Raw genomic sequence first — 56,749 nt, 5'->3', positions numbered from 1 at the left:
CCCGCAGGCCGGAGCCGGCGAGTTTGTTGCGTTCGACGATCTGCTCGATGACGGCCTGGCGTGGCACATCCGGCGCGATGCGATCGGCGATGGAGCTCAACGAATCACCCTGCCGCACGTGGACCACCTCGGTCCCGGTAGGGCTCGGTTGCACCGACGCGGCATAGTTGGAGCCGACGATGGCGACCGCCCACACCAGCACCGCGAGCGCCCCACCGAGCACCACGGCTGCGGCCGTCGCGCGTCGACGCACGAACCTACGGTCGACTCCCGGCGACGCACAACTCGTCCCCGACACCCGTGCCGCGGGGGCACCGGACCCGCCCGGTCGACGCCTCGTGGGCCCAGTGGAGTCATATCGCCCCCGCCGCCGCGGTCGGGAGACATGCCCGGCCGGGACTCTGTCGCGCGTCGGGACGTCTGCAGGGCGCCCGGATGCCGGGTGCATCGGGGACGCAGCCGGTGCGTACTGCGTCTGCCGATGAAGGGTCGCTGTGCTCATCGTGTCCTCCTGGGAACGAGTCGGATCGAACCTCGGGCGCCTCTCGAACGCACGTCGCTCATGTGTTCGAGAGAACGCATGTTCGATTTGTAGCACGTGGGTCCGACAATGTCTCGACACACGTCGAACACATGTTTGAACATGTCAAAATGTTCGGCTACTGTCGGCGACATGGTGACGTGCGTGGATGGGCCCTGAACAGCAGCTCCGAACCAGCCGAGCAGTCTCCCCGAACAGACCAGCAGTTTTTCGATCCAGACCGGCAACCCGTAATCGGCCACTGCCGGTTTCGGCGACAGGAAGGACTCGACCGATGAGCGACAAAGCCGGCGGGCGGCGCGGCGCGTCCCGCGGGATCAGCAGCAAGCCGAAACCCGAGGCGCAGGCGCCGACCGGAGCCGATACGGAGGCGTCGGATAGCGCGGTCGCCGATCCGGAAGTCGTCGAGGCTAGCCTGACCCCTCGTCAGCGAGGCGTGCTCGAGTACATCCGCGCCTCGGTCCGCGAGCGCGGATATCCGCCGAGCATCCGGGAGATCGGCGATGCCGTCGGCCTCACCTCGACGTCGTCGGTGGCCCACCAGCTGCGGACCCTGGAACGCAAAGGTCTACTCAAGCGCGACCACAACCGCCCACGCGCGGTCAACATCCAAGACGGCGACCAGCACATCCCACCGGGCGGTACGGCCGCATCCGGCGATGGCGCGCAGTTGCCCACCCCGACGTTCGTACCGGTCCTCGGCCGGATCGCGGCGGGTGGACCCATTCTCGCCGAGGAAGCCGTCGAGGACGTGTTCCCGCTGCCCCGCGAACTCGTCGGTGAGGGCTCACTGTTCCTGCTCCGCGTGGTCGGCGAGTCGATGATCGACGCGGCGATCTGCGACGGCGACTGGGTGGTCGTACGCCAGCAGAGTGTCGCCGACAACGGCGACATCGTGGCAGCGATGATCGACGGCGAGGCCACGGTCAAGACCTTCAAGCGCAAGGACGGCCACGTCTGGCTGATGCCGCACAACGATCTGTTCGACCCGATCTCGGGCGATGACGCAGCCATTCTCGGCAAGGTCGTCACCGTGATGCGTCGGGTCTGAACCCGAGCGGGCCGGCCGCTCAGCCGACCACTGCGCCGGCCAGCACCGCAGTCGCAGCAGCACGCGCCGCGGCGGGTTCGGCCGTCGCCAGGGCAGCCTCGGCGGCCGCACGACATTGCTCGACGGTCACCTCCGCGAGCCTGGCGCCGACCGCGGCCGAGGCCGCGGGCGCAGTCGACAGGGACGTGACCCCGAGTCCGACCAGCACACACGCGAGCAACGGATCGGCTGCCGCCTCGCCGCAGACCCCGACGGGTTTGTCGGCGGCCTGACCGGCGCGCGCCACGCCGGCGATAAGGGTGAGCACCGCGGGCTGCCAGGGATCGGTGAGAGCGGCGAGCTCCGCCGACATCCGGTCGGCGGCCATCGTGTACTGGGTCAGGTCGTTGGTTCCGATCGACACGAAGTCGACCTCCGCCAGGATCGATTCGGCGAGGATCGCTGCCGCCGGCACCTCGATCATCACACCGGCGATCAGTCCGCGTCGGCGTACCTCCCCGGCGAACTCCGCGGCCTCGGTCGCCGAGGCGATCATCGGCGCCATCACCCACGGCGTCGGTTGATGTCCGTCGGCGGCTGCCGCGATCGCGTCGAGCTGGGCCGCCCGGATGCCCGGATGAGCATCGACGATCCGGTTGCCACGCACGCCGAGTGCCGGATTGGTCTCCTCGATCTGCGTGACGAACTTCAGCGGCTTGTCGGAGCCCGCATCGAGGGTCCGGATCACCACCTTGCGCCCCTCGAAGGCGTCGAGCACCTCGCGATAGAGCCGCGTCTGCTCCTCCACCGAGGGCTCGTCCGCGCGGTCGAGAAACGCCAACTCCGTGCGGAACAGGCCGACACCCTCTACCGGGTGGGAGGTCGCCGACCGGGCCGACGTGCCATCGGCGACATTGGCGAGGACCGCGATCGGTCGCCCGTCGGCGGTCACTCCCGGTCCGGCCCAGGCCGCCACCAATTCCGCCATCCGCCGGCTCTCGGCCACGCGCGCGGCGGCGTCGTCGGGATCCGGCTCGACCTCCAGGGTGCCCGCGGTACCGTCGACCAGCACCGTCGTCCCGGCGGCCACCTCACCGAGGCCGGATACCGCCACCACACACGGAATCCCGAGTTGTCGCGCGATGATCGCGGTGTGACTGGTCGGGCCGCCCAGCCGTGTGACCAGCGCGGTGACCTTTGTCGGGTCCAGTCCCGCCGTGTCGGCCGGAGCAAGATCGTCGGCCAACAGCACAGACGGTTCGGCGGGTTCCGGAACCCCGGGTTCGGGGACTCCCAGTAGTTCGGCGACCACGCGGTCCCGGACATCGTTGAGATCCGTGACGCGCTCGGCCATGAGGCCGCCGAGCTTGGTGAACATCTCCGCGAACTGGTCGGTCGCGGCGACCGCTGCCGCCGGCGCTGGCGTCCCTGTCGTGATGAGTTTCGAGGCCGCGCCGGTCCACCCGCGGTCCTCGGCGAGACCCGCCGTCGCCGACAACACCTCCGCCGCGGCACCCGAGGCGTGTGATGCCCGCTCCCGCAGCCTCCCCGCGACCGCGGCCGCCGCGTCGGTGAACCGCTTGATCTCCACGTCGCGTTCGTCCTCGAGGACTGGGGCGGCGACGGCCGGATCATACACCGGACGCTCACCCGGCCAGATCGCGGGCCCGTAGGCGTGTCCGCCGACGACCGGCGTTCCGTTCAGTACGTGTGTGTGCTCCACCGAGATCCTCACTTGTCCGACGGGCTGGGCCACGGTGTGCCGCCACGATCCACTGGTCACCGTTGTGATCCAAGTTACAAGAAAACCTTGACTTGTCAACATAAACAGGCGTAAACACAGATATACCCACATCCAACGCCAATCAAATCAACAGACGAGGACATCGTGTACGCGGAAGAACGTCAGCAGGCGATCGCCAACCAGGTACGGGTCAACGGCCGCGCCTCGGTCACCGCTTTGGCCTCGTTGTTCGACGTGACGAGCGAGACCGTCCGCCGCGATCTCGCTGTGCTGGAACGCAACGGACACCTCCAGCGCGTCCATGGTGGCGCCGTACGTCCCGGCGCGACGCCGGTCGTCGGCGAACAGGGCATCGACGAACGCCTGATGTCGCACACCGACCAGAAGCTCGCGATCGGTGCGGCCGCGTCGCGCTTCCTCCCACCCGACGGCGGGTCGGTGTTCATCGACGCCGGCACCACCACCTACCAGGCCGCCCTCGCACTCCCCCGTGACCGCCGACTGACGTTGATGACCCACAGCATTCCCATCGCCGGCGCCCTGGCCGCACAGGGCGCCGAGACCCTGCATGTGCTCGGCGGCCGAGTCCGCGGACTCACCCAGGCGATGGTCGGCGCCGACACCGTCGCCGCACTCGAACGGCTGCGCATCACCACGGCCTTCGTCGGCACCAACGGCATCAGCATCGCCCACGGTCTGTCCACCCCGGATCCGGACGAGGCAGCGATCAAGTCGGCGATCGTCCGTTCCGCCCACCGCGTCGTCGTTCTGGCGGACTCGTCGAAGGCGGGCCATGAAGATCTCACGTCCTTCGCCGCGCTCGCCGACATCGACGTACTGATCACCGACACCGGTATCGACCCCGACTTCGCGGGGGCACTCGCCGACCACGGCATCGAGACGGTGATCGCGTGATCACCGACCACACCACGGAGAGGGAATCCATGACAGACCCCCACCCGGCTTCGGCCGCCGGCCGGGTCGACCCCGGCCGTTCGCCGGCGATCGTGACCGTGACAGCAAATCCGAGTCTGGACCGGACGCTGGAACTGACCGCGCCGTTGAGCCATGGCGCGGTCCAGCGTGCGAGCAACGTCCGCACCGAACCGGGCGGCAAGGGCGTCAACGTCGCCCGGGTGGCATCCGCTGCGGGTATCGGAACGCGGGCACTGCTCCCGGCGCGCGCCGGTGACCCGCTGCTCGCGGCGCTCGACTCGGTCGCGTTGCCCTACCTGACACTCGCGATCGACGGTGAGGTCCGGTCCAACGTCACCATCGTCGACCCCGACGGCACCACCACGAAGGTCAACGCACCCGGTTTCGTGCTCGACGACGCGTCGGCCGCCGAACTGACCGAGCTGGTCCTCGCCAATGCCGGCGATGCCCGCTGGGTGGCGTTGTGCGGCTCGCTGCCGCCGGGGCTGCCGCACAACTGGTACCGCACGGTCGTCGACGCACTTGCCGATACGGGTTGCCGGGTGGCGGTGGACACCTCCGGCGCTCCGCTCGCCGCGGCGGTCACCGGGCCGGTCGATCTGCTCAAGCCCAACGAGGAAGAGCTCGCCGAGGCCACCGGTGTCGACCCGGCGGAGTTGTCGACGGCATCCGCGCGTGGCGACCACGCTCCCCTGGTCGCCGCCGCCACCGTGCTGGCGCACCGCACCGGGGCGGCGATCCTCGCCACTCTCGGCGCCGCCGGCGCCCTGTTGGTCACCTCGACAGGCGCATGGTTCGCGACCCCACCGCCCATCGTGCCGCGCAGCACCGTCGGCGCCGGCGACGCTGCCCTCACCGGTTATCTCATCGCCGAGTGCGGTGGTGCCGAGGAACCCGAACGGCTCCGGATGGCCGTGGCGTACGGCTCTGCGGCCACCGCTCTGGCCGGCACTCAACCGCCCTATCCCGATCAGATCGATCCGGACAACGTCTCCGTCACCGACCTCACCGGGGCCGCCAGTGCAGGTTGACGATCCCCTTGCGTTGACACCGAAGCAAATCCACCTTCCGACAAGCACCCGCACGAAGGAAAACCCATGTCAGAACAGATCATCACCCCACAGACGGTGAGCCTCGACGTGGACGCCGGCGACGACCCGGCGGCCGTGATCGGTTACCTCGCCGATCGGCTGGCCTCGGCCGGCCGCACCACCGACGCCACCGTGCTGGCCCGCGGCGCGCTCGATCGCGAGGCCAAGTCCGCCACCGGACTGCCCGGCGGAATCGCGATCCCGCACGCGCGCGCCGCGTCGGTCACCGCAGCCTCCCTCGCGATGGCGCGCCTGTCGCGAAAGGTCGACTTCGGCGCCCCGGACGGTCCCGCCGACCTGGTGTTCCTCATCGCCGCACCCGAAGGCGGCGCCTCCGAGCACATGAAGCTGCTCAGCTCGCTGGCCCGGTCGCTGGTGCGTCCGGAGTTCGTCGACTCGCTGCGGGCGGCCGACAGCGACGAGCGCGTCGTACAACTCGTCGACGAGGCCATCAACCCGCAGCCCACCCAGACGCCGGCGGCGACATCCACGGTGGCGACCCCCGAGACAACGCCCACGGCACCAGACGCCGGCGACGCCGATCGACGGCCGTCTGTCGTGGCGATCACCGCCTGCCCCACCGGTATCGCCCACACCTACATGGCCGCCGACGCACTCAAGTACGCGGCCGAACGCGCCGACGTCGACTTCCACGTGGAAACCCAGGGTTCCTCAGCGACCACCTCGTTCGATCCCCAGGTCATCGCCGATGCCGACGCCGTGATCTTCGCCACCGATGTCGGGGTGAAGGGCAAGGATCGTTTCCGCGGCAAACCCGTGGTCGCCTCGGGCGTCAAACGCGCGATCAACGAACCCGACGCGATGATCGCCGAAGCGGTTGCCGCGTCGAAGAATCCGTCGGCGACCGTGGTCAGCGGCGCCGCCGACGACGACGGCGCCGAAACGGAGGCATCCGGGACTGCGGGCGTCGGTCTCGGCGGCCAGGTCCGACAGGCGCTGATGACGGGTGTGAGCTACATGATCCCGTTCGTCGCGGCCGGCGGCTTGCTCATCGCATTGGGCTTCCTGCCCTTCCTCGGCGGTTACGAGATCGCCAACAGCACCCTCGATGAAGCCGGCTCACTGTCCGACGGCGCTTTCATCGCACTGAACAACAGTCTCTGGGACCTCCCGGCCGGCGGACTCGGCCAGTACATCGGCGCCGTACTCTTCGCAGTCGGCTCGCTGGCCATGGGCATGCTGGTCCCGGTGTTGGCCGGCTACATCTCGTTCGCCATCGCCGACCGACCGGGCATCGCGCCGGGATTCGTGGCCGGCCTGGTCTCGGTCGCCGTGGGCGCGAGCTTCATCGGCGGACTGGTCGGCGGCCTCATCGCCGGTGTCGTGTGCTTGTGGATCGCCCGGATCCCGTTGCCGCAGTGGGCACGCGGACTGCAACCGGTGGTCATCATCCCACTGCTGGGCAGCATGGTGATCGGCGTGCTGCTCTACATGCTCCTCGGCAAGCCGCTGGCCTGGGTGACCGACCAGATGACCGACGCACTCAACAGCATGTCGGGAGGCTCCGCAGTGGTGTTGGGCGTGGTCCTCGGCCTGATGATGTGCTTCGACCTCGGTGGACCCGTCAACAAGGCGGCCTATCTGTTCGCCACCACCGGCCTGGCCATCGGCGGACCCGCACAGCTGCAGATCATGGCGGCGGTGATGTGTGCCGGCATGGTGCCGCCGCTGGCCATGGCACTGGCCACGGTGCTGCGTCCGCAGCTGTTCACCGAGCCCGAGCGTGAAAACGGCAAGGCCGCATGGCTGCTCGGCGCCTCGTTCATCTCCGAGGGAGCCATCCCGTTCGCCGCCACCGACCCGTTCCGGGTGATCCCCTCGATGATGGCCGGCGGAGCGCTCGCGGGCGGCCTGGTGATGGCATTCGGTGTCGAACTGCGCGCACCGCACGGCGGTATCTTCGTGTTCTTCGCCATGAACAACTGGATTCTGTTCCTCGTCGCCCTGGCCGCCGGAACCGTCCTGAGCGCGTTCGCCGTCATCACAGCCAAGCAGTGGCATGCCAACCGGCAACACGCCGGACGCTTCGAAGACGTCCAAACCGTCCCCGCTTGAGCGCTGTTCGGGCAGACTCAGTCGACATCGACCGCAACATTCCCGACCGCGACGATCCCGACTGCAACGCACCCGGCTCGAGATTTGAACCCACAAGCAAAGGAGTATCACCAATGCCCAGCACCACAGTCACCGTCGGCTCGGCCGTCGGCCTGCACGCCCGTCCCGCGACGATCATCGCCGAGGCGGTGGCCGACACCGGCGCCACCGTCACTCTGTCACTCGAGGGCGGTGACCCGGTGGATGCCGGTTCGGCGCTGATGATCATGACCCTGGGGGCGGAGAAGGGTACGGATGTGGTGGTGACCGCCGACGATCAGAGCACCCTCGACGCGATCGCCGCACTTGTCGCCAAGGATCTCGACGCAGACTGACCGCAACGTCGACCACGGCCCCGTCGCATGACCTGCGGCGGGGTCGTCTGCTGTCCGGTCAGGCCCGCAACGGCTCCAGGATGCCCGCGAACGCGGCCGGGACCCGGACCCGCATGGTGGTGCCGTCGGCGGTGTGCTCGCTGGTCAGCACCTCACCCTCCTCGTGGATACGCGAGATGAGGTCGCCACGGGTGTAGGGCACGTCGATGGTCAGTTCCACGTCGGACCGACCGATGAACTCGCGCACCTGCTCGAACAGTTCCGGCAAACCTTCGCCGGTGCGCGCGGACACGAAAACCGCGTCGCCGAGCGCGCCCCGCAACTCCGCCATCCGAGTGGCATCGATTGCGTCGATCTTGTTGACCACCAACAGTTCGGGCGGCGCGGTGGCACCCTCCTCGGCGACGACCTCGTTGATGACGCGGCGCACCGCGGAGATCTGCTCGACCGGGAACGGGTCGGCACCGTCGACGACGTGGAGCAGCAGATCAGCGTCCACCACTTCTTCCAGAGTCGACCGGAACGCCTCGACCAGCTGTGTGGGCAGATGTCGGACGAACCCGACGGTGTCGGTGAACACCACTGCTCGACCATCATCGAGTGTGGCGCGGCGGGTGGTCGGATCCAGGGTGGCGAACAGCGCATCCTGCACCAGGACACCCGAGCCGGTCATCGCATTGACCAGGCTGGACTTACCCGCGTTGGTGTAGCCGGCCACGGTGAGCCGCGGAATCTCGTTGCGCTCGCGGGCCGCACGCATCACCGTGCGGGACTTCTTCATCGCGCGGATCTCGCGGCGCAACTTGGCCATCCGTTCGCGAATCCGCCTGCGGTCGGTCTCGATCTTCGTCTCACCCGGTCCACGCAGACCGACACCACCGTTGCTGCCCGCACGACCGCCGGCCTGCCGCGACATCGACTCACCCCAACCACGCAGTCGCGGGAGCATGTATTCCATCTGTGCCAGCGACACCTGGGCCTTGCCTTCCCGCGAAGTCGCGTGCTGCGCGAAAATGTCGAGGATCAGCGCGGTACGGTCGATGACTTTGACCTTGACCACCTTCTCCAGGGCGGTCAGCTGTGCCGGGGTGAGTTCACCATCGCAGATCACCGTGTCCGCACCCGTCTCCAAGACGGCCGCGCGCAGTTCGTCGGCCTTTCCCGAACCGATGTAGGTGGCCGAGTCGGGCCGCGAACGTCGCTGGATCAACGCGTCGAGTACCTGCGAGCCCGCGGTCTCGGCCAGCGCGGCGAGTTCGGTCATGCTGGCCCGGGCCTGGGCGGCGGTGCCCTCGGTCCAGACGCCTACCAATACCACCCGCTCGAGGCGCAGTTGGCGGTACTCGACCTCGGTGACGTCGGTGAGTTCGGTGGAGAGACCGGCGACACGCTGCAGAGACGCGCGTTCCTCGAGCTGGAGCTCACCGGTGGTCGGTCGGGACAACCCCGCCAAGATGTCGCGCCCGGTGGTGCCGTCATCGGATGTGTCGGGCAGGTCGGCCAGATCGGAGTCGGCCAGATCTCGGTTGGCCGGATGAGGTGGTGGTGTGATCGCTGATTTTGTCATGGGTGACATCCATGATGTCACGCTCGACGTGCGGGAAGCATCCCGTTTTCCGCGCGGTGGCCGGACGTGGTGCCGCCGTCAGCTCGCGGGCCGATCCCATCCCGGCCGCAGGTGGCCTTCGGCGACCAGCATCGACGGGCCACGGAGATGGGAACCGTCCGCCCGGATACCCACCTCGACCCGACCTCCCGGCACGGTGATGCACAGCGTGCCCGCCGACTCGCCCTGATGTGCCAGCACTGCGGCACCGGCAGCCACCAGACCGGTCCCGCAGCTCCGAGTCTCCCCGACACCGCGTTCGAACACCCGCATCGACGCCGGTAGCCGGCCCTGGCCGTCGGGGGTGCCGGGGGCGGTCACGATCTCGACGTTCGCGCCGTGCGCGAACGCATCCGGCTCGAGGACCACCCCGTCGGAGAAATCGATGGCCGCCAGGTCGGTCGCGGTCAGATCCGGTACCACGCAGGCCAGGTGCGGGTTGCCGACGTCGATCATCACACCGCGATAGACGTCGTCGCCGATTCGCACCAGCGAGTCGCCGTCGCGGCGGACCGTCCCCATCTCGACGGTGACGTCGGCGTGGACGGCGTCGTGGGCATGGACGACAACCGGTCGAGCGCCGGCGCGTGATCCGACCGTGAAGCGGTCCGCGGCGACCAGACCGGAGGCGCGCAGGTGATGGGCGAAGACCCGCACCCCGTTTCCGCACATCTCGGCGACGGAGCCGTCGGCGTTGCGATAGTCCATGAACCAGTCATCGGGCGCGACCCCATCCGGGAGGGCGTCGAGCACTCCGCGTTCCACCAGTGCGGCCGACCGAACCACCCGCAGCAGCCCGTCCGCACCGATTCCACGCCGCCGGTCACACAATGCCGCGACGTGGGCTTGGGTCAGGTCGAGGTGCGCCGCCGGATCGGTCAGGATGACGAAATCGTTCTGGGTCCCGTGGCCCTTCACGAAATGCAGGGCGGGCGTCTGGTCACCCGAGGTTGTGGCCGTCACCCCACCAGCGTACGAGGCGAAGCCTAAGCCTCCACAATCCGCAGGGCTTGCGCCGGCACATCGTCCTGGGCGGCGTCGAGCCAGGTGATGCGGTGGTCGCGTCGAAACCATGACCGTTGCCTGCGGACGTACCGGCGCGTGCCGATGAAGGTCAACTCCTCGGCGGTGTCCATGTCGTACTCGCCGTCCAACGCGGCGAGGACCTGCGCATAGCCGATGGCTCGGGACGCCGTGCGCCCCGAGCGCAGACCGGCCAGACACAACTGCGCCACCTCGTCGACGAGGCCGAGCGCGAACATCTGCCGGGTGCGCACCCGGATGCGTGCGTCGAGATCGGCGGTGTCCCGGTCGAGGGCCAGGATGCGCGTGTGCCAGCGTGGCTCCCCGATCTTCGGCGCCGACGCCGCGAACGGCGCGCCGGTCAGTTCGACCACCTCCAGGGCCCGCACGATACGCCGACCGTCGGTGGCGAGAATGGATGCGGCCGCGTCCGGATCCACCTCGGCCAGACGCCGGTGCAGCGCCGCGACACCGATCTCATCGAGCAGCGCCTCGTACCGGCCACGTACCTGCGGATCGGTCGCGGGGAACCGCCAGTCGTCGAGCAGGCCCTGGATGTACATCATCGATCCGCCGACGAGGACCGGCACCCGTCCCGCGGCCCGCACGCGGTCGACGTCGGCTCCGGCGCCACGTTGGTGACGCGCGACGGTGGCGGTCTCGGTCACATCGAGCACGTCGATCTGATGATGAGGGATGCCGCGGCGGTCGGCGACGGGCACCTTCGCGGTACCGATGTCCATCCCGCGGTATTGCTGCATCGCATCGAGGTTGACGATCTCGCCGCCGACGTGTTCGGCGATGTCGAGGGCGAGATCGGATTTGCCGCTCGCCGTCGGACCCACGATCGCGATCGGAACGGGCCCGCTGGAACCGGTCATCGCGGCGTCCACGTGACCACCGTGTAGCCGACCCCGAACGGCGCATCGCGATAGGCGAGCCGCGAGGCGAACTGCCGACCCGAACACAGTGCGGCGGCGACCTGCCACGCCGGACGGCCCGCGACACCCGCGTGAGCACATGCCGTCGGGTCCAACGCCGCGAGCGTGTCGGTGTCGGCAGCCGCCAGGGCTTGGTCGATGCGTCGCTGCATGTCCACCGCACCGGGTCGCAGGCCGCCACCAGGTGCTCGCGCCGACAGTGCGGTAGCGCCGTCGGCCACCACCAGCACCCCCACCCGACCGGGATCGGCGTCTATCCGCCTCCGTAGTTCGGCGCCCACCCGCGCACAGTCGGCCGGCAGGGCATCGCGCGCCACCGTGACCGGTTCGACGGCCTCGATGCCGGACTCGGCACGTAACCACCCCGCGATCAGCATCGACAGCGGCAGATCCGACGGCGACAGATCGAGCGTGTCCTTGCGTGCGGTACCGGACTGAACCGCGACAGCGGCCGGACGGCGCAGTGTCACCGCCATGGGCACCCCGAACCGTCCGAAGTCGCCGTCCACCCCGATCTCGGCCGCCGAATCATCGTCGCGCGCGCCGATCGCCACGAACTCTGTGGCCGCGGCGGCCAGTTCCCGACCGGCCGTGCGGGTCGCTTCCCGTACCGCCTCGGTGTCGGTGGCGCCCGGCCCCGCGACCTGTGGCACCAGCAGCGGAGCACTCGGGACGAAGACCACGGACGCCAGCACGTTCACGACGCTAGTCGACCCGTTAGGCCACCAGCGCACCGCGTCCGGCCGCAATGTCACCGCAGCGCCCACACGGCACACCCTGACCTGGTTCAATGGGGGCAGCCTGTGGCGTCGGTACGTCGGTGCAGGCCTCGACGTGACGGCAGCCGTGGCGCGCGGCATCAACCTGCGGGAGAGGGCACCTGCACATGACGAATCCGACAGATCCCACTCCAGCCGATCCGGGGGGCGCCGATCCGGGGCGTGTCGAGCCCGCGGCATCCCGACCCGCCGAGCCGACCGCGCCGACCCCGGGCCCGCCCAAGCCGCATCCGATGCCCAAGCCGGGCCCCAAGCCCGGACCTCGCCCCGGGCCGCGCCCACGCGCCGCCGATGTGCACCCGGTGCCCACGCCTGTACCGTGCGGCGACCCGCACGAGTTCGGCCGAATCGACGCCGACGGTGTGGTGTGGCTGAAGACCACCGACGGCGAGCGTCAGATCGGTTCCTGGCAAGCAGGTTCCATCGAGGATGGACTGGCGCATTTCTCCCGCAAGTTCGATGACCTCGCCACCGAGGTGGAGATCCTCGAGGAACGTCTGGCGGCACGGTCGGGTGATCCACGCAAGGCGCAGACCGCCGCGCGCCATCTGCTCGATGCGCTACCGACCGCCGCAGTGATCGGTGATGTCGCCGCCCTCGAGCAGCGGCTGACGGTAATCGTGGGCAGCGCCGACGAGGTGGCCGACTCGATCAAGGCCGAACGAGAGCAGGCCCGCGCCACGGCCATCGCCCGCAAGGAGGCGTTGGCCGCCGAGGCCGAGGACATCGGCGCCGAATCCACCCAGTGGAAGGTGGCCGGGGATCGGTTGCGGGCCATCCTCGATGAATGGAAGTCCATCAAGGGTGTCGACCGCAAGACCGACGATGCGTTGTGGAAGCGCTACGCGAAGGCGCGTGACGCGTTCAATCGGCGGCGGGGCGCCCATTTCGCCGAGCTCGACCGTGAACGAGCGGGCGCGAAGGCCCGCAAGGAAGAGCTGATCACGCGCGCCGAGGAACTGTCCACATCCACCGATTGGGGCGCCACCTCGGCACGCTTCCGTGAACTGCTCACCGAGTGGAAGGCCGCCGGACGCGCACCGCGCGACGCCGACGACGCTTTGTGGCAGCGGTTCAAAGCCGCCCAGGACGTGTTCTTCTCGGCCCGCAACGCCGCCACATCGGAGCGCGACAACGAATTCGCGGCAAACGGGGCCGCGAAGCTGGCACTGTTGGAGCACGCCGAGAAGTCCATCGACCCGGCCGCCGACCTCGATGCCGCGCGACGCGAATTTCGCGCCTTCCGCGACCAGTGGGACGAGATCGGCAAGGTTCCGCGCGATCAGATGGGTTCACTCGAGGGACGCGCACGCGCCCTCGAGAAGCGCATCCGCGACGCGGAGGATGCACAATGGCAGCGAACCGATCCGGAGGCACAGGCGCGCGCCGCACAATTCGCCGACCGCGCCGCGCAACTCGAGGATCAGGCCCGCAAGGCCGATGACCGTGGCAAGGCCAAGGACGCCGTGAAGCTTCGGGAACAGGCTGCGCAGTGGCGAGAGTGGGCAGACGCCGCAGCCAGCGCCATCGCCGACCGCTGAGGGACGCACGCCGGGCGGTCGGCGCTCAGTTCGTCGACCCACCCGACGTCGTTTCGTCCGTCGTCGAGCCACCTGCCGTCGACACGGTCAGGTCACGCAGGATCGTCACGGCGGATTCCGGGAGCGGTCGGGACCGGCGAGTGGAGTCGTCGAAGGCGACGATGACGGTCGTGGCAGTCGCCACGCACGTATCAGCCTGGAATATGCCCTGTTCGAGCACGATGGAACTGCGACCGAGTGAGGCCACGCGGGTACCGACAATGATGTCACCCGGCCAGGTCATCTCGGCACGGAAGTCCAGCTCGAGCCGAGCGATCACGAATGAGGTGCCGGGCCCGGCCAGCGGTGCCTGCGGGTCGTAGAGCACCGCCACCCGCCCGGATTCGAGGAACGTCGCGAACACGGCGTTGTTGACATGACCTTGGCGATCGGTGTCGGCGTACCGAACCTTTTCGGTGACGTGCGCGCGATAATCCGCGACGCTCGGAAGTCTGGCGGATGTGTGCTCGCCCACGTCAGGCGTCTCGGTCCGGCTTGAGCTGCAAGGATCGCGCCACCGCGTCGCGCGTGGCCGCCTCTTTGCGCCGTTGCTCCTCGAGCGCCAGATGGTAGGTGCTGCGGGCCCAGACGACACGCGCCCAGTGGAAGGTCAGCACCAGAACGGCGAGCCAGCCGATGATCAGTCCGATGCCCACCCCGGACGGTGGCTCGATGCCTCCGACGCCGGGAGTGTTGCGTGACCACCACGCCAGCATGCCGGCCACGCAGGCGACGGCGTTGCCGCACAGCGCTATCCACGCCAGCAGCCACCGTCGGGTCAGCAGGGCGAATGCCGACACACCGATGCCGAAGATCGTCAACAGGTAGACGAACACCTCCGAGGTGATGGTGACGCGTTCGGCGTCGGCGTCCGGGGCGAAGGTGAGCACCTCGATCCCACTGGCGGTACCGGTGTGCGGCAACACCATCGACAGCATCGCTACCAGCACACCTACCGCGACGACCACCGCACGCAGACCGGGATCGATCTCCCCGGCGACCTTACGTTCAGCTCGACGCAGATCGCTTTCGTAGGCGGCGAGGCCGCCGGCGGCGTCCTGACCGTGGTCGACCTCTTGGTCCTTGTCGGCAGTCATCAGCCGCATCCTCCTGAACATCCCACGCCGACCGATTCTGCGGGCGCCGCTCCGATACCGGGCATCCCCAGCCCCACCCCGACCGGTGCCGTCGTCGGCATCCGGCTGGCAGCATGGGCGTCCCCGGCCCGGGTCCGCCGATGACTGTCCACCCCGGCGTCGGCGATCAGATGGTGCGGAGCAGCGCCGGTGACCCGGGTGGTCACCACGTCGCCCGGACGGATCGTCTCGTCGTCGCCGTGAGGTGCCGGCGCGAAGTGCACCAGTCGACCGTCGCGAGCGCGCCCGGTGCGACGTCCGGTGTGGGCCGACTTGCGGCCCTCGTCGGCCACCACCAACAGCTCCACCTCGGTACCGAGCAACTTCTGATTCTCCGTGAGGCAGATCTGTTCCTGTAGATCGATGAGTCGGCGATACCGCTCCCCCACGACCTCCGGCGGAACCTGGTCGGGCATCGTCGCGGCCGGGGTACCGGGCCGCGGTGAGTACTGGAAGGTGAATGCGCTCGAGAACCGTGCGGCGGCAACCACATCCAGTGTCTGCTGGAAGTCCTCTTCGGTCTCACCGGGGAATCCGACGATGATGTCGGTGGTGATGGCCGCATGGGGCATCGCTGCTCGCACCTTCTCCAGGATGCCGAGGAACTTGCGTTGCCGATAGCTGCGGCGCATCGACTTCAGAACACGGTCGGAACCCGATTGCAGCGGCATGTGCAGCTGTGGGCAGACGTTGGGTGTCTCGGCCATGGCATCGATGACGTCATCGGTGAACTCGGCCGGATGCGGCGAGGTGAACCTGACACGCTCGAGACCATCGATCTCACCGCAGGCCCGCAGCAGTTCGGCGAAGGCACCGCGGTTACGCGGTTGGTCCGGATCGGCGAACGACGTACCGTAGGCGTTCACGTTCTGACCCAGCAGGGTCACCTCCAGCACACCCTGCTCGACCAGCGCCGACACCTCGGCGAGCACGTCACCGGGGCGACGGTCGACCTCTTTGCCACGCAGCGACGGCACGATGCAGAAGGTGCAGGTGTTGTTGCATCCCACCGACACCGAGACCCACCCGGAGTACGCCGAGTCCCGCTTGGCGGGCAGCGTGGACGGGAAGCGTTCCAGCGACTCCAGGATCTCGACCTGCGCCGACTCGTTGTGACGGGCTCGTTCCAGCAGCGCGGGCAGCGAACCGATGTTGTGGGTGCCGAACACCACGTCCACCCAGGGCGCCTTGCGCAGCACCGAGTCCTTGTCCTTCTGCGCCAGGCAGCCACCGACGGCGATCTGCATTCCCGGCCGCTCGGACTTCACCGGCGCGAGGTGCGAGAGATTGCCATAGAGTTTGTTGTCGGCATTTTCGCGGATCGCGCACGTGTTGAACACCACGAGATCGGGGTCGTCACCGTCGTCGGCCTTGACATACCCGGCGTCTTCGAGCAGTCCGGCGATGCGTTCGGAATCGTGCACGTTCATCTGGCAGCCGTAGGTCCGCACCTGATAGCTGCGGCCACTGCCCGCGGACACGTCGTCGGCCAGGGCCGCCCGGACACCCTTCCGAGCGGCAACATGCCGATCGGACAACTCGATACTCACGGCTTCCAGGGTACGGGCGTGGGCAAATCGGTCCCAAATACGCGCACGGTTCACCGATGAACAGGACGAGTCGCATCCATCACACTAGTGTGAGCCACTATGACCGAATCGCCGACGGACGACTCCACAACGGCCGTGCCCACCTCCCGGCCACAGCCGATGATCGCGATGAAGAACGTACAGAAGCACTTCGGTGATCTGCATGTGCTGCGTGACATCGATTTCGAGGTTCCGGCCGGACAGGTCGTCGTGGTCCTCGGCCCGTCGGGATCGGGCAAGTCAACTCTGTGCCGCACCATCAACCGCCTGGAACCGGTCGACAGCGGCGTGATCGAGGTCGAGGGCCGCACACTTCCCGACGAGGGCCGCGATCTGGCCCGGCTACGTGCCGACGTGGGGATGGTCTTCCAGTCCTTCAACCTCTTCGCCCACAAAACAATCCTGGAGAACGTGACCCTCGCTCCGATCAAGGTGCGTAAGAAGAACAAGGCTGACGCGAACAAGCGAGCACTCGAACTTCTCGAACGGGTCGGGATAGCAAGCCAGAAGGACAAATACCCGGCCCAGTTGTCGGGTGGTCAGCAGCAACGTGTGGCGATCGCCCGGTCGCTGGCCATGGACCCGAAGATCATGTTGTTCGACGAACCGACCTCGGCACTCGATCCCGAGATGGTCAACGAGGTTCTCGACGTCATGGTGTCGCTCGCCAAGGAGGGCATGACCATGCTCGTGGTGACCCACGAGATGGGTTTTGCCCGCAAAGCAGCCGATCGCGTCATCTTCATGGCCGACGGCGCGATCGTGGAGGATTCAGATCCCGAAAGCTTCTTCTCGCAACCGAAGTCCGAACGCGCACGAGATTTCCTTGGAAAGATCCTCGGTCACTGAGATGAACAGATCACCAGTGACATCACGCAGACGTGTACCGCGCACCTCCACCCTCGGCCTGTTCGCGGTAGTTGCTGCCCTCCTGGCCGCGACACTCGCGGGATGCGGCAGCTCTGAGCCGCGCAATCTCGTCGACTCGATACGCGAGGGCACCGTGGTGCTCGGAACAAAATACGATCAGCCCGGCCTCGGCATCCGAAACCCCGACAAATCCGTGACCGGGTTCGATCCCGCGGTTTCGACCTATGTGGTCAACAGCATCGCCGATTCCCTCGGGGTGGAGCACCCGGAGATCCAGTGGCGGGAGACGCCATCGGCACAGCGCGAGACGCTCATCAAGAACGGCGAGGTCGACATGATCGCGGCCACCTATTCGATCACCTCGTCGCGCGCGAACGAAGTCGATTTCGCCGGTCCGTACCTGATCAATTACCAGGGTCTACTGGTCCGCGATGACGACGATTCGATCACCACGCTGACCGACCTCAACAAGGGCAAGAAGCTGTGCTCGGTCACCGGCTCCACGTCCGCTCAGAACGTGAAGGCGCAGCTTCCATCGGTCCAGCTCCAGGAGTACGACTCCTATTCGAGTTGTGTGGAGGCGCTGCGGCGCGGCAAGGTCGACGCGTTGACCACCGACGAGGTCATTCTCGCCGGGTATGCCAACTTCTTTCCCGACGAATTCAAACTCGTCGACATGAACTATCCGCAGGACGCCTGCGTGAAGGACGCCCTCAAAACAGCGGGTACCCCGTTCTCCACCGAGTACTACGGAATCGGCCTCGCGAAGGACAGCCCGGAGGTCGTCACCGCGGTCAACGAGGCCCTGGACGAGATGATGCAGCCGGGTCCCGACGGGACGTCCCCGTGGGATGCGGCGCTGCGTGACGCCATCGGCGACGAAGAGGTCGACCGGATGATGGCCCGCGCCGAGGAGCCCGATTCGCAGTACGAGTTCACGCCGACACCCGGGGACCTGGATTTCCTGGACTCGGAACCCACACCGTGCCCACCGGGCCTGAGCTGACGAGGGAGGTGGAGCACCGACATGAGTGAACTCTGGGCGGATATGGGGCCACAATTGTGGCCGGCTTTCTGGGTGACGCTGAAACTCACGTTCTTCTCGGCGATCGGGGCGCTCATCTGGGGCACCCTGCTGGCTGCGATGCGGGTGTCGCCGGTTCCGGTGATGCGCGGGTTCGCCGACGTGTACGTCAACGTGGTGCGCAACACCCCGTTGACACTGATCGTGCTGTTCTGCTCGATCGGCCTTTATCAGAACCTCGGTCTCGCGCTGGCACCCGACAACGAGAACTTCATCGAGAACAACAACTTCTGGCTCGCGGTGTTGGCGTTCATCCTCTACACGGCGACCTTCGTGTGCGAGACCCTCCGGTCGGGCTTCAACACGGTGCCCCTCGGACAGGCCGAGGCGGCGCGTTCTCTGGGTCTCACCTTTCCTCAGGTCTTCGGGATCATCGTGCTGCCGCAGGCGATTCGTTCCGTCATCGGCCCGTTGGGCAGCGTTCTCATCGCGCTCACGAAGAACACCACGGTGGCCTCGGTGATCGGTGTCGCGGAGGCATCGCTGCTGATGAAGGAAGAGATCGAGACGTTTTCTGACCAGATCATCGCGGTGTTCGCGATCATCGCCATCGGTTTCATGATCATCACGCTGACGGAGGGATTCGTGTTCGGTTACCTCGCCAAGCGTCTGGCGGTGAAGCGATGAGCGCCAACGCCACCGTCCTCTACGACGCACCGGGCCCGAAGGCACGACGCCGCAACGCGATCATCGCCGTGGTGTTCATCGCCATCTTGGTGGCGGTCGCGGCCTACGTGATCTATGTTCTGGCCGGCAACGATCAGCTCACCGCGGACAAATGGAACCCGTTCATCAAGTCGACGACGTGGACCACGTACATCCTGCCGGGGTTGTGGGGCACTCTGAAAGCTGCCGCGCTGTCGATCGTGTTCGCGCTGATCTTCGGTGCGGTGCTCGGCATCGGGCGACTCTCCGACCACACCTGGGTACGCGCCGTCTCCGGACTGATCGTCGAAGTGTTCCGTGCGATCCCGGTGCTGATCCTGATGATCTTCGCGTACTACCTGTTCGCCGACTACGCGATCTTCCCGTCGTCACAACTGGCCTTCGCGGCGGTGGTCACCGGGCTGACGCTGTACAACGGCTCGGTGATCGCCGAGATCATTCGTTCGGGTATCAATTCGTTGCCGAAGGGTCAGACCGAGGCATCGCAGGCCCTGGGCTTGCGCAAGAGTCAGATGATGCGGGTGATTCTGCTGCCGCAGGCGGTGACCGCGATGCTGCCCGCCCTCATCTCGCAGATGGTGATCGCACTCAAGGACAGTGCGCTCGGTTATGCCATCGGCTATGTCGAGGTGGTCCGCTCGGGCATCCAATCCGCGTCGTACTACGGCAACTACCTCCCGGCGCTCGTCGTGGTGGCCATTGTGATGATCCTCATCAACTTCGGATTGTCGTCGTTCGCCACCTACCTCGAGGCGCGACTGCGTGGTGGGCGACGAAAGACCGCCGTGGCCGACCACGAGGAGGCCGACCAGGCCGCCGCCGAGAACATGCCAACCTTCGGCAAGAAGTAGCGCAACCGGATTCGGTGTCGAGCCGATCGATCAGTCCGTCGAGGTGGTCACTGCATCCAGCGATTCGGTGACCACCTCGATGGCCAGGGACTGGGCATACCCACGGCGCATCAGCATGCCGACGAGCCGACGGAACACGGCGTCACGCGATGCCGGGTCTTCCTGAAGTCGATCGACCTGACTCGGCGTGAGCTTCTTGGCGATCAGGTCGGTGGCCGCCACACGCTCGTCCTCGGGGTCGAGGTCGGCCAGGGCGGACTCCACGATGCCGGCGTCGATTCCCTTTGCCCGCAGTTCCTGTCGTAGCGCGACACGTCCGCGTGCCGAATGGGCATGCCGCGAACGCACCCACTCGGCGGCGAAATCCTCGTCGTCGATGAGATGATGTTTGTCGAGCCGGGCCATCACCTCGTCGACGGTGTCGCTGTCGAAGCCTTTACGCGCGAGCCGGTCGATCATCTCGTGGCGGGAACGAGCTCGGACCCCGAGAAGACGGAGTGCCGCATCCCAGGCGCTGGGTCCGGTTCGTTCCTCGGGGTCCGAAGTGGTGCTCATCGGTGGTATCCGAACGTCGGTGATATCAGAACTCCACCGGCGCCGGAGCGACGTCGTCGGCATCGACCACCGCGCCGATACCCAGCTTCTCCTTGATCTTCTTCTCGATCTCGTCGCGGATGTCGTCGTTCTCGATCAAGAACTTGCGCGCGTTCTCCTTGCCCTGACCGAGCTGATCGCCCTCGTAGGTGAACCACGATCCGGACTTGCGGATGAATCCCTCGGCCACACCCATGTCGATCAGCGAGCCCTCCTTGCTGATGCCGTGGCCGTAGAGGATGTCGAACTCGGCCTGTTTGAACGGCGGGGCCACCTTGTTCTTGACGATCTTCACCCGCGTGCGGTTGCCCACCGCGTCGGTGCCGTCCTTGAGCGTCTCGATACGCCGAACATCCAGGCGGACAGAGGAGTAGAACTTCAGCGCCTTACCGCCGGTGGTGGTCTCCGGCGAGCCGAACATCACACCGATCTTCTCGCGCAACTGGTTGATGAAGATGGCCGTGGTCTTGGAGTTGCTCAGCGCAGAGGTCATCTTGCGCAACGCCTGGCTCATCAATCGCGCCTGCAGACCCACGTGACTGTCACCCATCTCGCCCTCGATCTCCGCACGCGGCACCAGCGCGGCCACGGAGTCGATGACCAGGATGTCCAGCGCACCGGAGCGAATCAGCATGTCGGCGATCTCGAGAGCCTGCTCACCGGTGTCGGGCTGCGACACCAGCAGCGCGTCGGTGTCCACCCCGAGCTTGGCGGCGTAGTCGGGATCGAGCGCGTGCTCGGCGTCGATGAACGCCGCGATCCCGCCCTGCGCCTGGGCATTGGCGACCGCATGCAGCGCCACGGTCGTCTTGCCCGACGACTCCGGGCCGTAGACCTCGATGATCCGGCCACGCGGCAGACCGCCGATGCCGAGCGCCACGTCGAGCGAGATGGAGCCGGTGGGGATCACCTCGATCGGCTGGCGGGTCTCCTCGCCGAGTCGCATGACCGACCCCTTGCCGAAGCTCTTGTCGATCTGGGCGAGGGCCAGATCGAGTGCCTTCTCCCGATCCTGCGGTGCTGGTGCCATGAGATTCTCCTCCGAACTCTGACCGGTGGCCGGTCGTGGATGTGGTGGTCTGCTGAAGTTGCTGACGTGATGTGCACGCTAGCCACGGGGTCTGACAAGTTTGCTGAACAGGCCGGGGACGGCTGCTCTCGGTTCGTGGGTTGGCTCGTGTCCCGTGGTTATGACGCACCGGAGGCGAGCGCGGTTCCTTCTGGATTCAGAATGGACGAACATGTGTTCGATGGCAAGCGTGACACGCCCGCGATCACCAGCGGTGGCGCGGGACGTCGAAATCCCGGCAGATGGCCACCCATACGTCGCGCGGGTCGATCCCGTCGTCGATGGCCTGCGCCCCGGTCCGACCGCCGAAATCAATCAGCACGTGGTCCAGAAGGATCGAATCGGCCGACTGTGCGCCGAATTCCTCGGTCATCAGCTCGGTGAACTCGGTGAGACGCATCGCCGTCAGCCTACGCGAAGCCGATCACCCGTCCGATCGGGCAGCCATCCGACCCAGCAGCCACTGCACGATGCGGACCGGATCGGCGACCTCCCGCGCCGAACCCGACGCCTGTGCGGCCGCGGCGGCGAATCCCGGATCGGACAGCACCTGCCGCACCGCGGCCGCCATCGACCCGACATCCAACGGCCGAACCAGCACACCACTGCCCTGCCGGCGGACACGATTGGCCAGTTCCCACTGATCCCCACCACCGGGCACCGTCACCACCGGCACGGCGGCCTTCAATGCCTTGGCCAACATTCCGTGTCCGCCACCGCAGATCGCCAAGGTCGCGTCGGTGAGCACCTCGTCCTGGCGGGCGGTGCCCACCGTCACCTGCGCCGTAGGTTCGACCCCGTCGGGGATCTGCAGCGCAGAGACCACCACCCGCACCGAAAGATCGGCGAGTTCGCCGGTCAGCGCCGCCAGAGACGTCGACACCATGTCCGCCGCACCGGTGACCGCCGTGGACGGCGCCACGAGCACCACGGGTCCGTCGCCCACGGGTCGATCGAAGACCACGTCGGTGGGTTCCCACAGCAATGGGCCGATCAGATGTGTGTCGGCGGGCCAATCCGGTCGCCACACCTCCAGGGCAGGCAGAGTGGCCACCAGACGTGCGATCGGTTCCCCGCTGGGGCCGGACAGTCCGATCGTCGCCCGCGACCGGGCTCGTTGCCGTTCACCCGACCGCACCGAACGCGCCGTGGCCGCACGCATGGCCGTGTCGCGCAGGCGACCCACCCGTCCCACGCCCGGTTCGAGACCGGCCCCGATCGGCGGGCGACCGGCCGACGCCCGGTACAGCGGGTGCGGCGACAACTCGATCCACGGAACACCCGCCAATTCGGCCGCCCACGCTCCGCCAACGGTGATCACATCGGAGATGACCAGGTCGACGCATGTGGTGGTGAGGATCGGCGCCAAGGCCGACGCTATCCGCGCTGCACGGTGGCTCAATTTGGCGCCGGCATCGGTGTCATCGTCGGTGGGGAGTGCGGCCAGTCCGGGTAGTACCTCGACACGGACGTCCCGGGTCCCGGCGTCTGCGCACCACCGCGCACCGGTGTACACGACAGCCTCGATCCCCGCGGCGGTCAGCCGCTCGGCGAGTGCGAACGCCGGAAACGCATGCCCGGCATCAGGTCCCGCGACGATGGCGACTCGTGCCACAACCCTCCTCGGCGGGAAATCGGATTCGAACACCGACCGCACACGACGACGGCCCCCCACGTCGGTAGGAGGCCGTCGGTGCGGTCATGCTCAGATGTTCGTCTGTCAGTTGCCCGTTTGAGGGGGCTGTTCGGTGCCCGGCTGCGCGGTCGGCTGCGCCGGCGCGGCGGTTTCGGCCGATCCCGAGGACGGCAGCGCGCCGCCGGACATACTGGCGCGGATCTGCTCGAGACGCGCATGGCCGGCCATCTGGACCCCGGCTTGTTCGACCTCGTGCATCCGCCCCTGCACCGAGTTGCGGGCGAGGTCGGCCTGGCCGAGTGCGTTGGCGTAGCGGCGTTCGATCTTGTCGCGGACCTGATCGAGGTTGGGTGTGTTACCCGGCACCGACAGTTCGCTCATCTGGTTGAGCGACGCACTGACCTGCTCCTGCATCTTCGCCTGTTCGAGCTGGCTGAGCAGCTTGGACCGCTCCGCCAGCTTCTGCTGCAGCATCATCGCATTGCGCTCGACGGCCTGTTTGGCCTGTTCAGCAGCCTGCAACGACTGATCGTGGAGCACCTTGAGATCCTCTACGCTCTGCTCCGCGGTGACGAGCTGCGCGGCGAAGGCCTCTGCGGCGTTGGTGTACTCCTGAGTCTTCTGCGTGTCACCGGCCGAGCTGGCCTGATCGGCCAGGGTCAGCGCCTGGCGCGTGTTGGCCTGCAGCTTCTCGATCTCCTCGAGCTGCCGGTTGAGTTTCATCTCCAGTTGTCGCTGGTTGCCGATCACGGAGGCGGCCTGTTGCGACAGCGCCTGATGCTGTCGTTGCGCATCCTCGATGGCCTGCTGGATCTGGACCTTCGGATCCGCGTTCTCGTCGATCTTCGCGTTGCCGAGTGCCATCAGATAGCGCCACAACTTCACGAACGGGTTCGCCATACTTGCGTCAACTCCATAGTCCGGTATTCGCCTGCGGTGTGTAACCAATCTAGCCGTTGTGGCCGACGCGGGGCGACGGGTCGGGTCGGTTCGACAACCGACCTCACGCCGCTGCCAGTGCCGCCTCGGTACGACCACCGGGGCCGGGGATGACGACCTTCGCATCGAGCACACCCATCTCGCCCGCAGCCACCGGGTCCGTGGAACCGACGAGGTGTTCGTCGCCGGCGGGCAGCATCGCGTGCCCCACGTCGAGCAGGAGTTCGGCGATCTCGACGTCGAGCGCATCACAGATGGAGGCCAGCAGTTCGCTCGACGCCTCCTTCTGACCTCGCTCGACCTCCGAGAGATACCCGAGGCTGACCCGGGCATCGGTGGACACCTCACGCAGGGTCCGGCCCTGCGCGGTGCGCACCCGGCGCAGGCTGTCTCCCAGCGCCTCACGCAGTAGCACTGCCATCGAGGTCCTCCTCACTGCTTACCGTCCGCGACTGCTCACCGGCCGTACTGCACATCGTGACGACTCTGCACATCATGACATCGGGTGGTTCGTGACGTCCGACGTGTCCATGACGTCGGATCGGTTCGACGCCCCGGGGTACATCACATCAACGCGTCGACCCCGCGGCGAGTTCCGCCGACCTCTCCGCCGTCCGTGCCACGACAGTAGTCGAAGTTCACCGCCGCTGCCGCACTGCGCACCGCGAGCCGATTGCGCCAGGGGCGAACACGCCGGGCGTGTCAGTCGGGCGTCCTCGCGCGCCCCTCATCGGTCCGACCGGCGAGCGAGCGTCGGCGCAGGACGAGCGCCTGCCACACGTAGTCACCGCCGGTGAAGACGGTGGCGATCACGGCGGTCCCCATGGTCACCGCGGCCGCCACATGCCACAGTCCGGCCAACGGCAACAGATACAGCCCGATGGCCACCGCCTGCAGCAACGTCTTGAGCTTCCCACCGCGACTGGCCGGGATGACGCCGTGGCGTAGAACCCAGAACCGCAGGGCGGTGACCCCGAGTTCACGGATGAGGATCACGATGGTGACCCACCACGACAGATCTCCGAGGATCGACAAGCCCACCAGTGCCGAACCGATGAGCGCCTTGTCCGCGATCGGGTCGGCCATCTTGCCGAAGTCGGTGACGAGACCGCGCTCGCGGGCCAGGCGGCCGTCATAACGATCGGTGATCGCGGCGATGCCGAAAATCACTGCGGCCGCGATGCGCCAACCGGTGTCGTGACCGCCGCCGAGAAACAACGCCACAATGAAGACCGGGACGAGAACGATCCGGAAGACGGTGAGCGCGTTGGCGATGTTGACGACCGGAACCGGGTCGACCGGGTCGGTGATGTGATCGGGACCGCGCCCGGCATTCGCGAGACCGCTCTCCTCGACTGCACGACGCACACGATCGGTCATGATGCCCGGATCCGTTGTGGTTGCGTCGGTTGTGGCCGCACGCTGACCCGACGATACTGCTCCCACACGATGCCAGCCTATCTGGCCGATGTCGCCGGTCCGTGCGCCCGGGTCACGTTCGCGACTACTGTGTGATGCCATGCCTCCTGTCGCCCCCGAGCCGGCGTCGTCGCCCGCGGACCCCACATCGTCGGAATCGAGTGCGGCGGGCCCGGACTCGGCCCGCGCGGTGGCCATCCGCCGGGCCCGTACCTCCGATGTCCCGCGGATCAAGGAACTCATCGATCAGTACGCCGGGCGGATCCTGCTCGAGAAGAACCTCGTCACGCTCTACGAGTCGGTCCAGGAGTTCTGGGTCGCCGACATCGACGGTGTGGTGGTCGGGTGCGGTGCACTGCATGTCCTGTGGGCCGACCTCGGCGAGGTGCGCACGGTCGCCGTCGACACCGGGTATGCCGGCCGCGGCATCGGCCACCGACTGGTCGCCCGGCTGATGGATGTCGCACGTGAACTGCAACTGTCGCGCGTGTTCGTGCTCACCTTCGAGACGTCCTTCTTCGCGCGGCACGGCTTCGCCGAGATCGACGGGACGCCGGTGACCCGGGAGGTGTTCGAGGAGATGTGCCGCTCCTACGACACCGGCGTCGCCGAGTTCCTGGACCTGAGCTATGTCAAGCCCAACACCCTGGGTAACACCCGCATGCTGGCCGCGCTCGACTGATCCGACCGCACCGATCCGACCGCACTGAACCAACAGGAGTCGACGATGACCATCTTCGCCGTGCACTACACCTACGAACCCGCCAAGGCTGCCGTCCGCGACGAACACCGGCCGCTGCACCGCGAATGGCTCGGTGAGGAGTTCCGCGCGGGCAACGTACTGGCCTGCGGCCCCTACCCGGACGGCTCCGGCGCGCTGATCCTCATCCAGGCCGCGTCGCTCGACGCCGCCGAGGCGTTCCTGGCCAACGACCCGTTCAACGCGCACCGGGCCGTCGACGGGATCCGAGTGGTGGAGTGGACCGAGGTTTTCGGTCCGTTCGGTTCCTGATACGTCAACGGCACCGGCGCCGCGTTGGGTCAGGGCTCCGAGGACTCCGACTGTTTCGGCTTCTTCGAACTCATCAGGCTTGCGACGGTGGTGATGACCAGCGTCAGCACGATGACCCCCAGCGACACCGGGGTGGTGATCTCGGGCACCGACACGTGCTCACCGCCGTTGATGAACGGCAGGGTGTTCTCGTGCAGGGCGTGCAGCACCAGCTTGACGCCGATGAACGCCAGGATGAACGAGAGTCCGTAGGACAGGTACACCAGCCGGTCGAGGAGCCCGCCGAGCAGGAAGTACAGCTGTCGCAGCCCCATCAGCGCGAATGCGTTTGCGGTGAACACCAGGTAGGGCTCCTGGGTTAGCCCATAGATAGCCGGGATGGAATCCAGGGCGAACAGGATGTCGGTGAAGCCTATGACGATGAGCACCATCAGCATCGGGGTGGCCATCCGCTTGCCGTTGACACGGGTGAACAACTTGTCGCGGTCGTAGTCGTCGGTGGTGCGCAGACGGCGCTTGACGAAGCGTTCCAGCCGGGTTTCGCGCTGCTCCTCGTGGTCGACCGGGTCGTCGCTTTCCCGGACGAGTTTGATCGCGGTGTAGATCAGGAACGCACCGAACAGGTAGAAGACCCATGCGTAGGCGTTGATGGCAGCAGCACCGACCGCGATGAACAGGCCGCGCAGGATGAGTGCCATCACGATGCCGAGCAGCAGCACCTTCTGCTGATACTCCTTGGGCACCGCGAACTTCGACATGATGATGACGAACACGAACAGGTTGTCGACCGACAACGCCTTCTCGGTCACATACCCGGCGAAATATTCGCCACCGTAGGTGCTTCCCCACTGCCACCACACGAAGAGACCGAACAGGATGGCGATGCCGATGTACACGGCCGACCACGAGCCCGATTCCTTCAGCGATGGGGCGTGTGGCACGCGGACGTGGGCGAAGAAGTCGAAGACGAAGAGTCCGGCGATCACCACACAGGTGACAATCCAGACGGTTGACGAAACATCCATGCGAGCGATCTCCTCCAGCGCGCAGCACAACGGTTGCGATGCCAGAGGTCTCTCCCGCCGGTACACCGGACGCCCACCACGTACGTGTGCGCTCCGCGAGCCGACCGACGAACCCGGGACGGTCCTGACGACGATGATCCGCATCGTCGGCGGGACGCGGCCGTATTGACGGGAACGCCGCGAGGTCGGGGATACTCCCCTCTTGGATCGTCGCCCAGCCTAGTACACCCACGCGTACGGTTGCATCCATGTCGCCTGCATCCGGGTCGGCCGGGACGCGTCCGGCGTCGGTGGCCGACATCCACACGACTGCCCGGGGCATGCCACATGTGACCGATGCCGGCACCCATGCCGACCGGCCCGTCTACCAGGTCGGCGGCAAGTCGTTCGTGTTCTTCCGCACTCCCCGCCCTGATGCGGTCGACCCGGTGACCGGCGAACGCTACGACGACGTGGTGGTCATCTGGGTCGCCTCGGAGGCCGACAAACTCGCGTTGGTGCAGCAGGATCGGTCACCGTTTTTCACCACGAACCATTTCAACGGACATCTGTCGGTGTTGTTGCGCACGTCAAGAGTTTCCGAGGTCACTCGGGACGAACTCACCGAGATCATCCAGGACGCCTGGCTGAGCCGGGCATCGGCGCGCCGGGCCGCCACGTGGCTGGCCGAGCACGGTCTCGACTGACCGACGCCGAGCCCCTCACGCCTGTTCGCAGGAGTCCGCGCCGCCGGTGATCGAGGTGATCACCCCGGCCAAGTCCTCCGGCTTGACCAAGACCTCCCGTGCCTTCGAGCCCTCGCTGGGGCCGACAACGCCGCGGGTCTCCATCAGGTCCATCAACCGGCCCGCCTTGGCGAATCCGACGCGCAGCTTGCGTTGGAGCATCGAGGTGGAGCCGAACTGGCTCGACACCACCAGCTCGATCGCCTGTAACAGATCATCGAGGTCGTTGCCGATGTCGCCGTCGATCTCCTTCTTGTCGCCGGCCTTCGCGGTGGTGACACCCTCGGTGTAGTCAGGGTCGCTCTGTTCGCGAGTGAAGTCGACGACCGCCTGAATCTCTTCGTCGGTGATGAACGCGCCCTGCATGCGGATCGGCTTGTTCGCCCCCATGGGCAGGAACAGCCCGTCACCCATGCCGATGAGTTTCTCCGCGCCCGGCTGATCGAGGATGACGCGTGAGTCGGTGAGCGACGAGGTGGCGAAGGCCAGCCGCGACGGCACGTTGGTCTTGATCAGTCCCGTCACCACGTCGACCGAAGGACGCTGGGTGGCCAGCACGAGGTGGATACCCGCGGCGCGCGCCTTCTGGGTGATGCGCACGATCGCATCCTCCACATCGCGGGGCGCGGTCATCATCAGGTCGGCGAGCTCGTCGACGATGGCCATGATGTACGGGTAGGGCTTGTAGACGCGTTCACTGCCCAGCGGAGTGGTGATCTCGCCCGAGCGCACCTTGGCGTTGAAGTCGTCGATGTGGCGCACCCGCGACGCCTTCATGTCCTGATAGCGCTGCTCCATCTCCTCCACCAGCCAGGCCAGCGCGGCGGCAGCCTTCTTCGGCTGGGTGATGATCGGCGTGATCAGGTGCGGAATCCCCTCGTACGGAGTCAATTCCACCATCTTCGGGTCGATCAGGATCATCCGCACGTCCTCGGGGGTGGCGCGGGTGAGCAACGAGACGAGCATCGAGTTGACGAAACTGGACTTACCCGAGCCGGTGGAACCGGCGACCAGCAGGTGCGGCATCTTCGCCAGGTTCGCGCTCACGAACTCACCTTCGATGTCCTTGCCGAGACCGATCACCAGCGGATGGGTGTCCTTGCGGGTCTTGGGCGCCTTGAGCACATCCGCCAGACGCACCATCTCCCGGTCGGTGTTGGGCACCTCGATACCGACCGCAGACTTGCCGGGAATCGGAGCCAGCAGACGCACGTTGTCGGTGGCGACGGCGTAGGCGATGTTGCGCTGCAGGGCGGTGATCTTCTCCACCTTGACGCCCGGCCCGAGCTCGACCTCGTAGCGGGTGACGGTGGGACCGCGGGTGTAGCCGGTGACCGCCGCGTCGATCTTGAACTGTTCGAGCACCCCACCGATCCGTTCGATCATGTCGTCGTTCGACCGGCCACCCTGTTTCGGGGGGTCACCATCGATGAGCAGCGACGACGGGGGCAGGTGGTATTCACCGTCGACGACCCGTTCGACCAGACCGCCGCCCGGCAGTTCGTCGGCTTCCGGCTCGGCCGGTACCGGAGCACTCGGGGTCGGCGCCGGCGTGCTCCGCTCGGCCTTCGCACGAGATCGTCCGCTCGTCGACACCGACGGTTCGGGACGACCGATCTGTTCGGTGACCTCGTCGTCGAGGGGAACGGTCGTCGCGGCGGCGAAGTCGGCGGCGTCGACGTCGGGATCAGCCGGTCGACGCCGTCGGCGACTGCGCGATGCCGGTTCGGCGTCGGGCGGATAGTTGTCATAGGGATCGGCGGAGTATCTTCCCCGGCCGTCGAGGACCTCGGTCGCCTCCGGGTCCCGGTTGTCCACCGGATCGGCGAACTCTGCGGCAGTGTCGACCTCGTCGTCCAGGTCATCCCACGGCGCGACATCATCCTCTAGCGCAAGGACGCCGCCCAGACCCAGATATCCGACGACCCCGTCGGCGACCTCACGCACGGTCTTACCGCTCAGGATCAGGCACCCGAACGCCACACACAGCACCAGAATCGGCACCGAGATCCACGCGGTGACGCCGTTGGTCAGCGGCGTGCCGACCGCGAAGCCCAAGAACCCACCGGCCGCCGAGCGACCCGGGAGGTCCTCGGGAGCACCTGCGACGAGGTGGATGAGTCCGAGGACGGGGAGCACGATCAGCAACCCCGCACCCAGGTAGCGCGCTCGCTCCGATGGGTTCGGCGGACGCCGCATCAGCATGATCGACACGGCGACCAGCGCCAGCGGCACCACGACCGACACCCCGCCGACGACGGCCCGGATCAACGCTTCGATGAACGCCCCGACCGGACCGGCCGCACCGAACCAGACGCTGGCGCCGACGAGCAACCCGGCGGCGAGCACCGCGAGTGCGGCGCCGTCGCGTCGGTGGGTGTGTCCGCTGAGATCACGCGCCGCGCCGGCCACCGGCCGTCGATGGGCCTGCGAGCGGCGACCGGATGTCTCGTCGACGATGGGCCCGTCGAGATCGAACCCGTCGTCGACGACGTCGTCGCCGGAATCGGAGACATCGTCATCGAGGAATCCATCGTCGGTCAGGTCGTCTTGCTCGTCACGACGTCCCGACTGCGTTCCCCCGCCGGCGCGGGCGATACTCCCCACCCCGCGCGCCATCAAAGACCACCCCGCCCCGAGACCTCGTCCCACCGCCGACGCACCGCTGGCCGCCACCGACCTCCGATGGATGTCGGCCGACGCGTCGGCCTGACGCGACGCACCCGCGCGCTTCGATGTCCCAGTGGTGCGGGCATCAGACGGGCGCCGCGAGCTGCCGGAACGGACGGTGCCGGCGGTGGCGCGCGCCGGCGCGCGCCGTCCGCTGGTGCTACGCGCCGTGCGAGCGCCCGTCTTCGCACTTCCGGCCGTCGCCCGGGTCCTGCTCGTGGTCGACCTCGCGGTGGTCGCACCCGTCTTCGCTGCGCCCTTCTTCTGGGCACCGGCGGTTGCTTTCGAAGCCATGCGGACAGACTAGTCGCCAGACGCCTCGCCAGTCACATGGGCAACACTGGCAACGCGCTCGCGTGTCGGATTCGTAACCGATCGGTGTCGGCGGCCGGGTTCACAGCCCCCGTTTGGCCGCCTGCACCGCCGAAACCGCCTGCTCATCACCATCGAAGACCACGTTCACCGGTGCTCGACCGAAGGCGAAGAGCAGCAGTTCACCTGGGTTGCCCACGACGACGGCCTCGGGCCCGGTGCCTACGGTCACCAGATCGCGGCTGTCGCGTGTTCGGAGGGTGACGCGAGCCGGGCAGCTCTTGAGGGTCATCCTGCTCATCGACTTGGCCGGTGCGATCAACGCCTCCTGCAACTCTGCGGAGATCTCGCGCGGTGTCCAGGTCTGATCGGGTCGGGCGGCACCGCGCAGGACGTCCTCGTGGTGGACGAACATCTCGGCCAGGTTGGCCCATCGGTCGACCACCTTGAGCGGCGAATAGAGCGGAGGTCCGGCGGCCAACTGGGCCAGCATGTCGTCCCACGAGCCTGCCGCTGCGGCGGCACGCACCTTCTCGGTGTGGCCCGCGAAGGCCGGGATCATGATGCCCGGTGCGGTGTCCGGGCGGCGCTCCCGGACGACCAGGTGGGCCAGCAGGTCCTTGGCGGTCCATCCGGCGCAGAGCGTGGGCGCATCGGGCCCGACCGACCGCATCGTTTCGACCAGGGCAGCTCGTTCTTCTTGTGCGAAGGTCACAGGTTCACCCTAACGAACGCTCGGCGCCCGCACGGGAGCTCAGGAACCGACGGCGAGTACGGTCGGCACGATCATCGGTCGCCGGCGGTAGGTTTCGGCGACCCAGCGACCCACGGTGCGTCGAATGGTCTGGGCGATTCGATGGGCGTCGGTGATGCCTTCCGCGGCGAGCGCGTCGAGTGCCTGGTCGACGAGATCCGCGGCCGCCTTGAGGGCGTCCGGGTCGTCGGAGAAGCCACGCCCGGACACCTCCGGGGCGGACACCGCCCGGCCGGTGGTGGCATCGATTGCGATCGTGATCGAGATGAATCCGCCCTCACCCAGCACCAGACGTTCCGACAGCGTCGACTCGCCGACGTCGCCGACCGACAGGCCGTCGACATACACGTGCCCGACCGGCACGCGACCGGTGATCGCTGCCCGCCCGTCCACGAGGTCGACCACCACGCCGTCCTCGGCGAGCACCACCCGGTCCTCGGCCACACCGGTGGCGACCGCAAGCGCCGAATTGGCGCGCAGGTGCCGCCATTCACCGTGCACCGGCATGACATTCGACGGCCGGACTGCGTTGTACAGGTACAGCAACTCGCCCGCCGACGCATGCCCGGACACATGGACCTTCGCGCTCTGCTGGGTGATCACGGTGGCGCCACGCTTGGCGAGCCCGTTGACCACGGCGAACACCGAGTTCTCGTTGCCCGGGATCAGCGACGACGCCAACACCACCAGATCGTCGGCCTGGATGTTGATCTGACGATGTTCGCCACGGGCCATCCGCGACAGCGCCGACAACGGTTCACCCTGCGAACCCGTCGAGATCAGCACCAGCCGGTGATCCGGCAGCGTGGCAGCGGTGTCGAGATCCACCAGGACGCCGTCGGGCACCGACAGGTAGCCGAGATCCTGGGCGATCTGCATGTTGCGCACCATCGACCGCCCGACGAAGCAGATCCGACGGTTGTGGGCGTGCGCGACGTCGACGATCTGCTGGATGCGGTGGACATGGCTGGCGAACGACGCGACGATCACGCGCTGTCTGGCCCGGCCGATCACCTGATCGAGGACTCCGCCGATCTCGCGCTCCGGGGTGACGAATCCCGGCACCTCGGCGTTGGTCGAGTCCACGAGGAACAGGTCGACGCCTTCATCACCGAGCCTGCTGAAGCCGGCCAGATCGGTGAGGCGGCCGTCGAGTGGCAACTGGTCGAGTTTGATGTCGCCGGTGTGGAGCGCAACGCCCGCGCCCGTGCGGATCGCCACGGCTATCGCGTCGGGGATGGAGTGGTTGACCGCGAAGTACTCACACTCGAAGGGACCGTGCGTGGTCCGCTCTCCCTCGGTGACCTGCACGAGCTTCGGCCGCAGGCGATGCTCACGACACTTGGCCGCCACCAGCGCCAGAGTGAACTTGGAACCGATGACGGGAATGTCACTGCGCAGCCGCAGCAGGAACGGCACGGCGCCGATGTGATCCTCGTGGCCATGGGTCAGGATGATCGCGTCGACGTCGTCCATCCGGTCTTCGATGTAGGTGAAGTCCGGCAGGATCAGGTCGACACCGGGTTGTGCGTCTTCGGGGAACAACACACCGCAGTCGACGATCAACAGCCGACCGTCGTACTCGAACACCGTCATGTTGCGGCCGATCTCGCCGATCCCGCCCAGCGCGACTATCCGCAATCCGTGGCGGGGCGCCCGCGGCGGTGTGCCGAGACGGTCGACGGCCGGCACCGCAGCCGGCTGTGGTTTCTGCTGGCCGCGAGTTCGGTTGTCGGCGCGGCGATCCCGACGCTCGTGGCGGCCGCCACCACTCCGCGACGCTCCGGTCTGTGGTCGTTGTGTCTGCCCAGCAGCGTGTTTCGGCTCGGTGCCGGTGGTTTCTGGGCTGGTGGCCTCTGGGCTGGGCGTCGGCGGATCGACGGGCGCGGCCGGGGGCCCGGCCTGGCGACGTGCGGATCGGCGACGACGGGTGGGTTCGGTCATCGGTCGAGAACACCTGCCGCCCGCAGGTCCGCGATCAACGCTTCGATCTGTGGGCCACCGGCCGGAACCTGCGGCAGTCGTGGCGCCCCGACATCGAGTCCCAAGAGCTGTAGTGATGCCTTGACCATCGTCACCCCGCCGAGCCGGCCCATGGCGTTGACCAGCGGCAGCATCGAGGTGTTGATTTCGCGTGCGGTGCGCACGTCGCCCTTGTCGAAGGCGATCTGCATCTCGCGCAGACGATCAGCCACGAGGTGGCCGATCACACTGACGAAACCGGTGGCCCCGACCGACAACCACGGCAGATTGAGCGCATCCTCTCCCGACAGGTACTCGAGATCTGTGGAGGCGATGATGCCGGCCGCCGAGTGCAGGTCGCCCTTCGCGTCCTTGACGGCTTTGATCCGCGGGTGCTCGGCGAGGGCGAGCATCGTCTCGTTGGCTATGGGCACCACCGACCGCGGCGGGATGTCGTAGAGCAACACCGGCAGGTCCGTGGAATCGGCGATGGTCCGGAAGTGCGCCAGCAACCCGGCCTGCGGAGGCTTCGAGTAGTAAGGCGTCACGACGAGCAACCCATGCGCGCCCACCTTCTCCGCCTCGACGGAGAAGCGGACACTCTCGGCGGTGTCGTAGCTTCCGGCTCCCTGGGTGATCCGAGCGCGGTCACCAACCGCATCGAGCACCACACGCAGCAGTTCGAGCTTCTCGGGCACCGTGGTGGTGGGCGACTCGCCGGTTGTGCCGGAGACGATCAGTCCGTCACACCCCTTGGAGACCAGGTGATCCGCGAGTTCCGCAGCCTTGTCCAGATCCAGCGCACCGTCGGGGGTGAACGGGGTCACCATCGCCACGGCGATGGTCCCGAACGGGTGGTCCTGCGGCTGGTCTGCACCTGCGTTCATGGTGCTCAAGGCTACCTTCTCTCCAGGGCGCATTCGCGTGTGGGCGCACTGTGTCGCGACGGGTCGACCCGCGGATGCCAACGGCGAGGTCACGCCCCTCCATCACCCGCGGGTCGGGCGCTGTCACCAGGTGCTCTGGGTCGCGGTTCAGGTCGCCGGGCGGGGCGTCGGGACCGCGTCCGGGATCTCGAGGATTCGGCCACCGTGGGTCAGTACGAACAGGCTGTGCGGCGCGAACCGGGTGCCGTTCTTTCCGACGACGAGTCCGGCCGGCAATAGTTCATCGGCCATCAGCACGCAGGCCGATTCGCCGTCGGCCGAGACCCGCCACACCTGCCCCGCACCCCATGCGGCCACATACAGGTTCCCGGCGCCATCGCGCTTGACGTCGTCGAGGTGTGCCGGTGCCAGACTCGCCGGTGGACGCCAGTAGACCCGCCCGCGACCGGTCGTCGTGTCGATGGCGATGACCTTGGCGTCGAGGGTGAAGGTCTCGGTGACATACAGCGTCTTTCCGTCGGCGCTCACGGTCCCGCCATTGGTACCGCTGCTCTGATAGAAGCCCTTGATGACGTGTCCGTTGGGCAGGATCTTGTCGAGCGATGCCGCGAGGTCGTTCGAGGCGTAGATGCTCCCGTCCGGCCCCCTGGTCAGTCCGTTGCCCTGCGAGACCAGCTGCCGCGCGTAGGCGTGGAAATCCCCGTCGTCCGGGTTCATGCTCAGCAACTGTCCGCTGGGAATGAACTGGCTCAACGGTGCAAGTGTGGTGACGCCGTTGCCGACCACCATCCGGCCGTCGTCGTTGTTCACCACCCCGAGCGGGAACAGCAGAAACGGATTGATCACGTGGGTGCGCCCAGGCGTGTCCATCCGATGCACGTTGGAACCGAGCCAGTTCGAAACGACAAGGCGACCCTCGTCGTCGAAATCACCGCCCTCGAAGGTTGCCAGATCGGTGGTCAGGACCTGTGGTGGTCCCGCGTTCGGGCACGACGGCATCGAGGCGGCCTGATGCGTCGCCGCAGTCGGTGCCGCGGTCGGTGCCGCGGTGGCGTTTGCCGCGACACCTGTCGCGGCAAACGCCGCCACGCATCCGGCTGTGAGCGAAACCGCCAGGCGATGTATCGCCTGGCGGGCGCGCCGCGTGCCGGTCGAATGAATTCTTGCGGTCGAATGAATCCCTGACGTGAACACGGCTGAGTTCCTCCCCCTGGGTACTGCCGCATGAGCGATGAATGCGCCGCTCTCCGGCGGCGCCCACCGATTTGATGCCCGGGACCGATCTCTCACTCGAACTCGACGGCACATCCGGACGACGGTCGAGTGAACGATCCGCCACCGGAATGTGGCCGGTCACACAATGGCCCCGCGATGTGGTAGGCGGTCAGCCCTCGAGCACGAACGGAGAGGTGGCGACCTCGGTGCCATCGGAAAGGGTGCTGATCTCGAAGTCACCGAAAACTGTCGGCGCCACCCGCATCAGGTGGCGCAGGCACTCCACGGCGAGCTGCCGGATCTCGACATCGGCGTGCTCGGTGGCGCGCATACCGACGAAATGCCGCCATGCCCGATAATTGCCGGTCACCACGATCTTGGTCTCGGTGGCGTTCGGCAACACCGACCGCGCTGCTTGTCGTGCCTGTTTGCGGCGCAGGATCGCATTGGGCACATCGGCGAATTTGGCTTCCAATGCGTCGAGCAATTCGCTGTAGGCCTTGCGCGAGGCGTCGGTGGCCTCGGTGAAGAGCGCCTCGAGTTCGGTGTCACCACGAATTGCCGGGGGCGCCACCACGTTGGCGTCGTGTTCGGGCACGAACCGCTGCGACAGCTGCGAGTAGGAGAAATGCCGATGGCGGATCAGTTCGTGGGTGCACGAGCGGGAGATCCCGGTGATGTAGAAGGTGACCGACGCGTGTTCGAGCAGCGAAGTGTGGCCGACTTCGAGGATGTGGCGCAGATATCCCGCGTTGGTGGCGGTCCGGGGGTTCGGTTTGTCCCAACTCTGGTAGCACGCGCGGCCGGAGAACTCGACCAGCGCTTCCCCACCCTCGGCGTCGGTGGTCCAGTCGACGTCCGGCGGCGGGGTGAACTCGGTCGCGGCCACCATCTGAACCTTCAGCGGCACCAACTCGGACACGTCTGCTCCTCACCACGTCTGCACGATCCGCACCCTGAGGGGACGGGGCGTCGATTGTCCCCCAGTATCGGGCGTCGGGCAGCGCAGTTCGCCACCGGGTCCGGACGAGATCGTCGCCGGGCGGAGTTCACCACGTCACATTCCACCGAACGGCCAGGTGAACGTTCGGCGACGAGGTGGCAAAACACCCAGCAGGTCAGATGACCGGTTGTCCCAATCGCTCGCTACCGCCGAGCAACATGGCGCATGATGTTCGGCGATGTGTCAGTAGCGCCTGATCCGGCCCCGCCGGAAGTGGCGCCCGATGTGGGGGAATCATGTCCGTTCAGTCATCCAGTCAGAATCATGAGCGGGCCGCCACCTCGCGCCGGGCCTTCCTCCGGACCAGTGCCGTGGTCACCGGGGCTGCGGCACTTCCGGTCGTGGCCGGCAGGGCGACTGCGGCCCCGGCATCTACTGCGGTCTTCGCACATGGGGTCGCTTCCGGGGACCCGCTGCCCGATGGGGTCATCCTCTGGACCAGGGTGACCCCGACCCCCGCAGCGCGACCGGGTTCGGGCCTCGGTCCGGCCACCGGGGTCACGTGGGAGGTCGCGCGCGACGACTCGTTCGCCACGGTCGTCGCCACCGGCACCGTCACCACGGCGGCGGGCACCGACCACACCGTGAAGGTCGACGTTGCCGGCTTGGCCGCGAACACCCGGTACACCTACCGATTCCGAGTGACGTCCGGCCCGGCAACCGGAGCGATGTCGCCCGTGGGATACACCCGGACCGCGCCCGCGCCCAACGCCGACGTGAGTCGCCTCCGGTTCGGTGTGGTCTCGTGTTCTAACTGGGAAGCAGGCTATTTCGGGGCGTACCGTCATCTCCGCGCTCATCGCGACCTCACCGCGGTCGTGCACCTCGGCGACTACTTCTACGAATACGAGAGCGACGGATACACCGGCAAGTCCGGAGTGGTGCGCGCCACCTCCCCCACCAACGAGACCGTGACCCTACGCGATTATCGGATGCGGCACGCGCAGTACAAGACCGACCCGGACCTCGCCGAGCTGCATCGCCGTGTGCCGTGGATCTGCACCTGGGACGATCACGAATCCGCCAACGATTCCTGGAAGGGTGGCGCCGAAAACCACGACGCGAGCGAGGGCCCCTGGGCGACACGGAAAGCGGCGTCGGAGAAGGCGTACTACGAGTGGATGCCGGTGCGGCCCGCCGCCGGACCGAACGGCCGGCACCTTTACCGGCGCCTCGGCTTCGGTCGCCTGTTGGAACTGTCGATGCTGGACCTGCGCACCTACCGCGATGAGCAGGTCTCTGCCACGTCGCGGCGTGTCGACGACCAGTCCCGCAGCATCACCGGTGCCGCCCAGATGGGTTGGCTGACGGAGGGTTTGACCTCGTCGACGACGCGATGGCGAATCGTCGGCAACCCGGTGATGATCTCGCCGGTGCTGGTTCCGCCGCTCGACGAACGAAACGCCGCCGCCCTCACTGAGGTGCTCGGGCTGCCCAGGCAGGGCGTCCCCTACAACGCCGATCAATGGGACGGCTACACCGCCGACCGCACCCGGCTGCTCGACGCCATCCGGACCAACGACGTAGACAACGTGGTGTTCATCACCGGTGACATCCATTCATCCTGGGCCTGCGACATCCCGGTCGACCCCGCTCGCTATCCGGCCACCGGTACCGTCGCCACCGAATTGGTGGTGCCGTCGGTGACCTCGTCGAACGTCGACGACATTCTCGGGGTCCCCGAGCACACCGTGGGCAATGCGGTCCCCGCCGCGATCATGACCGCCAACCGACATGTGCGCTGGAACGACTTCGACGCGCACGGCTACGCGGTGCTCACCGTCACCCCGGCCGCCGCCCAGATGGACTGGTATTTCGTCAACGACAAGACCGATCCGCAGACGGGCCGGTACTACGCGCGGTCGTTTCGGGTGGCCTCGGGAAGCCAACGCGTCCAGTCGGTTTCGCAGCCACAGGACTGACCGACAGCACGTCGCCCTGCTCCTGCTCGACCTCAGCGAACAACGCTGTCGATACTGCTGTCGAGTAGCTCCGCAATCCTCGAGAATGCCGCAGCCGACGGGTGCATCTCGTCCTGCCAGTCAGAACGGTAGTCGTCCGCGCTGTTCGCAAGCACCGGGCGCACATCGACGTAGTGCAACACCGGGACGCTCCGCGCCAGCTGCGCGAGCACCGCGTTGTAGTGACCGATGACCTGGGAGACGATTAGTGTCATCGCTTCGATGTCCCCGTCGCGATCGAGTCCCTTCCGCTCGAATGCGGGCGCCAGCCACGGGCCGGGAAGCAGCCCGATACCCTTGAACGCCCTTCCTGTCGGCCGCGCATTGCCATAACCATGAATGAAGATCGGGATGTCGTCCCGTCTGAAGTAGCGCTGCGAGAACTCCTGAATGCTGCCTGTCAACGAGAGCAAGGCGTTCCGAATGCGCACCCCCAGCACATGGTCCATGACCTCGGTCGCGGCGCGGGCACCGCCGGGGGAACGCGCATGCTCCAACAGCATTGCGAACTCCGGGCCAGCGATATCGTTTCCGCCGCCCGAGATCAGGAACGCTGTCGGCCCCGGCCTCACATCCGAATCCCCGGGACCGTCGATACCAAGTCCTGAACTCCGCGCCAGCCGCTCACACTCTCGCCGTAAACCCTCGAGTTGCCAGGCTTCGAATGCCATGGCCTCGACATCGTGCCCGAAGCGGGCCACTGACCTGACGTCCCAGTTCATCTCACGCAGGCAGCGCACTACATCCGCACCGGGGTAGTCGAACCACGAATCCCCCTCCGCGATCAGGGTGCCCTTCGGTTCCTCGTGAAGAGCCGCCTTCACGTTGAGTTCCGGTGGATGGAGCAAATCCTGAGCCAACCGTCGCCCGTGTGCCAGGTAGGGTTCGATCGCCTCAGGCGGCAACGCATCCGACTGCGACATGGCGCTCCCATCGTCTTTCGATGGATTCTCGCCCGGCGGCAGCCTGCGATTCGTGGAATTCAGGGTTATTAGATCGTTCAGCCGACGATCGCCGACAGCTTTTCGTGGGTGTCGCGCCACCCGTCCACGGCGATCGAGGTGATACCGAGATCCTGGACCGGCCGATCGTTGCCGCCCTCGTCCAGGCGATCGCCGAAGAAGAGGATGTCGTCGATGCCCAGCTCCAGGATGTCCATGAGTTTGCGAGCGCCGTAGGCCTTGTCGATGCCTTTCTTGGTGACATCGACCGATGTCGAACCGCCGCTACGCACCTCGAGGTCGGGCAGCCGCTGCGCTGCGTAGGCGCGCAGCGACTCCTTCTTCGCACCGTCGGGATCCCAGGCGGCCTTCGCGTCGACCGGCGCGGTCTGTCCGAGTGCGCTGAAAGTTATCTGGCTACCGCGGTCCTCCAGGATCGGGCCCCAGGTCTCGGTCTCCCACAGACCGAGTTCTTGCGCCCCGGTTTCGAGGACATCGAGGGTGCGCTGCTTCTCGTCGTCGGTGAGGTACTCCGCGTAGACCGTCTCCCACCCGGTGCCCGACCAGCGCACGTACTGGGTTCCGCAGGTGGGCATCAGGTGTAGGTTGCCGGCTCCCGCAAACTCCCCGAGCCGCGCGATCACCTGCTTTTCGAACTGCGTGAACCGCCCACCGGAGATGACACAGCCCATGGTGTCGTCGAGCATCCGGGCCAGCACGGCGGCCATCTCATCTGGCAGCGGACTCTTCGACGGCGCCAGGGTGTCGTCGAGGTCGAACATGACCAGCGAATAGTCCTTGCCCTGGTACGAAACCGTCATCGTCTGCCTTTCCGGTCGCCGACGCCAGTCGGCACGAACGTGTCGACAGCAGCATGTCATTGTCCGGCCGGCCACGCACGAACGGGTGGACCGAGATCACCTCACATCGGCCGCATCCGGCGCCACCGCTGCCGACCTCGCAGTCGCTTCGAGCAGCGCGAGTGCCGACTCGGTGTCCACTCGCGCGAGCACGTTCGCCGCGATCACCGCCCCCGCCACCGATCGAGCGCGTGCCTCGACAACACGCTCAGGCGCCGACGAATCCGCTGCGCGGGCCCCGGCCAACACCGCATCGAGCAGTTCACGGTGGTACGCGGCGATCACTTCGCGCACGGCCGAGTCGTCACCCAGCGACGTCGCCGCCGTCCCCAATAGCAGGCATCCGGTCGGTTCGTCGGAGTCGGCGCGCTGTTCGATCGCCACACCGAGGTCGCGGAGGTAGTCCTGGAGCGCATGCGGCGACACCCGGTCGCCGGTGAGACCACGCAGGCGCGGCCGGACGACGGTATCGAGGTAATCGAGAACTGCGGCGTCGAACAAGCCCCGCATGCTGCCGAACGCATGGTAGACGCTCGACCGCGACAGCCCCGTCGCGCGTTCGACATCGGTCACCGAGACCTTGTCGAAACCGTTTCGCCAGAACAGATTCCGCGCTCGGGAGATCACGTTTGCGGCGTCATAGCCCGGGTGGCGACCCATACCCACTCCCTCGCTCGGTTGTCGTTTCGGCGACTCGATCTCTATTCTGGACCGAGCAGTTCACAATTGCCAACTCAGCGGGAGGTTCCGATGACCGTGACCAGCACCCAGATCCAACTCGTCAACCGACCGACCGGCTGGCCCGAACCCAAGGACTTCAGCACTGTCACCGTCGAGTACGGCGACCTCGCGGCAGGCCAGGTCCGGGTCGCCAACGAGTTCATCTCGGTCGACCCGTACATGCGTGGGCGGATGATCGACACCCGCAGCTACATCCCGCCGTTCCAGCTCGACGAGACGATGACGGGCGGCGCGGTGGGTCGCGTCGTCGCCACGACGGTCGACGACCTGCCCGTCGGCACACTCGTCAGCCACATGCTCGGCTGGCGCGACGTCACTCAGGCGGACGCGGGTGAGTTCCGCGCGCTACCCGAACCCCCAACGGGTGCAGCGTCGTCGATCTATCTCGGTGTGTTGGGCATGACGGGGCTGACCGCGTACGTGGGTCTGTTGACGATCGCATCGATGCAGCCCGGCGACACCGTGTTCATCTCGGGCGCAGCGGGCGCGGTGGGCACCGCCGCCGCACAGATCGCCCGCCTCAAAGGCGCACACCGCGTCATCGGCTCGGCCGGGTCGGCAGAGAAGGTGGCACTGCTGACCGACCGATACGGGTATGACGCCGCGTTCAACTACAAGGACGGTCCGGTGCGTCGACAGCTGCGCGATGCTGCGCCCGACGGGATCGACGTGTACTTCGACAACGTCGGCGGCGACCACCTCGAGGCGGCGCTCGACTCGTTCAACGACGGTGGCCGCGCCGCCCTCTGTGGCGCGATCGCACAGTACAACGCCACCAGCCGCACGCCGGGGCCATCGAACATGGCCAACATCATCACCCGCGGATTGACGTTGCGTGGCTTCACCATCGGCAACCACTTCGACCAGGCCGGCGAGTTCAACCGGGAGATGAGCGGCTGGTTCGCCGACGGCAAGATCGTGCATGACGAGACAGTGGTGACGGGCATCGACAACGCGGTGGACGCCTTCGTCGGTCTCATGCGCGGGGAGAACACCGGAAAGATGGTCGTGCGCACGTCCTGACCGTCAGGCGCGAGCGATCTCGGCGCGCAACGCGCCGGCGAGATCGCCGCGTCCGCCGACGACCACGTCGTCGAGGCCCAGCCACCCGGCCATGTGTCGAAGGTTATCCGCGAGACGTTCGGCGACAACGGTTCTGGGGCGTTCGTCCTCGAGGAATGCGCCGAGCACGCGCAGCGTCCGCTCTCGACGGTCCGCCTTGAGATCGACACGCGCGACGATGTCGTCATCCATCAGGTACGGCAGCACGTAATAGCCGTGGACACGTTTGTGCTCGGGCACGTAGATCTCGATGCGATAGTGGAAGTCGAAAAGCCGCTCGGTGCGCGGCCGGTAGAAGATGAGCGGATCGAAGGGTGACAGGATCGCCGAGCGTTCGACGCGGCGCGGGATGCGGGCGTCGGCGTGAAGGTAGGCGGTGTCGCGCCAGCCTGCCACCGCCACCGGCGTCAGCACACCCGAGTCCACCAGGTCATCCACGGCGGGCCGGACGTCGGCGGTCTTGGTCCGGTAGTAGTCGGCGAGATCGGCGATGGTCGCGACACCGAGTGCACGCCCGGCCTGTGCGGTGAGTTCACGGTGTGCGTCGGCACGGTCGACACGTGCGGTGACCCCGGCACCGATGACCCGTTCGGCGAGATCGTAATGGCGCGCGAAGTTCTCGTTGCGCACCGCAGACAGGTCTCCGGCGGCGAACATGGCCTCGCAGACGTGTTTCACGTCGCCGCGATGCCACCAGCCGCCGGGCTGACCCGGGACACGCTCGATTCCGAGGTGATCCTCGATCTGTTTCGGGGTACTGGGCCCGCATTCGGCGATGACATCGTGCACATCGCAGGCGAGTTCGCGGTTGTTGCGCATCACCTCGCGGGTGTACCGATATCGTCCGTCGCGGAATTCATCTCTGCGCCAACCGAACAACGGCCAGTCCTCGATCGGTATCAGTGCCGCCTCATGCGCCCAGGACTCCGCCAGCAGTCGTGATCGGTGACGCGGACGCCACGCTGCGCGATCCAGCAACTGCATGTCGTAGACACCCAAGCGACTGAACAGCGGCATGTAGTGCGCGCGGACCGCGATGTTGACCGAGTCCATCTGTAGCAGCCGGGTGCGCCCCACGACGCGTCGCAGATGTGCCAGGGTCGGCGCGACCGTCGGCAACCGATCGGTGAAACCCTGCGCTGCCAGCGCGATCCGACGTGCCTGATGGATTGAGAGTGCGCGAGTCATCCGCGCACGAGCGCATGTCTGACGTAATCGACGAATCGATACCGGGTTCCGGTCGACGACGTCTGCCACTCCCCTGTGTCCGATGTGTCCCACACGTACGGGTCGATTTCGGGCGCGAAGGTGTCCGCCGACTCCACCAGCATGTCGATCTCGGTGACCCGCAGATGTGTCGCGCTGGTCATCGCGACCTCATAGATCTGACCGCCACCGATGACCGTGACAGGCCCTGTGATGAGTTCGAGGGCGTCGTCGAGGGTGTGCACGATCTCTGCGCCTGCGGCGTCCAACGCGGCCGATCGGGTGATGACCACGTTGCGACGATTGGGCAATGGTCGAAAACGGTCCGGCAGCGACTCCCAGGTCTTGCGTCCCATCACCACCGGATGGGTACCGGTAAGCTCGCGGAACCGCCGCATGTCCTCCGGCACATGCCAGGGAATGGTGTTGGCCCGGCCGATAGCGCCGCTGCGGTCCTGCGCCCACAACAAAGTGATGGTGGTGGCCATCTCAGACCGCCACCGGCGCTTTGATTCCCGGGTGGGACTCATAGCCGACGACCGCGATGTCGTCGAAGTCGTAGTCGGAGATCGTCGCGGCTTGTCGAAGTTCGAGCCTCGGATAGGGATAGGGGTCCCGGGACAGCTGCAACTGCACCTGTTCGACGTGATTGTCGTAGATGTGGCAGTCGCCGCCGGTCCACACGAAGTCGCCGACCTCGAGATCGGCCTGCTGGGCCATCATGTGAGTGAGCAGCGCATACGACGCGATGTTGAACGGTACGCCGAGGAAGAGGTCGGCACTGCGCTGGTAGAGCTGACAGGACAACTTGCCGTCGGCGACGTAGAACTGGAAGAACGCGTGACACGGCGGCAACGCCATCTGCGGGATCTCCCCGACATTCCAGGCGGACACGATGTTGCGCCGCGAATCGGGGTTCGTCTTGAGGAGTTCCAGCGCCGCCCCGATCTGATCGATGTGCTCACCCGACGGGGTGGGCCAGCTACGCCACTGGACGCCGTAGACCGGCCCGAGATCGCCGTCCGCGTCGGCCCACTCATCCCAGATGCGCACGCCACGCTCCTGCAACCACCGGACGTTGGAATCTCCGCGCAGAAACCACAGCAACTCGTAGATGATGGACTTCAGGTGCACCTTCTTGGTGGTGATCAGCGGGAAGCCCTCGGTGAGGTCATAGCGCAGCTGATGCCCGAACAGGCTGCGCGTCCCGGTTCCGGTGCGATCGGCCTTCGGCGTCCCCGTCTCGAGGACCAGGCGCAACAGATCCTCGTAGGGGGTCGGGACGCCCCCCGCCGGCGTGATGTCTCGGATGGCCGTACTCACGCCGTCCAGTCTAGGACGGTCGGTACGGCAACCGGACGATCGGCTCGCGCACGAAGTCGGCCGGCTCGACCGACCTGGTCATACGCCAGTAGTCGATGATCCGCCACGGCAACACGGCCACCACCCGACCGTCGTCATTGCGGTACCAGTTGGTCATCGCCGGGTGGGTCCACACCATCCGGGCATGCGCCTCATCGACGGCCCTGTTGTAGTCGGCGGTCACGTCATGGCGCACTTCCAGGGCACCGAGTCGTTCACGGGCCATCAGCGCGATCGCGTCGGCCACGTAGCGGACCTGATACTCGAGGATGCTGATGAAGCTTCCGCCATGACCGAGTGCCGTGTTGGGTCCGGTCAGCACGAACAGGTTGGGGAAGTCGGGCGCGGTGATGCCGAGGTAGGCGAAGGCGTCATTCTCGCCCCACACCTCGACCGTGGAGCGACCACTGCGGCCCCGCACATCCATCGGGTACAGGAACCGATCGCTGTGGAAACCGGTGGCCAATACGATGATGTCGAAATCCCGGGCACTGCCGTCGGCGTCGATGACTCCGGTCCGCGTCACCTTCTCAACCGCGCGCGGTATGAGGTCGACATTGTCGCGGCGCAACATCGAGTACCAGCCGTTGTCGAGCAGCATGCGTTTGCCGAAGGGCGGGTAATTCGGCGTCGAGAGCTCAATGAGATCCTCCCGGTCACCGAGCTGCTCACGCAGATAACGAAGGTAGAAGCCGCGATGCCCGTGGTTGGCCGCGTTGATCGACGCAGTCGCCTCCGGCCAGTCCGGGTCCACCTGCAGCGTTGGGTGCACCTTGTCGTTGAAGATCCATGACAACCGCGCCCGATACCATTCCCGATATCCCGGAACGTGATCCATCAACCAGTGCACGTCGTCACCCACCGGGGCGAAGTAGTCGTCGTTGGGGGCGATCCACTGCGGTGAACGTTGGAACACCGTCAACGACTCCACGTCGTCGACGATTGCCGGTCCGATCTGCATGGCACTGGCACCGGAGCCGACAATCGCCACCCGCTTGCCGGTCAACGCGCCGGGTTCGTCGAGCTCGGTCGGCCACTGCGCCGAGTGGAAGATCCGGCCCGCGAAGTCGTCCATCCCCGGCAGTGCGGGGATCTTGGGACGGTTGAGCAAACCCACGGCGCTGATCACCAGCCGTGCCTCCAGTGTTTCGCACACGCCGTCGCGATCACGGGTTCGCACCGCCCACTGCTGGGCGGCGGGGTCGTAGGCGGCCGATTCGACCTCCACTCCGAAGCGGATTCGGCTGCGCAGGCGATGCTCATCCGCGTAGGCGGTCAGGTAGCCCTGCACCTCGTCACGCTTACCGAAGTGCGTCGACCAGTGATGTTCGAATGACGAGATCGAGTAGAGGTAGCTCGGCGTGTCCACACCGGCGCCCGGGTAGCGGTTCTCCCACCACGAGCCACCCACCTCGTCGTTCTTCTCCAGCACGATGTGCTCGACCCCGGCCGCCGCCAGTTGTACCGACATCAGCATTCCGGCGACACCCGCCCCGATCACGATGGCCGTCAGCTGACTCGTATCAAGCGTCTCCGCCGAGACTCGAGGTTCCGTTGTCCCGCCAACGATCTCCGCCATCATCGGACTGAACTCATGCGGGACCGATTCGCCGGCGGTGAAATCCAAGACGGCAGCGATCTCGTCCTCACTCATCTGTCGACGCGGCGGGCTCCCGGCTGTGTGCCACCGACACACTGCCTCGACCACGGCATCGCAGATCTCGTCACGCACCTCCGGTGCCAGTCCACCTGTCCGATTGTCGTCCATCCCGCGTGGCCTGCTGGGACGGTATCGCTCGGCGAGCCAGTGTCTGTCCCCGGTCATCTCGACCAATGTGGCGATCAGGGTGGGGATATTGCCGGCGCGGGTCGCGTCGCGCAGACGGGCGACGTCGACAGGAGCCAGACTGCGTTCGGTGACACTCGGCATGAGCAATACTAACCATGGTTAGTTTAATCCCGTCAAGCATGAGGATTTGCGCAAACAGACACCTTGACACCACCAGTATCGCCATGTCAGTGTGATCCGCATCATGCTAACTGCGGTTAGTGCAATCACGACGAGGAGAGCTGCGGATGGAACTCAGTGACGCAATGCGGTCGACCGGGACGTGCCGCTACTTCAGCGACGAGTACGTCTCCGACGAGGTGCTGTACCAGGCGTTCGACAACGCCAGGTTCGGCCCGCAGGGTGGCAACCGACAGCCGGTGCGGTGGGTGGCCGTGCGTGACGCGGAGACCAAGAAGCGGCTCGCGGAGCTCTATCTCCCCTACTGGGAGGGTTACTACGCGGCGGTGATCGAGGGCAGCAAGGCGGTGGGCGCAGTGCCCGCGACGGTGCAGTCGGCCAACAATTTCGCACACAATCTGGCCGATGTGCCGGTGATGATCGTCGTGTGCGCGGAGGCCGAAGGTCTGCATCCGACCGATCATGAGCTCGGACGCCTCTCCGTGGTCGGCGGGGCGTCGATTTATCCGACAGTCCAGAACCTGACCCTCGCCCTGCGTGAGCAGGGCGTCGCCTCGGCACTGACCACCCTTCTGTGCGCCGAGGAACCGGCCGTCAAGGAACTGCTCAACATCCCGGACGGCTACATCACCGCCGCGCACATCGCCGTGGGATATCCACGGGATGGTTTCCCGCGCAAGCTCACTCGGACGCCAGTCGAGGAAATCGCCTTTCTGGACCGGTTCGACACCCCGATGTTCGCATGAGCGCGCCCACGCGGGAACCGGTGCGCGGGCTATCGGAGGTACAGACGTCCCCGCTCGGTCGGGCGACGATCGGTGACCAACTTCGCCGACTCGCGCAGACGCAGGGAAGAAAGCCGGCAATCATCGCCTACTCCGCCGACGGTTCCCGGCATGTCACGACCTACGGCGAGCTGAACAGGCGGGCCAACCGCTTCGCGAACGCACTCACGAACCTGGGCGTCGGGCGCGGCGACGGGGTCGCGGTGATGAGCCGTAACCGTGTGGAGTCGGTGATCGCCTACTACGGGGCACTCAAGATCGGCGCGTACTACTCGGGCATCAGCGCGCTGTTCGGTGAACGTGAGATCGCGCAGCAGGTCAATCACCTAAGACCTGCCGTACTCGTGGTCGCCGCCGAGCACGCGACGGTGGCCGGACCTGTCGCCGAACACGCCGATTCACGGGTGATCGTCGTGGGCGATGCTCCCGTGACGACCTGGCCGACCTTTGACGCCGTGCTGGCCGACTCCCCTGATGACGAGCCGGTCGCCGACGTCGACGAGCACGATCTCGCCATGATCGTCTACACATCCGGCACCGAATCCACACCGAAGGGTGTGGAGATCGCGCATCGTAACTACCTCATCTCCACCGCGCCGGCCTACACATGGGGGCTGCGTTGCCTTCCCGACGACGTGTGGCTCTACGTGATGCCGTTCCACACGATCGCAGGGATCGGTTCGCTGACTTCGCTGACGCTACTCGGCGCCACCCTGGTACTGCCCGCATCGGTGGATCCCGGAACGTCACTGAGACTGATTCGCGACGAGTCCATCTCGGTGCTCGCGCAGACACCGACGTTCTTCATCGCACTGGCGAACCACGAGGAATTCGGTCCGCATACCGTCGGGACCGTGCGTCGCTGCCTCACCTACGGCGGTCAGGTGTCGCCGTTCGCCGTCGACGCGTGGGCAGATGCGACACCCGAATCGGTGTGGGGCACCTACTGGGGTCAGTCCGAACTCACCCAGTTGGGTTCGGTTGGCTGGTTCAAGCGGCTCGAAGATGTGCCCGACAACGACCCGACCTGGATCGGGAAGCCGGTGGGCCACCTGGAGATCCGCGTGGTGGACGCCAACGGCGACGACTCCGTGGAGGGCGAACTGCTGTGCCGGACGCCATCGGTGATGCTCGGCTACCACAAGGACCCCGAACGCACCGCCGACGCGCTGGCCGACGGTTGGGTGCACACCGGCGACATTGTCCGGGTCGATGACGATGGCAACCTCTTCTTCCGCGATCGTCGCAAGGACATGATCAAGACAGGCGGATTCAACGTGTCGTCGCAGGAGGTCGAGCGAACACTGCAGGGCCATCCTGACGTTCTGCGTGCGGCTGTCGTCGGTCTGCCCGACGACTACTGGTCTGAGGCAGTCACCGCGTTCATTGTGTTGCAGGACGGGGCGAGCACCACCGCTGACGATCTTCGGCAGTACTGTCGAAACGATCTGGCTTCCTACAAGATCCCCAAGACAGTGCACCTCGTGTCTGAGTTGCCCACCGATCCGCAGGGGAAATTGCTCAAGCGGGAGCTGCGCAGACAGTTCGGAAAGGGTTGATGGGCATGGATTCGGGTGCCGATCCGGCGCCGTCGCTCGACGAGGCCGACGCACCGGTACCCGCGCGTGGCACACGCACCCGGGTGCGTCGGGACGAGATCGTCACGGCCGCCGCCGAGTATTTCGCCGAACACGGCTACAGCAACGCCGGAATGCGCGACATCGCGCAGGCGGTCGGGATCAAGGGTGCGAGTCTGTACAACCACTTTCATTCGAAAGAGGAGATCCTGTACGCCATCGCGTTGCAGATGACCAAGGACCCGCAGGAGCATCTGCTGGTCCTCGACGCGGAGGGCTCACCCGCACAACGTCTGACCGCGTTGATCGAGGTCCATGTGCGTCATCTCGCCACACATCGTGTGGAGCACCTGGTGAGTCTGCGGGAACTGTCGGCATTGTCACCCGAACACCGGGTGGTGGTCACCGACTACCGCAAGTACTACCAACGCCGGGTGCGCGACGTGATCGCCGCCGGTGCACGCGCCGGACAGTTCACAGTTCGTGATGCCGGACAGTCGGCGATCGCGGTGCTCGATCTGATGAACGGCATCAGCTGGTGGCTGCGCGACGACCAGGACGTCGACCAGCTCGTCGCCGACTATGTTGATTTCGCGATCCGGGGCATCTTGCATCACGACGAATCCGTGCGATGAGCGGACCGTTGAGTGGTGTGCGAGTCGTTGAGATGATGGGACTCGGACCGACCCCACACTCATGCATGATGCTGGCCGATCTCGGCGCCGACGTCGTTCAGATCCGACGGCCCGGCGGGCCGACCGCCCCGGATGGTGTCGCCGATGCCGACGCGGGAATGTGGCGGGGCCGGCGGGTCGTCGAGGCCGACCTCAAGAACGCCGATGACATTTCACGGGTGCGGGAGTTGATCGGCGCAGCGGATGTGCTTGTCGAAGGGTATCGGCCGGGTGTGATGGAACGGCTGGGTCTGGGTCCCGACGATTTGTTGGCGGTTGCGCCGCAGTTGATCTATGCGCGGATGACCGGTTGGGGGCAGTCCGGCTCATATGCGGCGGCCGCTGGCCACGACATCAACTACCTGGCCGTCACCGGGCTCCTGGACGCGATGGGGCCGGCCGACCGCCCACCGCTTCCGCCGCTGTCGCTGGTGGCCGACTTCGGCGGCGGTTCGATGTTCCTGGTTGTCGGAGTACTTGCGGCACTGCATGAGCGGCAGACTTCCAGTCGAGGTCAGGTCATCGATGTGGCCATGACCGACGGCGCGGGTGTCCTCGGTGCATTGCAGTGGTCGTGGAAAGCCGCGGGCCGCTGGGTGGATCGGGCCGCGGGCAATCTGCTCGACGGTTCCGCACCGTTCTACACAACGTACGCCTGCGCGGGCGGCGGATACATGGCAGTCGGCGCTCTGGAAGACGTCTTCTGGCAGCGCCTGATCGATACCCTCGAGGTGGACGATCCGCCAGACCGGTGGGATCGTGCGCGGTGGTCGGAACTCACGCAGACACTGGCCGCGCGCTTCGCCTCCCGAACCCGCGTCGAATGGGAAACGGTATTCGGCAGCGTCGACGCCTGTGTCACACCGGTTCTCGACTTCGACGAAGCGCGCAAGCATCCGTATGCGGTGCAGCGCGAGAGTTACGTCGAGGTCGAGGGCATGACGCAGCCGGCGCCGGCACCACGGTTCTCGCGCTTTGTGTCGGGTACGCCGCAGGCCGCGACAAACACGGATGTGACAGCGGTGCTGGACGAGTGGCAGCCGCCTGCGGGAGGTCGGCGCTAGAACGGCGGCGGGCCGGCGTCGGAGACGCGTTTGCGGTTGCGGGCGCGTTCGGCGCGTCTGGCGGGCGTGTTTGTTCGCCACCCGTGTGCTGACGCGGGTGCTGCGTTCGATCGTGCTGCCGGTGTGCGGGGGTGGAGCCTGCGCGGGTGCGGTGAACCGGATCCTGCGTAGCCCAGGGAACAGATCCTCCTGGGTTTCGGCTTCGCCTGGCAACACCAAACCTTCGGGGGTGATGTATTCGGTGACCAGCCGCCCGGCGGCATCACGCCACTGATCATCCACCCAGTCGCCGAAGGTCTTCAACAAGTGCCCGGGACGACATTTCGCGTTCAACCCGACCTCAGTGGTCTGCCCACCTCTGTGCGGACAGGCGTGATCGTACTCATCGACATGGTCGAGGTCGCCACGCCACGCCGAGGTCAGGCATCCCGGTTCGGTGCAATAGCCATCGCGCAGCCGGATGAAGGTGTCCAACGCGGCCGACGGCCGATACGGATCCGACGGCAGATGCGCCGGCAACGTGAACGTGCCATCGGGCTCCGGTTCGATCGTGGGCGGCACCAGATAGGAGACCTTGGTGTCCGCACGCGCGGCGATGTCGCGCACATGCTCGCCCGAGATCACACCATGGCCATCCATGAAACCGGCGTTGTTCGCCATCCCTTTCACCGTGGCCTCGTCGGTGACGACATGGAGGACGGCCTTGCAGTCGACCGGCGGCACCACCCCGGGCTCCGGGATGACCGCGGTGCAATCCTCACTACCGCACTCACATTCGAACGCGGTGCCCGACAGCAGGCAGAACATCGCATCCGATTGCCGTTGCGGCTTGGTGCGCGGATCGTGTTCACACACACTGTCGGCGAGGGCGGCAACCGCGGCGGCGGCGATCCGCACATTCTCCGCCGACATCACCCCGGTGATCTCGGCGGTGCCGTCCTCGCGCGGATGGGTCCACATCCGGCGGTCATCAAGCGCCTGCTGGCGACGCTCACGCACCGCGTCGGGGTCATGACGAAAGACGATGCGGTCTATCATGTCGCGGAACCTGGCTCTGCTCCACGTCCCGCGTTTGGTGCGTAGTGTTCGGGCGATGTCGGCATCCACGAGCGGTGCCGCTGATGATTCGGCCAGCAGGTCGGTACGGCTGACCGCCTTCTGCGCGTGCCACGGCCCGATCACGCCGTCACGCAAACATTCCGACACCTCCGGCAACCGGTCCCGCAACGCGACCGCATCATTGAGCAGTGTCTCCGCGGCGCCACGAGACGTTCCGCGGAGTTTCGCGATACGTGCCGCGGCGTCCGCGAAGCCATCCACCACGAAACCGTCGGTGTCGTCACGCGCAGCAACGAGACGGTCGTAAAGCACGGCCACCGAACGATATTCGGCGTAGGCGAGATAGGCGCGGCCCCGGTCAAGCTCGGCCATACCCAACAGCAAGTCGTTGGTCGGATCCTCATCGGGGTAGGCCGCATCCACACCACCGAGAAAGTCACGCGGCAACTGCGGCCACGGCGACGGCGAGGACAACACGGACGACACGAAAGACCCCTCACGGACTCGACACTGATCACAAGCCAACCGATGCAGGATCATTTCCGATATGCCACCCACCGTGACCAACCCGACCCCGAGGCCGGATTCAGCGAGTTCGCGCCCACCCGTTTCGCATCAACTCATCCTGCTGCAACCAAGCTACGACACAGCACCGACAAGATTTGGTCACCGCAGGTCAGGAACACTTTCAAGCCCTGTTTCCGACTGGCGATATCACTCCATCAGCTGCGCTGCGATCGTGCCACCCAGCTCCCAGCACGCCTCACGGTCATCCTTGGTGGGCTTCTCCGACACCACCACGGTCTCGGCCGACTTCACCCACCCCAGCCCAGTGGCGATGGACTCGATCGCCTTCTCGGCGCCCTCGGTCCCCTGGTTGCCATGCAGGTAGCACCCGAACGGTCGCCCCTTGGTGGAGTCGAGGATCTGGTAGTAGCAGGTGTCGAAAGCGTGCTTGAGCGCACCACTCATATAGCCGAGATTCGCCGGGGTACCGAGAATGTATCCGTCAGCTGCCAGCATGTCGGTCGCGGTAACCGAGAGTGCCGCTCGCCGAATGACTTCCACACCTTCGATCTCAGGATCGGTGGCACCGGAGACGACGGCCTCGAACATCTCCTGGCAATGCGGCGACGGGGTGTGATGGACGATCAGCAGCGTGGTCACTCTTCCCCCTTATATTGCGCGACAGCACGTTTCATCATCTCGCGCGCCCGGCCGCGGTCGCCGGCGTAGTCGTAGGCGCGGGCGATCCGATACGTGCTGTGCCAGTCGGTGGGATCGGCCTCCCATTCCTGTTTGATCTGCGCGAACAGGTCGTCGGCGGCGTCCCGTTCGATTCGACCGGACGGACGCCGTGGGAGATCGCTGACGTCGAGTTCACGGCCCTCCGCGGCCATGATCCGCGCCAACTTCTGGTGTTCGATACCGGCACGCAAGGTGGCGAAGATCAGCCATGCACCGATGAATGGCAGGATCAGCACACCGATACCCACGCCGATGCCGGCGACGGTGCCCGACGAGATGAGGTCGAATCCACGCTGACCGAGGATCACGAAGTACACGACAAGTGCGACGACGAGGAACCCGATCATCCAGACAATGGGTCGCGCGTCGCGGCGGGCGGGGTCGGCTGCCATGACTATTCGCCCTAGAGATCCATCAGTTCTTCCAGCCCCACGGTGAGCCCTGGACGCTTACCGACCTCCCGCACGCCGAGCAAGACTCCGGGTGCGAAGGACGACCGGTCCATCGAGTCGTGCCGGATGGTGAGCGTCTCCCCCTCGGTGCCGAGCAGCACCTCCTGATGGGCGACGAGACCGGCCAGGCGGACCGCATGTACATGCACATCGTCGACTACTCCACCACGGGCACCCTCGAGTTCCTCGGTGGTGGCGTCGGGGCTCGGCCCCAGACCGGCCTTCTGCCGGGCCTCACCGATCAGCTTCGCCGTGCGATACGCAGTCCCCGACGGCGCGTCGGCCTTGTGCGGATGGTGCAGTTCGATGACCTCGACCGAGTCGTAGAACCGTGCCGCTTGAGCCGCGAAGCGCATCGACAGCACGGCACCGATCGCGAAGTTCGGTGCGATGAGCACGCCGACTCCCGGATTGTCGCCGAGCCAGCCGCGCACCTGATCGAGGCGTTCTTCGGTGAATCCGGTGGTGCCCACCACTGCGTGAATCCCGTTGTTGATCAGGAACTCCAGGTTCCCCATCACCGCGCTCGGGTGCGTGAAATCGACGACCACGGACGTGTCAGCCGCGGTGAAGGCATCCAAGGACTCACCCTTGTCCACGCCGACGGTGTACGTCAGATCATCGGCGGACTCGACCGCCGCGACGATCGCCTGCCCCACCTTGCCGGCACTACCAAGGACCCCGACCCGGATTCCGCTCGCCATCTCTTCCCTCTCATCGTCCGTCGACCTGTCAGTGTAGTTGTCGCCGCCTGTCCGATCGGCGTCCGTCACCGTCACCGCCGGATGGAGCGTCAGAAGATCGGAGCTCCGCCACGACGGTGTTCGAACACCAGCGATGTCGTGGTGCCGGCGACCTCCCGGCGCGAGTTGAGCATCTCGACGAACTGCCGCAGCGCCTCGGTGTCCGCAGTGGCCACATGGAGCAGGTAGTCGTCGGTACCCGCGAGGAAGAAGACGTCGATCACCTCGTCATGGCGCTCGATCTCACCGACGAAGTGACGGATCTCGCCGCGTGCGTCGGATTGCAGACTGACCGCCACCATCGCGCGTAGGGGCCGTCCGACCGCGGCGGGATCCACATCGGCGAAGAACCCGCGAATCACACCGAGGTCGACGAGCCGCCGCAGTCGACCGTGGCAGGTGGACGCCGCGATACCCGCGCGCACCGCGAGTTCGCTGTTGGGCATCCGGGCGTCGGTCTGCAACAGACGCAGCAGGGTGCGGTCGATGTCGTCGAGCTGCGGATCACCGGATCGAACATCCTTCGGCTGGGCCACCATCACCTGACCTCATTTCGGAGAATTGACGATATGAACCCACCATAGAGAATTATCTGCACAGATGTTGTGTCATTTCCGACGTTCCTTCACTCTGATGACACACCAGATCGCGCCCCACCACTGACCAGGAGATCCCCATGCGCGTCGGCATCCCCACCGAGATCAAGAACAACGAGTACCGCGTCGCCATCACCCCGGCAGGCGTGGCCGAGCTGCACAATCGCGGTCACGACGTGGTGATCCAGGCCGGCGCGGGCGAAGGCTCGTCCATCCACGACAACGACTTCAAAGAAGCCGGAGCCCAGATCCTGTCGACCGCCGAACAGGTGTGGGAACAGGCCGACCTGCTGCTCAAGGTCAAGGAACCGATCGCTGCCGAGTACCCTCTGCTCCGCGAGGGCCAGACACTGTTCACCTACCTGCACCTCGCCGCCAGCCGTCCGTGCACCGAAGCACTGCTGGAGTCGAAGACGACGTCAATCGCCTATGAGACCGTGCGCGCCGCCGACGGTTCGTTGCCGCTGCTCGCCCCGATGAGTGAGGTCGCCGGGCGACTGGCACCGCAGGTGGGTGCCTACCATCTGATGCGCTCGGAAGGTGGCCGAGGTGTCCTGATGGGCGGCGTGCCCGGCACCGAGCCGGCGAATGTCGTCGTGATCGGCGGTGGCGTCAGCGGTGTCAATGCCGCGACCATCGCCGTGGGTATGGGTGCTCAGGTCACTGTGTTCGACGTGGACATCGCCAAGCTCCGCGCGATCGACGCGCGCTTCGCCGGTCGGGTGCACACCCGGTACAGCACCGCGCTGGCACTGGCCGAGGCGGTCCGTGAGGCCGACCTCGTCATCGGTGCCGTGCTCGTGCCCGGCGCGAAGGCCCCCGTGCTGGTCTCCAACAGCCTGGTCGCCGAGATGAAGGCAGGTGCCGTGCTCGTCGACATCGCGATCGATCAGGGCGGGTGCTTCGAAGACTCACGACCCACCACGCACGACGACCCGACCTTCACCGTCCACGACGCCGTCTTCTACTGCGTCGCGAACATGCCGGGCACAGTCGCGCGCACCTCCACCCTGGCGCTTACCGGCGCAACGCTGCCGCACGTGCTGCGTCTGGCCGACAAAGGGTGGGAACAGGCATGCTCCGACGACCCCGCGTTGGCATCGGGACTCAGCACCCACAACGGCAAGCTGTTCACGCCCGAGGTGGGCGCAGCGCTGGACCTGCCGGTTGCCGCATCGCCGTTCTGACATCCGGCGGTGGCCGGCGATCGCGTCGGCCACCCCGCCGTTGGCCAACGGACCCACCCGTCGGCGGTCGCCCCGCCGTCAGCCAACAGACCCGCCCGTCGATGGTCGAGTAGTCACGAGCCG

At 66.5% G+C, this 56,749-nt stretch carries 54 protein-coding genes and 1 pseudogene (1 of these 55 cut by a window edge); 20 read left to right on the top strand and 35 right to left on the bottom strand.

The features are described from left to right. Window positions 1–253, bottom strand: partial view of a LysM peptidoglycan-binding domain-containing protein gene (locus OSB52_RS15285; protein WP_266062593.1) — the 5' portion only. Its footprint begins 35 nt before the window's first position; only the first 253 of its 288 coding nucleotides appear in the window; it begins with the start codon at window positions 251–253; its stop codon lies beyond the left edge, outside the window. A gap of 562 nt (window positions 254–815) precedes the next feature. On the opposite strand from OSB52_RS15285, the gene lexA reads away from it, so the two are divergent. Continuing rightward, window positions 816–1,592: a transcriptional repressor LexA gene (gene lexA, locus OSB52_RS15280; protein WP_235722170.1), complete on the top strand. Its 777-nt coding sequence runs from the start codon at window positions 816–818 to the stop codon at window positions 1,590–1,592. Window positions 1,593–1,611: 19 nt separating this feature from the next. Here lexA and OSB52_RS15275 read toward each other — a convergent pair whose 3' ends face one another. Beyond that, window positions 1,612–3,294 carry a phosphoenolpyruvate--protein phosphotransferase gene (locus OSB52_RS15275; protein ID WP_266062592.1) on the bottom strand — a complete coding sequence of 561 codons (1,683 nt, stop codon included), beginning with the start codon at window positions 3,292–3,294 and terminating at the stop codon, window positions 1,612–1,614. A gap of 165 nt (window positions 3,295–3,459) precedes the next feature. Here OSB52_RS15275 and OSB52_RS15270 point away from each other — a divergent pair, with 165 nt between their 5' ends. The 4 genes from OSB52_RS15270 to OSB52_RS15255 all read left to right on the top strand — a co-directional run bounded on the left by OSB52_RS15270 (window position 3,460) and on the right by OSB52_RS15255 (window position 7,792). After that, window positions 3,460–4,230: a DeoR/GlpR family DNA-binding transcription regulator gene (locus OSB52_RS15270; RefSeq protein ID WP_235722172.1), complete on the top strand. Its 771-nt coding sequence runs from the start codon at window positions 3,460–3,462 to the stop codon at window positions 4,228–4,230. Between the two features lie 29 nt (window positions 4,231–4,259). Then, window positions 4,260–5,282, top strand: coding sequence for a 1-phosphofructokinase family hexose kinase (locus tag OSB52_RS15265; protein ID WP_266062591.1), 1,023 nt, complete (start codon window positions 4,260–4,262; stop codon window positions 5,280–5,282). A gap of 66 nt (window positions 5,283–5,348) precedes the next feature. Continuing rightward, complete coding sequence (locus OSB52_RS15260) at window positions 5,349–7,418, top strand: PTS fructose transporter subunit IIABC (protein ID WP_266062590.1); 2,070 nt, start codon at window positions 5,349–5,351, stop codon at window positions 7,416–7,418. 113 nt (window positions 7,419–7,531) lie between these two features. Then, a complete protein-coding gene (locus tag OSB52_RS15255) occupies window positions 7,532–7,792 on the top strand; it encodes an HPr family phosphocarrier protein (protein WP_266062589.1) in 261 nt (86 codons plus the stop codon). A 58-nt stretch (window positions 7,793–7,850) separates the two neighbouring features. Here the strand turns inward: OSB52_RS15255 and hflX are convergent, their stop codons facing one another. From hflX to OSB52_RS15235, 4 genes are all read right to left on the bottom strand, one after another. Beyond that, on the bottom strand, window positions 7,851–9,359 hold the full coding sequence (hflX, locus tag OSB52_RS15250) for a GTPase HflX (protein WP_266062588.1): 1,509 nt from the start codon (window positions 9,357–9,359) through the stop codon (window positions 7,851–7,853). 78 nt (window positions 9,360–9,437) lie between these two features. Next, window positions 9,438–10,361, bottom strand: a complete 924-nt coding sequence (gene dapF, locus OSB52_RS15245; protein ID WP_266062587.1) for a diaminopimelate epimerase — start codon at window positions 10,359–10,361, stop codon at window positions 9,438–9,440. A 23-nt stretch (window positions 10,362–10,384) separates the two neighbouring features. After that, complete coding sequence (miaA, locus tag OSB52_RS15240) at window positions 10,385–11,302, bottom strand: tRNA (adenosine(37)-N6)-dimethylallyltransferase MiaA (protein ID WP_266062586.1); 918 nt, start codon at window positions 11,300–11,302, stop codon at window positions 10,385–10,387. Then, complete coding sequence (locus OSB52_RS15235) at window positions 11,299–12,057, bottom strand: class III extradiol ring-cleavage dioxygenase family protein (protein WP_235722179.1); 759 nt, start codon at window positions 12,055–12,057, stop codon at window positions 11,299–11,301. The genes miaA and OSB52_RS15235 overlap by 4 nt, the downstream gene beginning before the upstream one ends. A 191-nt stretch (window positions 12,058–12,248) precedes the next feature. On the opposite strand from OSB52_RS15235, the gene OSB52_RS15230 reads away from it, so the two are divergent. Beyond that, window positions 12,249–13,682, top strand: coding sequence for a DUF349 domain-containing protein (locus OSB52_RS15230; protein WP_372512442.1), 1,434 nt, complete (start codon window positions 12,249–12,251; stop codon window positions 13,680–13,682). A 25-nt stretch (window positions 13,683–13,707) separates the two neighbouring features. Here OSB52_RS15230 and OSB52_RS15225 read toward each other — a convergent pair whose 3' ends face one another. The 3 genes from OSB52_RS15225 to miaB are packed head-to-tail and all read right to left on the bottom strand — an operon-like array spanning window position 13,708 to window position 16,407. Further along, a complete protein-coding gene (locus OSB52_RS15225; RefSeq protein ID WP_266062585.1) occupies window positions 13,708–14,196 on the bottom strand; it encodes an acyl-CoA thioesterase in 489 nt (162 codons plus the stop codon). Window position 14,197: 1 nt separating this feature from the next. Continuing rightward, window positions 14,198–14,818: an Rv2732c family membrane protein gene (locus OSB52_RS15220; RefSeq protein WP_266062584.1), complete on the bottom strand. Its 621-nt coding sequence runs from the start codon at window positions 14,816–14,818 to the stop codon at window positions 14,198–14,200. Next, window positions 14,818–16,407 carry a tRNA (N6-isopentenyl adenosine(37)-C2)-methylthiotransferase MiaB gene (gene miaB / locus OSB52_RS15215; RefSeq protein ID WP_372512441.1) on the bottom strand — a complete coding sequence of 530 codons (1,590 nt, stop codon included), beginning with the start codon at window positions 16,405–16,407 and terminating at the stop codon, window positions 14,818–14,820. Before miaB ends, OSB52_RS15220 begins: the two co-directional genes overlap by 1 nt. Before the next feature lie 159 nt (window positions 16,408–16,566). Here miaB and OSB52_RS15210 point away from each other — a divergent pair, with 159 nt between their 5' ends. The 4 genes from OSB52_RS15210 to OSB52_RS15195 are packed head-to-tail and all read left to right on the top strand — an operon-like array spanning window position 16,567 to window position 19,917. Further along, a complete protein-coding gene (locus OSB52_RS15210; RefSeq protein ID WP_235722381.1) occupies window positions 16,567–17,295 on the top strand; it encodes an amino acid ABC transporter ATP-binding protein in 729 nt (242 codons plus the stop codon). Between the two features lies 1 nt (window position 17,296). Further along, the gene (locus tag OSB52_RS15205; RefSeq protein ID WP_266062583.1) at window positions 17,297–18,322 is read left to right on the top strand and encodes a glutamate ABC transporter substrate-binding protein; all 1,026 of its coding nucleotides are present in this window, start codon (window positions 17,297–17,299) and stop codon (window positions 18,320–18,322) included. 21 nt (window positions 18,323–18,343) lie between these two features. Beyond that, window positions 18,344–19,027: an amino acid ABC transporter permease gene (locus OSB52_RS15200; protein ID WP_235722183.1), complete on the top strand. Its 684-nt coding sequence runs from the start codon at window positions 18,344–18,346 to the stop codon at window positions 19,025–19,027. After that, window positions 19,024–19,917: an amino acid ABC transporter permease gene (locus OSB52_RS15195; protein ID WP_266062582.1), complete on the top strand. Its 894-nt coding sequence runs from the start codon at window positions 19,024–19,026 to the stop codon at window positions 19,915–19,917. Before OSB52_RS15200 ends, OSB52_RS15195 begins: the two co-directional genes overlap by 4 nt. A gap of 30 nt (window positions 19,918–19,947) precedes the next feature. Here the strand turns inward: OSB52_RS15195 and OSB52_RS15190 are convergent, their stop codons facing one another. From OSB52_RS15190 to pgsA, 7 genes are all read right to left on the bottom strand, one after another. After that, window positions 19,948–20,472, bottom strand: coding sequence for a regulatory protein RecX (locus OSB52_RS15190; RefSeq protein ID WP_235722185.1), 525 nt, complete (start codon window positions 20,470–20,472; stop codon window positions 19,948–19,950). A 25-nt stretch (window positions 20,473–20,497) separates the two neighbouring features. Next, entirely contained in the window at window positions 20,498–21,541 is a 1,044-nt protein-coding gene (recA, locus tag OSB52_RS15185) for a recombinase RecA (protein ID WP_235722186.1), read from the bottom strand. 244 nt (window positions 21,542–21,785) lie between these two features. Then, on the bottom strand, window positions 21,786–21,980 hold the full coding sequence (locus OSB52_RS15180) for a DUF3046 domain-containing protein (protein WP_235722187.1): 195 nt from the start codon (window positions 21,978–21,980) through the stop codon (window positions 21,786–21,788). Window positions 21,981–22,004: 24 nt separating this feature from the next. After that, window positions 22,005–23,195, bottom strand: a complete 1,191-nt coding sequence (locus tag OSB52_RS15175) for a glycosyltransferase (RefSeq protein ID WP_266062581.1) — start codon at window positions 23,193–23,195, stop codon at window positions 22,005–22,007. A gap of 105 nt (window positions 23,196–23,300) precedes the next feature. Further along, window positions 23,301–24,116, bottom strand: a complete 816-nt coding sequence (locus OSB52_RS15170) for a PspA/IM30 family protein (protein ID WP_235722189.1) — start codon at window positions 24,114–24,116, stop codon at window positions 23,301–23,303. Window positions 24,117–24,219: 103 nt separating this feature from the next. After that, complete coding sequence (locus tag OSB52_RS15165; RefSeq protein WP_235722190.1) at window positions 24,220–24,576, bottom strand: helix-turn-helix domain-containing protein; 357 nt, start codon at window positions 24,574–24,576, stop codon at window positions 24,220–24,222. A 281-nt stretch (window positions 24,577–24,857) separates the two neighbouring features. Then, window positions 24,858–25,535 (bottom strand): CDP-diacylglycerol--glycerol-3-phosphate 3-phosphatidyltransferase, encoded by a 678-nt coding sequence (pgsA, locus tag OSB52_RS15160; protein ID WP_235722191.1) that lies wholly within the window; start codon window positions 25,533–25,535, stop codon window positions 24,858–24,860. 139 nt (window positions 25,536–25,674) lie between these two features. On the opposite strand from pgsA, the gene OSB52_RS15155 reads away from it, so the two are divergent. Then, window positions 25,675–26,256 (top strand): amino-acid N-acetyltransferase, encoded by a 582-nt coding sequence (locus OSB52_RS15155; RefSeq protein WP_235722192.1) that lies wholly within the window; start codon window positions 25,675–25,677, stop codon window positions 26,254–26,256. Window positions 26,257–26,301: 45 nt separating this feature from the next. Continuing rightward, window positions 26,302–26,586, top strand: a complete 285-nt coding sequence (locus OSB52_RS15150; RefSeq protein WP_235722193.1) for a YciI family protein — start codon at window positions 26,302–26,304, stop codon at window positions 26,584–26,586. A gap of 29 nt (window positions 26,587–26,615) precedes the next feature. Here the strand turns inward: OSB52_RS15150 and OSB52_RS15145 are convergent, their stop codons facing one another. After that, window positions 26,616–27,611 (bottom strand): TerC family protein, encoded by a 996-nt coding sequence (locus OSB52_RS15145; RefSeq protein WP_266062580.1) that lies wholly within the window; start codon window positions 27,609–27,611, stop codon window positions 26,616–26,618. A gap of 248 nt (window positions 27,612–27,859) precedes the next feature. Here OSB52_RS15145 and OSB52_RS15140 point away from each other — a divergent pair, with 248 nt between their 5' ends. After that, window positions 27,860–28,297, top strand: coding sequence for an MmcQ/YjbR family DNA-binding protein (locus OSB52_RS15140; protein ID WP_235722195.1), 438 nt, complete (start codon window positions 27,860–27,862; stop codon window positions 28,295–28,297). A 15-nt stretch (window positions 28,298–28,312) separates the two neighbouring features. On the opposite strand, the gene OSB52_RS15135 is transcribed toward OSB52_RS15140, so the two are convergent. From OSB52_RS15135 to thyX, 6 genes are all read right to left on the bottom strand, one after another. Further along, window positions 28,313–31,300: a DNA translocase FtsK gene (locus OSB52_RS15135; protein WP_266062579.1), complete on the bottom strand. Its 2,988-nt coding sequence runs from the start codon at window positions 31,298–31,300 to the stop codon at window positions 28,313–28,315. A 100-nt stretch (window positions 31,301–31,400) separates the two neighbouring features. Next, on the bottom strand, window positions 31,401–32,033 hold the full coding sequence (locus OSB52_RS15130; RefSeq protein ID WP_266062578.1) for a TIGR03085 family metal-binding protein: 633 nt from the start codon (window positions 32,031–32,033) through the stop codon (window positions 31,401–31,403). A gap of 39 nt (window positions 32,034–32,072) precedes the next feature. After that, window positions 32,073–34,016, bottom strand: a complete 1,944-nt coding sequence (locus OSB52_RS15125; RefSeq protein ID WP_266062577.1) for a ribonuclease J — start codon at window positions 34,014–34,016, stop codon at window positions 32,073–32,075. Beyond that, complete coding sequence (gene dapA, locus OSB52_RS15120; protein WP_235722199.1) at window positions 34,013–34,921, bottom strand: 4-hydroxy-tetrahydrodipicolinate synthase; 909 nt, start codon at window positions 34,919–34,921, stop codon at window positions 34,013–34,015. Before dapA ends, OSB52_RS15125 begins: the two co-directional genes overlap by 4 nt. Before the next feature lie 147 nt (window positions 34,922–35,068). Then, complete coding sequence (locus OSB52_RS15115) at window positions 35,069–36,010, bottom strand: SMP-30/gluconolactonase/LRE family protein (protein WP_266062576.1); 942 nt, start codon at window positions 36,008–36,010, stop codon at window positions 35,069–35,071. Window positions 36,011–36,305: 295 nt separating this feature from the next. Continuing rightward, complete coding sequence (gene thyX / locus OSB52_RS15110) at window positions 36,306–37,058, bottom strand: FAD-dependent thymidylate synthase (protein WP_266062575.1); 753 nt, start codon at window positions 37,056–37,058, stop codon at window positions 36,306–36,308. A gap of 317 nt (window positions 37,059–37,375) precedes the next feature. Here thyX and OSB52_RS15105 point away from each other — a divergent pair, with 317 nt between their 5' ends. After that, complete coding sequence (locus tag OSB52_RS15105) at window positions 37,376–39,061, top strand: alkaline phosphatase D family protein (RefSeq protein ID WP_266062574.1); 1,686 nt, start codon at window positions 37,376–37,378, stop codon at window positions 39,059–39,061. Between the two features lie 32 nt (window positions 39,062–39,093). On the opposite strand, the gene OSB52_RS15100 is transcribed toward OSB52_RS15105, so the two are convergent. The 3 genes from OSB52_RS15100 to OSB52_RS15090 form a co-directional block, all read right to left on the bottom strand. After that, complete coding sequence (locus tag OSB52_RS15100; protein ID WP_266062573.1) at window positions 39,094–40,023, bottom strand: SGNH/GDSL hydrolase family protein; 930 nt, start codon at window positions 40,021–40,023, stop codon at window positions 39,094–39,096. 77 nt (window positions 40,024–40,100) lie between these two features. After that, window positions 40,101–40,862, bottom strand: a complete 762-nt coding sequence (locus OSB52_RS15095; RefSeq protein WP_266062572.1) for an HAD-IIB family hydrolase — start codon at window positions 40,860–40,862, stop codon at window positions 40,101–40,103. A 96-nt stretch (window positions 40,863–40,958) separates the two neighbouring features. Continuing rightward, on the bottom strand, window positions 40,959–41,561 hold the full coding sequence (locus OSB52_RS15090) for a TetR/AcrR family transcriptional regulator (RefSeq protein WP_266062571.1): 603 nt from the start codon (window positions 41,559–41,561) through the stop codon (window positions 40,959–40,961). Between the two features lie 90 nt (window positions 41,562–41,651). Here OSB52_RS15090 and OSB52_RS15085 point away from each other — a divergent pair, with 90 nt between their 5' ends. Beyond that, window positions 41,652–42,665, top strand: a complete 1,014-nt coding sequence (locus OSB52_RS15085; protein WP_266062570.1) for an NADP-dependent oxidoreductase — start codon at window positions 41,652–41,654, stop codon at window positions 42,663–42,665. 3 nt (window positions 42,666–42,668) lie between these two features. Here OSB52_RS15085 and OSB52_RS15080 read toward each other — a convergent pair whose 3' ends face one another. The 4 genes from OSB52_RS15080 to OSB52_RS15065 are packed head-to-tail and all read right to left on the bottom strand — an operon-like array spanning window position 42,669 to window position 47,202. After that, entirely contained in the window at window positions 42,669–43,892 is a 1,224-nt protein-coding gene (locus OSB52_RS15080; RefSeq protein WP_266062569.1) for a winged helix-turn-helix domain-containing protein, read from the bottom strand. Then, window positions 43,889–44,398, bottom strand: a complete 510-nt coding sequence (locus OSB52_RS15075; protein WP_235722208.1) for a dihydrofolate reductase — start codon at window positions 44,396–44,398, stop codon at window positions 43,889–43,891. The genes OSB52_RS15080 and OSB52_RS15075 overlap by 4 nt, the downstream gene beginning before the upstream one ends. A gap of 1 nt (window position 44,399) precedes the next feature. Continuing rightward, entirely contained in the window at window positions 44,400–45,233 is an 834-nt protein-coding gene (locus OSB52_RS15070) for a thymidylate synthase (RefSeq protein WP_266062568.1), read from the bottom strand. 10 nt (window positions 45,234–45,243) lie between these two features. After that, a complete protein-coding gene (locus OSB52_RS15065) occupies window positions 45,244–47,202 on the bottom strand; it encodes a flavin-containing monooxygenase (protein ID WP_266062567.1) in 1,959 nt (652 codons plus the stop codon). 146 nt (window positions 47,203–47,348) lie between these two features. Between OSB52_RS15065 and OSB52_RS15060 the strand changes: the two genes are divergently transcribed. The 4 genes from OSB52_RS15060 to OSB52_RS15045 are packed head-to-tail and all read left to right on the top strand — an operon-like array spanning window position 47,349 to window position 51,341. Further along, window positions 47,349–47,987: a nitroreductase family protein gene (locus OSB52_RS15060; RefSeq protein WP_235722211.1), complete on the top strand. Its 639-nt coding sequence runs from the start codon at window positions 47,349–47,351 to the stop codon at window positions 47,985–47,987. Then, window positions 47,984–49,585 carry a class I adenylate-forming enzyme family protein gene (locus OSB52_RS15055; protein ID WP_266062566.1) on the top strand — a complete coding sequence of 534 codons (1,602 nt, stop codon included), beginning with the start codon at window positions 47,984–47,986 and terminating at the stop codon, window positions 49,583–49,585. Before OSB52_RS15060 ends, OSB52_RS15055 begins: the two co-directional genes overlap by 4 nt. Before the next feature lie 5 nt (window positions 49,586–49,590). Then, complete coding sequence (locus OSB52_RS15050) at window positions 49,591–50,238, top strand: TetR/AcrR family transcriptional regulator (RefSeq protein ID WP_266062565.1); 648 nt, start codon at window positions 49,591–49,593, stop codon at window positions 50,236–50,238. Continuing rightward, window positions 50,235–51,341 carry a CaiB/BaiF CoA transferase family protein gene (locus tag OSB52_RS15045; RefSeq protein WP_266062564.1) on the top strand — a complete coding sequence of 369 codons (1,107 nt, stop codon included), beginning with the start codon at window positions 50,235–50,237 and terminating at the stop codon, window positions 51,339–51,341. The genes OSB52_RS15050 and OSB52_RS15045 overlap by 4 nt, the downstream gene beginning before the upstream one ends. Here OSB52_RS15045 and OSB52_RS25175 read toward each other — a convergent pair. The 5 genes and pseudogenes from OSB52_RS25175 to OSB52_RS15020 all read right to left on the bottom strand — a co-directional run bounded on the left by OSB52_RS25175 (window position 51,338) and on the right by OSB52_RS15020 (window position 55,382). Next, a pseudogene (locus OSB52_RS25175) lies at window positions 51,338–52,940 on the bottom strand (DUF222 domain-containing protein). The gene OSB52_RS15045 and the pseudogene OSB52_RS25175 sit on opposite strands and share 4 nt — an antisense overlap. A gap of 174 nt (window positions 52,941–53,114) precedes the next feature. Next, on the bottom strand, window positions 53,115–53,516 hold the full coding sequence (locus tag OSB52_RS15035; protein ID WP_266062626.1) for a flavodoxin family protein: 402 nt from the start codon (window positions 53,514–53,516) through the stop codon (window positions 53,115–53,117). 47 nt (window positions 53,517–53,563) lie between these two features. Beyond that, a complete protein-coding gene (locus OSB52_RS15030) occupies window positions 53,564–54,040 on the bottom strand; it encodes a hypothetical protein (RefSeq protein ID WP_266062563.1) in 477 nt (158 codons plus the stop codon). Window positions 54,041–54,051: 11 nt separating this feature from the next. After that, window positions 54,052–54,804: a 4-hydroxy-tetrahydrodipicolinate reductase gene (gene dapB, locus OSB52_RS15025; protein WP_235722217.1), complete on the bottom strand. Its 753-nt coding sequence runs from the start codon at window positions 54,802–54,804 to the stop codon at window positions 54,052–54,054. 89 nt (window positions 54,805–54,893) lie between these two features. Next, complete coding sequence (locus OSB52_RS15020; RefSeq protein WP_235722218.1) at window positions 54,894–55,382, bottom strand: Lrp/AsnC family transcriptional regulator; 489 nt, start codon at window positions 55,380–55,382, stop codon at window positions 54,894–54,896. A 137-nt stretch (window positions 55,383–55,519) separates the two neighbouring features. Here OSB52_RS15020 and ald point away from each other — a divergent pair, with 137 nt between their 5' ends. Continuing rightward, on the top strand, window positions 55,520–56,626 hold the full coding sequence (gene ald, locus OSB52_RS15015; RefSeq protein ID WP_235722219.1) for an alanine dehydrogenase: 1,107 nt from the start codon (window positions 55,520–55,522) through the stop codon (window positions 56,624–56,626). Window positions 56,627–56,749: the final 123 nt, after the last annotated feature.

Source organism: Gordonia aquimaris, assembly GCF_026262595.1.
In the GTDB taxonomy this organism is placed as follows: domain Bacteria; phylum Actinomycetota; class Actinomycetes; order Mycobacteriales; family Mycobacteriaceae; genus Gordonia; species Gordonia tangerina.
The sequence above is the reverse complement of the archived record's forward strand: the minus strand, read 5'-3'. Positions and strand labels throughout refer to the sequence as shown.

What these genes read in the sequence shown, in the direction of transcription:
- lexA (WP_235722170.1), top strand. Translation starts at nt 816, where the DNA reads ATGAGCGACAAAGCCGGCGGGCGGCGCGGCGCGTCCCGCGGGATCAGC.
- OSB52_RS15265 (WP_266062591.1), top strand. Translation starts at nt 4,260, where the DNA reads ATGACAGACCCCCACCCGGCTTCGGCCGCCGGCCGGGTCGACCCCGGC.
- OSB52_RS15260 (WP_266062590.1), top strand. Translation starts at nt 5,349, where the DNA reads ATGTCAGAACAGATCATCACCCCACAGACGGTGAGCCTCGACGTGGAC.
- OSB52_RS15255 (WP_266062589.1), top strand. Translation starts at nt 7,532, where the DNA reads ATGCCCAGCACCACAGTCACCGTCGGCTCGGCCGTCGGCCTGCACGCC.
- hflX (WP_266062588.1), bottom strand. Translation starts at nt 9,359, where the DNA reads ATGACAAAATCAGCGATCACACCACCACCTCATCCGGCCAACCGAGAT.
- miaA (WP_266062586.1), bottom strand. Translation starts at nt 11,302, where the DNA reads ATGACCGGTTCCAGCGGGCCCGTTCCGATCGCGATCGTGGGTCCGACG.
- OSB52_RS15230 (WP_372512442.1), top strand. Translation starts at nt 12,249, where the DNA reads ATGACGAATCCGACAGATCCCACTCCAGCCGATCCGGGGGGCGCCGAT.
- OSB52_RS15220 (WP_266062584.1), bottom strand. Translation starts at nt 14,818, where the DNA reads ATGACTGCCGACAAGGACCAAGAGGTCGACCACGGTCAGGACGCCGCC.
- OSB52_RS15210 (WP_235722381.1), top strand. Translation starts at nt 16,567, where the DNA reads ATGATCGCGATGAAGAACGTACAGAAGCACTTCGGTGATCTGCATGTG.
- OSB52_RS15205 (WP_266062583.1), top strand. Translation starts at nt 17,297, where the DNA reads ATGAACAGATCACCAGTGACATCACGCAGACGTGTACCGCGCACCTCC.
- OSB52_RS15200 (WP_235722183.1), top strand. Translation starts at nt 18,344, where the DNA reads ATGAGTGAACTCTGGGCGGATATGGGGCCACAATTGTGGCCGGCTTTC.
- OSB52_RS15195 (WP_266062582.1), top strand. Translation starts at nt 19,024, where the DNA reads ATGAGCGCCAACGCCACCGTCCTCTACGACGCACCGGGCCCGAAGGCA.
- OSB52_RS15190 (WP_235722185.1), bottom strand. Translation starts at nt 20,472, where the DNA reads ATGAGCACCACTTCGGACCCCGAGGAACGAACCGGACCCAGCGCCTGG.
- recA (WP_235722186.1), bottom strand. Translation starts at nt 21,541, where the DNA reads ATGGCACCAGCACCGCAGGATCGGGAGAAGGCACTCGATCTGGCCCTC.
- OSB52_RS15180 (WP_235722187.1), bottom strand. Translation starts at nt 21,980, where the DNA reads ATGCGTCTCACCGAGTTCACCGAGCTGATGACCGAGGAATTCGGCGCA.
- OSB52_RS15170 (WP_235722189.1), bottom strand. Translation starts at nt 24,116, where the DNA reads ATGGCGAACCCGTTCGTGAAGTTGTGGCGCTATCTGATGGCACTCGGC.
- OSB52_RS15165 (WP_235722190.1), bottom strand. Translation starts at nt 24,576, where the DNA reads ATGGCAGTGCTACTGCGTGAGGCGCTGGGAGACAGCCTGCGCCGGGTG.
- pgsA (WP_235722191.1), bottom strand. Translation starts at nt 25,535, where the DNA reads ATGACCGATCGTGTGCGTCGTGCAGTCGAGGAGAGCGGTCTCGCGAAT.
- OSB52_RS15155 (WP_235722192.1), top strand. Translation starts at nt 25,675, where the DNA reads ATGCCTCCTGTCGCCCCCGAGCCGGCGTCGTCGCCCGCGGACCCCACA.
- OSB52_RS15150 (WP_235722193.1), top strand. Translation starts at nt 26,302, where the DNA reads ATGACCATCTTCGCCGTGCACTACACCTACGAACCCGCCAAGGCTGCC.
- OSB52_RS15145 (WP_266062580.1), bottom strand. Translation starts at nt 27,611, where the DNA reads ATGGATGTTTCGTCAACCGTCTGGATTGTCACCTGTGTGGTGATCGCC.
- OSB52_RS15140 (WP_235722195.1), top strand. Translation starts at nt 27,860, where the DNA reads ATGTCGCCTGCATCCGGGTCGGCCGGGACGCGTCCGGCGTCGGTGGCC.
- OSB52_RS15135 (WP_266062579.1), bottom strand. Translation starts at nt 31,300, where the DNA reads ATGGCTTCGAAAGCAACCGCCGGTGCCCAGAAGAAGGGCGCAGCGAAG.
- OSB52_RS15125 (WP_266062577.1), bottom strand. Translation starts at nt 34,016, where the DNA reads ATGACCGAACCCACCCGTCGTCGCCGATCCGCACGTCGCCAGGCCGGG.
- dapA (WP_235722199.1), bottom strand. Translation starts at nt 34,921, where the DNA reads ATGAACGCAGGTGCAGACCAGCCGCAGGACCACCCGTTCGGGACCATC.
- OSB52_RS15105 (WP_266062574.1), top strand. Translation starts at nt 37,376, where the DNA reads ATGTCCGTTCAGTCATCCAGTCAGAATCATGAGCGGGCCGCCACCTCG.
- OSB52_RS15100 (WP_266062573.1), bottom strand. Translation starts at nt 40,023, where the DNA reads ATGTCGCAGTCGGATGCGTTGCCGCCTGAGGCGATCGAACCCTACCTG.
- OSB52_RS15095 (WP_266062572.1), bottom strand. Translation starts at nt 40,862, where the DNA reads ATGACGGTTTCGTACCAGGGCAAGGACTATTCGCTGGTCATGTTCGAC.
- OSB52_RS15090 (WP_266062571.1), bottom strand. Translation starts at nt 41,561, where the DNA reads ATGGGTCGCCACCCGGGCTATGACGCCGCAAACGTGATCTCCCGAGCG.
- OSB52_RS15085 (WP_266062570.1), top strand. Translation starts at nt 41,652, where the DNA reads ATGACCGTGACCAGCACCCAGATCCAACTCGTCAACCGACCGACCGGC.
- OSB52_RS15080 (WP_266062569.1), bottom strand. Translation starts at nt 43,892, where the DNA reads ATGACTCGCGCACTCTCAATCCATCAGGCACGTCGGATCGCGCTGGCA.
- OSB52_RS15075 (WP_235722208.1), bottom strand. Translation starts at nt 44,398, where the DNA reads ATGGCCACCACCATCACTTTGTTGTGGGCGCAGGACCGCAGCGGCGCT.
- OSB52_RS15065 (WP_266062567.1), bottom strand. Translation starts at nt 47,202, where the DNA reads ATGCCGAGTGTCACCGAACGCAGTCTGGCTCCTGTCGACGTCGCCCGT.
- OSB52_RS15060 (WP_235722211.1), top strand. Translation starts at nt 47,349, where the DNA reads ATGGAACTCAGTGACGCAATGCGGTCGACCGGGACGTGCCGCTACTTC.
- OSB52_RS15055 (WP_266062566.1), top strand. Translation starts at nt 47,984, where the DNA reads ATGAGCGCGCCCACGCGGGAACCGGTGCGCGGGCTATCGGAGGTACAG.
- OSB52_RS15050 (WP_266062565.1), top strand. Translation starts at nt 49,591, where the DNA reads ATGGATTCGGGTGCCGATCCGGCGCCGTCGCTCGACGAGGCCGACGCA.
- OSB52_RS15045 (WP_266062564.1), top strand. Translation starts at nt 50,235, where the DNA reads ATGAGCGGACCGTTGAGTGGTGTGCGAGTCGTTGAGATGATGGGACTC.
- OSB52_RS15035 (WP_266062626.1), bottom strand. Translation starts at nt 53,516, where the DNA reads ATGTTCGAGGCCGTCGTCTCCGGTGCCACCGATCCTGAGATCGAAGGT.
- OSB52_RS15030 (WP_266062563.1), bottom strand. Translation starts at nt 54,040, where the DNA reads ATGGCAGCCGACCCCGCCCGCCGCGACGCGCGACCCATTGTCTGGATG.
- dapB (WP_235722217.1), bottom strand. Translation starts at nt 54,804, where the DNA reads ATGGCGAGCGGAATCCGGGTCGGGGTCCTTGGTAGTGCCGGCAAGGTG.
- OSB52_RS15020 (WP_235722218.1), bottom strand. Translation starts at nt 55,382, where the DNA reads ATGGTGGCCCAGCCGAAGGATGTTCGATCCGGTGATCCGCAGCTCGAC.
- ald (WP_235722219.1), top strand. Translation starts at nt 55,520, where the DNA reads ATGCGCGTCGGCATCCCCACCGAGATCAAGAACAACGAGTACCGCGTC.